General features: G+C 68.7%; 60 protein-coding genes (1 of these 60 running past the window's edge). 23 read left to right on the forward strand and 37 right to left on the reverse strand.

The features are described 5' to 3' along the window. Both AB0J95_RS18475 and AB0J95_RS18480 read right to left on the reverse strand, forming a co-directional pair. A protein-coding gene (locus AB0J95_RS18475) for a Gfo/Idh/MocA family oxidoreductase (RefSeq protein WP_364758548.1) crosses the window boundary here: on the reverse strand, positions 1–483 show its start. 606 nt of this gene lie to the left of the window's left edge; only the first 483 of its 1089 coding nucleotides appear in the window; its start codon is at positions 481–483; the stop codon falls past the left edge of the window. A 32-nt stretch (positions 484–515) separates the two neighbouring features. Continuing rightward, on the reverse strand, positions 516–1361 hold the full coding sequence (locus AB0J95_RS18480) for a fused MFS/spermidine synthase (protein ID WP_364758551.1): 846 nt from the start codon (positions 1359–1361) through the stop codon (positions 516–518). 97 nt (positions 1362–1458) lie between these two features. Here AB0J95_RS18480 and AB0J95_RS18485 point away from each other — a divergent pair, with 97 nt between their 5' ends. Then, positions 1459–1701 carry a hypothetical protein gene (locus AB0J95_RS18485; RefSeq protein ID WP_364758554.1) on the forward strand — a complete coding sequence of 81 codons (243 nt, stop codon included), beginning with the start codon at positions 1459–1461 and terminating at the stop codon, positions 1699–1701. A 65-nt stretch (positions 1702–1766) separates the two neighbouring features. On the opposite strand, the gene AB0J95_RS18490 is transcribed toward AB0J95_RS18485, so the two are convergent. Then, a complete protein-coding gene (locus tag AB0J95_RS18490; RefSeq protein WP_364758557.1) occupies positions 1767–2738 on the reverse strand; it encodes a DUF1906 domain-containing protein in 972 nt (323 codons plus the stop codon). A 351-nt stretch (positions 2739–3089) separates the two neighbouring features. Between AB0J95_RS18490 and AB0J95_RS18495 the strand changes: the two genes are divergently transcribed. Together AB0J95_RS18495 and AB0J95_RS18500 are read left to right on the forward strand one after the other, a co-directional pair. Further along, positions 3090–3617, forward strand: coding sequence for a helix-turn-helix transcriptional regulator (locus AB0J95_RS18495; protein ID WP_364758560.1), 528 nt, complete (start codon positions 3090–3092; stop codon positions 3615–3617). A 20-nt stretch (positions 3618–3637) separates the two neighbouring features. Next, complete coding sequence (locus AB0J95_RS18500; protein ID WP_364758563.1) at positions 3638–4165, forward strand: hypothetical protein; 528 nt, start codon at positions 3638–3640, stop codon at positions 4163–4165. Here AB0J95_RS18500 and AB0J95_RS18505 read toward each other — a convergent pair. Genes AB0J95_RS18505 through AB0J95_RS18525 form a run of 5 tightly spaced genes read right to left on the reverse strand, consistent with a single transcriptional unit; the run spans position 4148 to position 9181 of the window. Continuing rightward, complete coding sequence (locus AB0J95_RS18505; RefSeq protein WP_364758566.1) at positions 4148–5629, reverse strand: long-chain fatty acid--CoA ligase; 1482 nt, start codon at positions 5627–5629, stop codon at positions 4148–4150. The two genes, AB0J95_RS18500 and AB0J95_RS18505, sit on opposite strands and share 18 nt — an antisense overlap. Further along, positions 5622–6908, reverse strand: coding sequence for an MFS transporter (locus tag AB0J95_RS18510; protein WP_364758569.1), 1287 nt, complete (start codon positions 6906–6908; stop codon positions 5622–5624). Before AB0J95_RS18510 ends, AB0J95_RS18505 begins: the two co-directional genes overlap by 8 nt. Before the next feature lie 41 nt (positions 6909–6949). After that, the gene (locus AB0J95_RS18515; protein WP_364758572.1) at positions 6950–7408 is read right to left on the reverse strand and encodes a MaoC family dehydratase; all 459 of its coding nucleotides are present in this window, start codon (positions 7406–7408) and stop codon (positions 6950–6952) included. Continuing rightward, positions 7405–8277 (reverse strand): amidohydrolase family protein, encoded by an 873-nt coding sequence (locus tag AB0J95_RS18520; RefSeq protein ID WP_364758575.1) that lies wholly within the window; start codon positions 8275–8277, stop codon positions 7405–7407. The genes AB0J95_RS18515 and AB0J95_RS18520 overlap by 4 nt, the downstream gene beginning before the upstream one ends. Position 8278: 1 nt before the next feature. Next, entirely contained in the window at positions 8279–9181 is a 903-nt protein-coding gene (locus AB0J95_RS18525; RefSeq protein WP_364758577.1) for an SDR family NAD(P)-dependent oxidoreductase, read from the reverse strand. Positions 9182–9257: 76 nt separating this feature from the next. Here AB0J95_RS18525 and AB0J95_RS18530 point away from each other — a divergent pair, with 76 nt between their 5' ends. After that, the gene (locus AB0J95_RS18530) at positions 9258–10088 is read left to right on the forward strand and encodes a PaaX family transcriptional regulator C-terminal domain-containing protein (protein WP_364758579.1); all 831 of its coding nucleotides are present in this window, start codon (positions 9258–9260) and stop codon (positions 10086–10088) included. Positions 10089–10323: 235 nt separating this feature from the next. Next, positions 10324–11247, forward strand: coding sequence for a hypothetical protein (locus tag AB0J95_RS18535; RefSeq protein ID WP_364758582.1), 924 nt, complete (start codon positions 10324–10326; stop codon positions 11245–11247). 169 nt (positions 11248–11416) lie between these two features. Here the strand turns inward: AB0J95_RS18535 and AB0J95_RS18540 are convergent, their stop codons facing one another. After that, the gene (locus tag AB0J95_RS18540; protein ID WP_364758585.1) at positions 11417–11689 is read right to left on the reverse strand and encodes a DUF6295 family protein; all 273 of its coding nucleotides are present in this window, start codon (positions 11687–11689) and stop codon (positions 11417–11419) included. A gap of 10 nt (positions 11690–11699) precedes the next feature. Continuing rightward, a complete protein-coding gene (locus AB0J95_RS18545; protein ID WP_364758588.1) occupies positions 11700–12443 on the reverse strand; it encodes a dienelactone hydrolase family protein in 744 nt (247 codons plus the stop codon). Positions 12444–12567: 124 nt separating this feature from the next. Here AB0J95_RS18545 and AB0J95_RS18550 point away from each other — a divergent pair, with 124 nt between their 5' ends. After that, positions 12568–13053 (forward strand): hypothetical protein, encoded by a 486-nt coding sequence (locus tag AB0J95_RS18550; protein WP_364758591.1) that lies wholly within the window; start codon positions 12568–12570, stop codon positions 13051–13053. 5 nt (positions 13054–13058) lie between these two features. Here the strand turns inward: AB0J95_RS18550 and AB0J95_RS18555 are convergent, their stop codons facing one another. Both AB0J95_RS18555 and AB0J95_RS18560 read right to left on the reverse strand, forming a co-directional pair. Further along, positions 13059–14984: an ABC transporter ATP-binding protein gene (locus AB0J95_RS18555; protein ID WP_364758818.1), complete on the reverse strand. Its 1926-nt coding sequence runs from the start codon at positions 14982–14984 to the stop codon at positions 13059–13061. A gap of 53 nt (positions 14985–15037) precedes the next feature. Continuing rightward, positions 15038–16771 (reverse strand): ABC transporter ATP-binding protein, encoded by a 1734-nt coding sequence (locus tag AB0J95_RS18560; RefSeq protein WP_364758593.1) that lies wholly within the window; start codon positions 16769–16771, stop codon positions 15038–15040. Between the two features lie 158 nt (positions 16772–16929). Between AB0J95_RS18560 and AB0J95_RS18565 the strand changes: the two genes are divergently transcribed. Continuing rightward, a complete protein-coding gene (locus tag AB0J95_RS18565; RefSeq protein ID WP_364758596.1) occupies positions 16930–17553 on the forward strand; it encodes an HD domain-containing protein in 624 nt (207 codons plus the stop codon). After that, a complete protein-coding gene (locus tag AB0J95_RS18570) occupies positions 17550–18533 on the forward strand; it encodes a GlxA family transcriptional regulator (RefSeq protein ID WP_364758821.1) in 984 nt (327 codons plus the stop codon). The genes AB0J95_RS18565 and AB0J95_RS18570 overlap by 4 nt, the downstream gene beginning before the upstream one ends. Here AB0J95_RS18570 and AB0J95_RS18575 read toward each other — a convergent pair. Then, the gene (locus tag AB0J95_RS18575; RefSeq protein ID WP_364758599.1) at positions 18484–18924 is read right to left on the reverse strand and encodes a hypothetical protein; all 441 of its coding nucleotides are present in this window, start codon (positions 18922–18924) and stop codon (positions 18484–18486) included. The genes AB0J95_RS18570 and AB0J95_RS18575 overlap by 50 nt on opposite strands. 145 nt (positions 18925–19069) lie before the next feature. On the opposite strand from AB0J95_RS18575, the gene AB0J95_RS18580 reads away from it, so the two are divergent. The 4 genes from AB0J95_RS18580 (at position 19070) to AB0J95_RS18595 (ending at position 23577) form a co-directional block, all read left to right on the forward strand. After that, positions 19070–20269 carry a cytochrome P450 gene (locus AB0J95_RS18580; protein WP_364758601.1) on the forward strand — a complete coding sequence of 400 codons (1200 nt, stop codon included), beginning with the start codon at positions 19070–19072 and terminating at the stop codon, positions 20267–20269. A gap of 97 nt (positions 20270–20366) precedes the next feature. Then, positions 20367–22520, forward strand: coding sequence for a fibronectin type III domain-containing protein (locus AB0J95_RS18585; protein WP_364758604.1), 2154 nt, complete (start codon positions 20367–20369; stop codon positions 22518–22520). Positions 22521–22635: 115 nt separating this feature from the next. Next, positions 22636–23208: an NAD(P)H-dependent oxidoreductase gene (locus AB0J95_RS18590; RefSeq protein WP_364758607.1), complete on the forward strand. Its 573-nt coding sequence runs from the start codon at positions 22636–22638 to the stop codon at positions 23206–23208. A 12-nt stretch (positions 23209–23220) separates the two neighbouring features. Continuing rightward, entirely contained in the window at positions 23221–23577 is a 357-nt protein-coding gene (locus AB0J95_RS18595; protein ID WP_364758610.1) for a helix-turn-helix domain-containing protein, read from the forward strand. Here the strand turns inward: AB0J95_RS18595 and tsaA are convergent. After that, a complete protein-coding gene (gene tsaA, locus AB0J95_RS18600; RefSeq protein ID WP_364758824.1) occupies positions 23574–23978 on the reverse strand; it encodes a tRNA (N6-threonylcarbamoyladenosine(37)-N6)-methyltransferase TrmO in 405 nt (134 codons plus the stop codon). The two genes, AB0J95_RS18595 and tsaA, sit on opposite strands and share 4 nt — an antisense overlap. Beyond that, positions 23978–24577, reverse strand: coding sequence for a phosphoribosylanthranilate isomerase (locus tag AB0J95_RS18605; RefSeq protein ID WP_364758613.1), 600 nt, complete (start codon positions 24575–24577; stop codon positions 23978–23980). The genes tsaA and AB0J95_RS18605 overlap by 1 nt, the downstream gene beginning before the upstream one ends. 57 nt (positions 24578–24634) lie before the next feature. Between AB0J95_RS18605 and AB0J95_RS18610 the strand changes: the two genes are divergently transcribed. Next, positions 24635–25246, forward strand: a complete 612-nt coding sequence (locus AB0J95_RS18610) for a LysE family translocator (RefSeq protein WP_364758615.1) — start codon at positions 24635–24637, stop codon at positions 25244–25246. A gap of 285 nt (positions 25247–25531) precedes the next feature. On the opposite strand, the gene AB0J95_RS18615 is transcribed toward AB0J95_RS18610, so the two are convergent. The 3 genes from AB0J95_RS18615 to AB0J95_RS18625 are packed head-to-tail and all read right to left on the reverse strand — an operon-like array spanning position 25532 to position 28310. After that, positions 25532–26665, reverse strand: a complete 1134-nt coding sequence (locus AB0J95_RS18615) for a SagB/ThcOx family dehydrogenase (protein ID WP_364758618.1) — start codon at positions 26663–26665, stop codon at positions 25532–25534. Positions 26666–26713: 48 nt separating this feature from the next. Further along, positions 26714–27037 carry a putative quinol monooxygenase gene (locus AB0J95_RS18620; protein ID WP_364758621.1) on the reverse strand — a complete coding sequence of 108 codons (324 nt, stop codon included), beginning with the start codon at positions 27035–27037 and terminating at the stop codon, positions 26714–26716. A 19-nt stretch (positions 27038–27056) separates the two neighbouring features. After that, entirely contained in the window at positions 27057–28310 is a 1254-nt protein-coding gene (locus AB0J95_RS18625; RefSeq protein ID WP_364758624.1) for an MFS transporter, read from the reverse strand. A 37-nt stretch (positions 28311–28347) separates the two neighbouring features. On the opposite strand from AB0J95_RS18625, the gene AB0J95_RS18630 reads away from it, so the two are divergent. The 3 genes from AB0J95_RS18630 (at position 28348) to AB0J95_RS18640 (ending at position 32561) form a co-directional block, all read left to right on the forward strand. Next, on the forward strand, positions 28348–28887 hold the full coding sequence (locus AB0J95_RS18630; RefSeq protein WP_364758626.1) for a TetR/AcrR family transcriptional regulator C-terminal ligand-binding domain-containing protein: 540 nt from the start codon (positions 28348–28350) through the stop codon (positions 28885–28887). Positions 28888–28942: 55 nt separating this feature from the next. Further along, positions 28943–30223 (forward strand): hypothetical protein, encoded by a 1281-nt coding sequence (locus tag AB0J95_RS18635; RefSeq protein WP_364758629.1) that lies wholly within the window; start codon positions 28943–28945, stop codon positions 30221–30223. Positions 30224–30458: 235 nt separating this feature from the next. After that, complete coding sequence (locus AB0J95_RS18640; RefSeq protein ID WP_364758632.1) at positions 30459–32561, forward strand: PKD domain-containing protein; 2103 nt, start codon at positions 30459–30461, stop codon at positions 32559–32561. Here the strand turns inward: AB0J95_RS18640 and AB0J95_RS18645 are convergent, their stop codons facing one another. The 3 genes from AB0J95_RS18645 to AB0J95_RS18655 form a co-directional block, all read right to left on the reverse strand. Then, positions 32562–33419 (reverse strand): amidohydrolase family protein, encoded by an 858-nt coding sequence (locus AB0J95_RS18645; protein ID WP_364758635.1) that lies wholly within the window; start codon positions 33417–33419, stop codon positions 32562–32564. A gap of 75 nt (positions 33420–33494) precedes the next feature. Continuing rightward, positions 33495–34364 carry an alpha/beta hydrolase gene (locus AB0J95_RS18650; RefSeq protein ID WP_364758638.1) on the reverse strand — a complete coding sequence of 290 codons (870 nt, stop codon included), beginning with the start codon at positions 34362–34364 and terminating at the stop codon, positions 33495–33497. Between the two features lie 29 nt (positions 34365–34393). Further along, a complete protein-coding gene (locus tag AB0J95_RS18655) occupies positions 34394–35599 on the reverse strand; it encodes a GTP-binding protein (protein ID WP_364758641.1) in 1206 nt (401 codons plus the stop codon). A 101-nt stretch (positions 35600–35700) separates the two neighbouring features. Here AB0J95_RS18655 and AB0J95_RS18660 point away from each other — a divergent pair, with 101 nt between their 5' ends. Continuing rightward, a complete protein-coding gene (locus tag AB0J95_RS18660) occupies positions 35701–36363 on the forward strand; it encodes a peptidylprolyl isomerase (RefSeq protein ID WP_364758644.1) in 663 nt (220 codons plus the stop codon). A 96-nt stretch (positions 36364–36459) separates the two neighbouring features. On the opposite strand, the gene AB0J95_RS18665 is transcribed toward AB0J95_RS18660, so the two are convergent. From AB0J95_RS18665 to AB0J95_RS18700, 8 genes are all read right to left on the reverse strand, one after another. Continuing rightward, complete coding sequence (locus tag AB0J95_RS18665; protein ID WP_364758647.1) at positions 36460–37026, reverse strand: hypothetical protein; 567 nt, start codon at positions 37024–37026, stop codon at positions 36460–36462. A 68-nt stretch (positions 37027–37094) separates the two neighbouring features. Then, a complete protein-coding gene (locus AB0J95_RS18670; RefSeq protein WP_364758649.1) occupies positions 37095–37922 on the reverse strand; it encodes a patatin-like phospholipase family protein in 828 nt (275 codons plus the stop codon). Between the two features lie 78 nt (positions 37923–38000). Beyond that, positions 38001–38924 carry a ribonuclease Z gene (locus AB0J95_RS18675; RefSeq protein ID WP_364758652.1) on the reverse strand — a complete coding sequence of 308 codons (924 nt, stop codon included), beginning with the start codon at positions 38922–38924 and terminating at the stop codon, positions 38001–38003. A gap of 39 nt (positions 38925–38963) precedes the next feature. Further along, positions 38964–39563, reverse strand: coding sequence for a GNAT family N-acetyltransferase (locus tag AB0J95_RS18680; RefSeq protein WP_364758655.1), 600 nt, complete (start codon positions 39561–39563; stop codon positions 38964–38966). Further along, positions 39560–41152, reverse strand: coding sequence for an amidohydrolase (locus AB0J95_RS18685; RefSeq protein ID WP_364758658.1), 1593 nt, complete (start codon positions 41150–41152; stop codon positions 39560–39562). Before AB0J95_RS18685 ends, AB0J95_RS18680 begins: the two co-directional genes overlap by 4 nt. Continuing rightward, on the reverse strand, positions 41149–41553 hold the full coding sequence (locus AB0J95_RS18690; RefSeq protein ID WP_364758661.1) for a thioesterase family protein: 405 nt from the start codon (positions 41551–41553) through the stop codon (positions 41149–41151). The genes AB0J95_RS18685 and AB0J95_RS18690 overlap by 4 nt, the downstream gene beginning before the upstream one ends. Then, positions 41550–42950 (reverse strand): AMP-binding protein, encoded by a 1401-nt coding sequence (locus tag AB0J95_RS18695; RefSeq protein ID WP_364758663.1) that lies wholly within the window; start codon positions 42948–42950, stop codon positions 41550–41552. Before AB0J95_RS18695 ends, AB0J95_RS18690 begins: the two co-directional genes overlap by 4 nt. Next, entirely contained in the window at positions 42943–43689 is a 747-nt protein-coding gene (locus AB0J95_RS18700) for an enoyl-CoA hydratase/isomerase family protein (RefSeq protein WP_364758666.1), read from the reverse strand. Before AB0J95_RS18700 ends, AB0J95_RS18695 begins: the two co-directional genes overlap by 8 nt. 89 nt (positions 43690–43778) lie before the next feature. On the opposite strand from AB0J95_RS18700, the gene AB0J95_RS18705 reads away from it, so the two are divergent. Next, positions 43779–44405, forward strand: coding sequence for a TetR/AcrR family transcriptional regulator (locus AB0J95_RS18705; RefSeq protein ID WP_364758669.1), 627 nt, complete (start codon positions 43779–43781; stop codon positions 44403–44405). On the opposite strand, the gene AB0J95_RS18710 is transcribed toward AB0J95_RS18705, so the two are convergent. The 6 genes from AB0J95_RS18710 to AB0J95_RS18735 all read right to left on the reverse strand — a co-directional run bounded on the left by AB0J95_RS18710 (position 44380) and on the right by AB0J95_RS18735 (position 50175). Next, complete coding sequence (locus AB0J95_RS18710) at positions 44380–45018, reverse strand: TetR/AcrR family transcriptional regulator (protein ID WP_364758672.1); 639 nt, start codon at positions 45016–45018, stop codon at positions 44380–44382. The two genes, AB0J95_RS18705 and AB0J95_RS18710, sit on opposite strands and share 26 nt — an antisense overlap. A 7-nt stretch (positions 45019–45025) precedes the next feature. Then, positions 45026–46039 carry a PDR/VanB family oxidoreductase gene (locus AB0J95_RS18715; protein ID WP_364758675.1) on the reverse strand — a complete coding sequence of 338 codons (1014 nt, stop codon included), beginning with the start codon at positions 46037–46039 and terminating at the stop codon, positions 45026–45028. After that, positions 46036–46917, reverse strand: a complete 882-nt coding sequence (locus AB0J95_RS18720) for a metal-dependent hydrolase (RefSeq protein WP_364758678.1) — start codon at positions 46915–46917, stop codon at positions 46036–46038. The genes AB0J95_RS18715 and AB0J95_RS18720 overlap by 4 nt, the downstream gene beginning before the upstream one ends. A 59-nt stretch (positions 46918–46976) precedes the next feature. Continuing rightward, positions 46977–47960 carry a zinc-dependent alcohol dehydrogenase family protein gene (locus AB0J95_RS18725; protein ID WP_364758681.1) on the reverse strand — a complete coding sequence of 328 codons (984 nt, stop codon included), beginning with the start codon at positions 47958–47960 and terminating at the stop codon, positions 46977–46979. A 16-nt stretch (positions 47961–47976) separates the two neighbouring features. Beyond that, on the reverse strand, positions 47977–48552 hold the full coding sequence (locus AB0J95_RS18730; protein WP_364758684.1) for a TetR family transcriptional regulator C-terminal domain-containing protein: 576 nt from the start codon (positions 48550–48552) through the stop codon (positions 47977–47979). A gap of 714 nt (positions 48553–49266) precedes the next feature. Then, a complete protein-coding gene (locus AB0J95_RS18735; protein ID WP_364758687.1) occupies positions 49267–50175 on the reverse strand; it encodes an NADP-dependent oxidoreductase in 909 nt (302 codons plus the stop codon). A gap of 75 nt (positions 50176–50250) precedes the next feature. On the opposite strand from AB0J95_RS18735, the gene AB0J95_RS18740 reads away from it, so the two are divergent. The 4 genes from AB0J95_RS18740 (at position 50251) to AB0J95_RS18755 (ending at position 53470) form a co-directional block, all read left to right on the forward strand. After that, positions 50251–51156 carry an AraC family transcriptional regulator gene (locus AB0J95_RS18740; RefSeq protein ID WP_364758690.1) on the forward strand — a complete coding sequence of 302 codons (906 nt, stop codon included), beginning with the start codon at positions 50251–50253 and terminating at the stop codon, positions 51154–51156. A gap of 44 nt (positions 51157–51200) precedes the next feature. Further along, positions 51201–51548 (forward strand): VOC family protein, encoded by a 348-nt coding sequence (locus AB0J95_RS18745; RefSeq protein ID WP_364758692.1) that lies wholly within the window; start codon positions 51201–51203, stop codon positions 51546–51548. Between the two features lie 35 nt (positions 51549–51583). Beyond that, positions 51584–52429, forward strand: coding sequence for an SDR family oxidoreductase (locus AB0J95_RS18750; RefSeq protein WP_364758695.1), 846 nt, complete (start codon positions 51584–51586; stop codon positions 52427–52429). Positions 52430–52612: 183 nt separating this feature from the next. After that, positions 52613–53470: an alpha/beta hydrolase gene (locus AB0J95_RS18755; RefSeq protein ID WP_364758698.1), complete on the forward strand. Its 858-nt coding sequence runs from the start codon at positions 52613–52615 to the stop codon at positions 53468–53470. A gap of 27 nt (positions 53471–53497) precedes the next feature. Here AB0J95_RS18755 and AB0J95_RS18760 read toward each other — a convergent pair whose 3' ends face one another. Together AB0J95_RS18760 and AB0J95_RS18765 are read right to left on the reverse strand one after the other, a co-directional pair. After that, positions 53498–53944, reverse strand: coding sequence for a group II truncated hemoglobin (locus tag AB0J95_RS18760; RefSeq protein WP_364758700.1), 447 nt, complete (start codon positions 53942–53944; stop codon positions 53498–53500). Between the two features lie 13 nt (positions 53945–53957). Beyond that, a complete protein-coding gene (locus AB0J95_RS18765) occupies positions 53958–54788 on the reverse strand; it encodes a LysR substrate-binding domain-containing protein (protein ID WP_364758703.1) in 831 nt (276 codons plus the stop codon). Between the two features lie 81 nt (positions 54789–54869). Between AB0J95_RS18765 and AB0J95_RS18770 the strand changes: the two genes are divergently transcribed. Then, on the forward strand, positions 54870–55733 hold the full coding sequence (locus AB0J95_RS18770; RefSeq protein WP_364758706.1) for an MBL fold metallo-hydrolase: 864 nt from the start codon (positions 54870–54872) through the stop codon (positions 55731–55733). Positions 55734–55772 lie beyond the last annotated feature (39 nt).

Below are 55772 nucleotides of genomic sequence, written 5' to 3' on the forward strand. Positions count from 1 at the left end.
CGCCTGCTCGCGGAACCAGGTCGTCTGGCAGATCGCCACCAGTGGCCGGCCGAGGGCTCCGCTGCTGATCAGGTCGATGGCGTTGCGTGCCCCGGAACCGAAGCGGTGCTGGAATACTACGCTCGCGTAGGGCCCGCCTTCGCGCTCCGCCGCCTCGATCCGCGCGTACTCCGACAGCGACAGGGTCGGGGGTTTCTCCACCCACACCCAGGATCCCGCCTCCAGACACTCCACGGCAATGTCCACATGGGTCACTGGCGGCGTGCAGATGTGCACCAGGTCGGGTTTCTGCGCGGCCAGCATCTCCTGCACCGAGCCGTACGCGGCGGGGATGTCGTGTGCCTGCTGGAAGTCCGCGAGCCGCTCGGGGTCGGAGTCCACGGCGGCGACGATCTCCACCCGGTCCCCGGCCGCCCGCAGCGCGGGGATGTGACTCGCCTCGGCAACAACACCAGAACCCACTACTGCCACCCGGAATGTCACGCATCTACTTTGCCAGGGCGGCGCAAGCACTGCTACATGAAGGCAGTATCAGGCGGTGTCGGCGTGACGATGTCCATACCATCGGTGATCACCGATGCACCACGCCACAGGTCACGCAGCTTGTCCCCGGCCACCACCCGGGCCGGGAACGCCGCCGAAGCCGCACGTCCGGCCAGCTGCACGGCGGGCAGCGGCGACGAGGACGCGGCGAGCACGAGGTTGCCGAACCGCCGCCCCCGCAGGATCCCGGGATCGGCCAGCAGCGCCATCGAGGGGAACTCCGATGCCACCGTGGCCATCACCTGTTTCGCGAACCGCAACCCCGGCCCGTCCGAGATGTTCACGACATACGTCCCGCCCGGCCGCAGCACCCGCGCGACATCGCGGGTGAACTCCGCGGTCGCCAGCCCGCCCGGCATGGACGCCCGCGCGAACGCGTCCAGCACCACCAAGTCGGCGGACTCGTCCCGGCGGCTGGCAACCCCTTCGCGGCCGTCCTGCACCCGTACCCTCAGCCCCCGCACCGAACTCAGCGCGAGGAACTCCCGCACGAACGCGATCAGCTCGCCGTCGAGGTCCAGCACCAGCTGCCGCGAACCCGGCCGGGTGAATGCCACATAGCGGGCCAGCGTGCACGCTCCCCCGCCGACGTGCACGGCGTCCACCGGACCGGCGGGCATCAGGTCGATCACGTCACCCATCCGCCGGACGTAGTCGAACTCCAGGTGCCCGGGATCGTCGAGGTCCACATAGGACTGTGCGACCCCGTCGACGCTGAGGTACCACCCGTTCGGCCGGTCGAGGTCGCGCATGAGCTCGGCCGTGCCGAACCGGACCGCCCGGCGGCCGGGACCTGTCGGACGGGCCTTTCGTGCCATACCCCCTTTATAGCGGACGGTACGAAGCGGTGATCCGGCGTCCCACCTTCGTACCACAAAGGACTTTTCCGCCGTTTTCGTTGCTACTTTCGTTGCCGTGGAAAGCAAGGAGGGGAGCACCGGGATGGGGTTCATGATCTTCCTCGAGATCGCCGGGATCGTCGGGATGATCCAGGGGTTCGGCTCGGTCATCGTCACCCAGGTGTGGCACGGCAACTGGGGGCTGATGCGCTGGGCGCTGGACTGGCAGCCGGGGATCGGCATCGCCATCGGCGTGCTGGGCCTGATCATCGCGGCGATCAGCTGGTCCGGCCAGAAAAGGATCAGACAACGCCGCTGAGACACGAGAAGGCCCCGCCGGTGCACCCGGCGGGGCCTTGCCCGAAAGTGACCTGTCGCGGGCCGCTAGCCGCCGTTCTGCGGGGCGCCGACCAGGCGGCGGCCCACTTCCTCGGCCAGCTCCTGGCCCAGGCCCTCACGCAGGCGCAGGACGAGGTCCTGGATCTGTTCGTCGGTGGGCTTGCCGGACGCCGGGATCGCGGCCACGGCGGCCAGGATCTCCGAGCGCGACCCGGTCACCGCGGCGAGCACCTTGCCCTCGTCGTCGCTGACGGTCGCGGTCAACGCGTCGAGCTTGGCCAGCGCGGCCTCCACCTTGCTCTGGATGGCGAACCCGGTCGCCACGCTCTGCGCCGCCATGTCCATCGGGTTGCGGTTGCCCTCGAACCGCCAGTCCCCGGCCAGAACCTGCCACTTGATCGCCTCGACGATCTCCTGAACGCTGGGCATGTCGTCCTCCGCGTTGTGCTGACCCCAGTCCTCCTGGAGCACGTCGTTGATGTCGCAGCCAACCCCGCCGACGTTGACCGTGCCGACGCGCTGGAAAAGATGTGCTGAAGTGCGACGGCCGCGAGACCACGCCGCCGTCTGCCAGAACCAGGCCGCCACACCGGCGTCCCTGGCCCGGTCGATCACGTCCGCCTCGCCGTACACACCGGTCACGTGCACACCGCCAAGAGATGTGCTCGCGCCGCGTAAGTACTCGACCATCGTGGCGAACTCGCCGTCGCGCACGACATCCTGGTCGACCGCCATGTAGATCGGGCGGTCGGCGGGAAAGCCGATGGCGTTGGCGTGGTCGCGCGCCCGGCGCGCGGACACCTGTCCGGTGCCGAAGCCGCCGCGCCAGTCGGTGGTGCTGTTCTCGAACACGAGCGCCATGCCGATCTGGTTCGCGCTGAAGTCGTCCAGTTCGTCGCGGGTCGTGCACTTACGCCGGTCAGGGAAACCGATGTACCGCACCGCACCCGCATAACCAGCGCTTTTGATCGCCCCCGCGCCGGGGAACCCGGCAGAGTAGTCCAATACTTGGTTCATGCAATCACCGTCCCGTCGAGTCCAGAACCGTCACCAGGGACGCCTTTCCCGCGCTCGACCATCAAAATACCCACCCCCGTGCCGGTGATAACGCGAATGGCTTGGTACCTGGGACTACCGCAGGTCTCGGCCCCAAAAGCCCACGCAGGCAGCAAGCTCGAAGCCAGCATACCGAACACGGAGGGTGTCCGGTCCGGCAATTCCCCCTGCCGGAGGACCAACCGGAGTTCACGCCGGGCCAGTTGGCGATGACGGTAAATGACAAACGATCAGACCGACTGTCCACATGGCACCGCGTCGACAATGGACCGCGGGCGCCTACGCACGGTGAACCTGACACAATGGGATGTCGTGGACACGAGAGCCCTGAACGCCACCGCGGCGGCCCTGCTCGGCCTGCTGCATGACGGCCCGATGACCGGCTGGGACCTGGTCGCGGCCGCCGAGGGCAAGATCGGCAACTTCTGGACTCTCACGCAGAGCCAGGTCTACCGGGAACTGGCCAGGATGACCGAGACCGGCCTGCTCACCGCGGGCGAGCCGGGGCCGCGCGACCGCAAGCCCTACACGATCACCAAAGCGGGCCGCGGCGCCTTTGCCGCGTGGCTGACCGCCGGGCCCGCCGACGACCAGATCAGGGTGCCCCTTCTGCTGGCCATCCAGTTCGCCGACCACCTGCCGCCGCGCCGGCTGCGCGAGATCGTCGCCGAGCAGCGCGCGAACCACGAACGCAAGCTCGCCGGTTACCTGGAGATGGAGCAAAAGCTGGCCGCGGCGCCAAAAGAGACGAGCCGGCTGGCCACGCTGCGGTTCGGTATCCACCACGAACGCGCCGCGCTGGCCTGGTTCGACGAGCTGCCGGAGCTGCTCGGGCTCTGAGCCCGCCTTGACATTCCACTGTGAGAGGTCAACCCTGGGACGGACCGGACCTCCCACAGTGGAAGGTCGTCAGCGTTCATGATCCGAAGAGCGGGGACGAGATCATGTGGCACACCGTTTTCGTTGCCTTACATGCCACTACCGGAGTAGTCGCACTTGCCGCCGGATCGGTCGCGCTGCGCGCCGGCCGGCTGTTCACCACCTATCTGACGGCGCTGGTGGGGATGACGTTGTTCCTGGTCCTGGCCCTGATCGCGGAATGGGGCGAGATCGGCACGACGGCACGGGTCCTGTTCGCCGCCTTCGCGGTACTGGCTGGGATCATGGTCGTGCGGGCCCTGATGGCCCGTCGCATCACGCCTGGAACCGTGCCCTATGTCAAGCACGTCGGGTTCACGCTGGTCTCGCTGCTCGACGCGTTCCTGGTGGTCACTGTGCTCAACATGGGTGCGCCAGTCTGGCTCGTGGTCGTCACCGGCGTGGTGATCGGCGTCGCGGGTGGTGTGGTGCTGCGCCGGATCGAGGCCGCGCTAGCCGTGCCGGCGTAGCTTGGCCTTCTGCACCTTGCCGGAACCGGTGCGCGGCAACGAGTCCACCAGGTCGATGTGCACGGGAACCTTGTACTTGGCCAGCCTTGACCGCAGGAACTCCTGGAACTCCTGTGGCACAAGGGCGGCACCCGGCCGGCAGACCACGAACGCGCGGCCGACCTCGCCCCACTTCTCGTCCGGCACACCGATCACCGCGGCCTCGGCGACCGCCGGATGCGCGTGGATCACGTTCTCCACCTCGGCCGGGTAGACATTCTCGCCACCGGAGATGTACATGTCCTTCACCCGGTCGACGATGTAGAGATAACCCTCCTCGTCCAGCCGGGCCACATCGCCGGAGTGCAACCAGCCGTCGGTGAACGCGTTCTGGGTGGCCACCTCGTTGCGCCAGTAGCCAGGCGTCACGTTGGGCCCCTTGATCAGCACCTCGCCCGGTTCGTCGACGTCCACGCCGGTGCCGTCCGGCCGCACGACCTTGGTGTCCTCGAAGAACATCGCCACCCCGGCCGAGCCGGCCTTGCGCACACTCTCGGCGGCGCTGAGGAAAGTGGCGCCCGGTGAGGTCTCGGTGAGCCCATACCCTTGGCAGAACGTGATTCCGCGCTGCTGGTAGGTGCCGATCAGCGACTCCGGGATCGGCGCGCCGCCGGACATCAGCAGGCGCAACGAGGACAGATCCGCCGTGGCCCAGCGCGGGGACTGCGACAGCGACGCGAACATCGTGGTGACGCCGAAGATCCAGGTGATCCGTCTGCTCTCGATCAGGTCGAAGCACATGTCGACGTCCCAGGTCGGCGTGATCACCGAACAGCCACCCTTGAGGAATGTGGGCAGCAACGTCATGCCCAGCGCGGCGACGTGGAACAGTGGCGCGGCAACGAGAGTGACCTCGTCGGCGCGCACATCCACGGCCACCAGCACGTTGTAGGAGTTCCAGATCTGGTTGGCGTGCGTGAGCATCGCGCCCTTGGGCCGCCCGGTGGTGCCCGAGGTGTACAGGATGAGCGCCACCTCGTCCCGCGCCACCGGGATGTCGATCGGCGTGTCCGCGCCCTCGGCCAGCCAGGGCTCGTACTCCGTCTGCAGCGCAACGGTTTTCACGCCGGACAGCTCGGCGGCGACGTCAGCGCAGGAGGGCGCGTAGATCAGGATCAGCGCGCCGGAGTCCTCCAGCATGTACTGGATCTCCGGCGCGGCGAGCCGGAAGTTCAGCGGGACGAAGATGCCGCCGAGCAGGTGGGTGGCGAACATGGTCTCGGCGAACGAGGGGTGGTTCGGTCCGAGGTAGGCCACGCGCTCCCCCGGTTCCACGCCCGCGGCCCGCAGCTGGTGCGCGAGCCGGGTCGTGCGCTCGGCCACCTCACCGTACGTGGTCTGGTGGTTCTCGAAGATCATGGCGACCCGGTCCGGCGCGGTCCGCGCCCGGCGGGCAGGCCAGCTGCCCAGGCCCTCGTTAAGCATCTGCGACGCTCCGATCGGCAACTGTCGGGTTCAGCGACCGCCCGCTGGTCTCCCGCAACGCGAGCACGCAGACGATCGTGAGCGCACAGAATGCGGCGATGACAACGGAGATGGCAAGGGTTCCGGCCGACACCCGCCAGATCTCGGCGAACAGCAACGGCCCGAACCCGGCGCCCAGGCCGGCGATCTGGTAGCCCAGCGAGGCGCCGGTATACCGGTGCTGGGTGCCGAACAGCTCGGAGTACAGCGCGGCCAGCGGCCCGTACATCATCGGCTGGAGCACCGCGAGGCCGATGACCAGCGCGATCGTCAGCAACGCCGGGCTGCCGCTGTTGATCATCGGGAACAACAGGAACCCGAACGCGGCCATGCCAAGCGCGCCCACCAGCACGATCGGCCGGCGGCCGAACCGGTCGGAGGCGGCCGACCAGGCGATGATCCCGATCACCCCGCACACCGACGCAATGGTCAGCGCGTTGAGGATCTCCTGGCGGGTGAACCCTTTCTGCACGCCGTAGGACAGCACGAACGTCGACATCGTGGACTGGGCGACGAACGCGCTCATGCCGACCCCGATGCTCAGCAACAAGGGACGCCAGTTCTCCTGGAGCACAGCGACCAGCGGCAGCCGGTGCCGCTGTGCCTTGGCCGCGACGAACACCGGTGTCTCCTGGACCCGCAGCCGGACGAACAGACCCACACCCAGCAGCACCAGGCTGAGCAGGAACGGAATCCGCCAGCCCCACTCCAGAAAAGCCTTGTCCCCCACGATCGCCGAGGTGGCGCTCAGCACGAGCGTCGACACGACAAGGCCGGAAGGCGCGCCCGCGTTGGTGAAACTCGCCCACAAGCCGCGGCGGGAGGTGGCGTGCTCGGCGGACAACAACACCGACCCGCCCCATTCGCCGCCGACCGCGATGCCCTGCACGACCCGCAGCAGCACCAACAAGGCCGGTGCCAGCCCGCCGATGTCGGCGTAGGTCGGCAGCACACCGATCAGGAAGCTGGAGATACCCATCAGCGTCATGGTCAGGATGAGCATTCGCTTGCGCCCCAGCAGATCGCCGAAGTGCCCGAAGATCACCCCGCCGATCGGCCTGGCCAGGTACCCGGTGGCGAATGTGCCGAAGCTGGCGACCGTGGCCAGCAGCGGATCCAGGTTGGAGAAGAACACCTTGCTGAACACCAGTGCCGAAGCCGTGGAATACAGCAGGAAGTCGTAGTACTCGATCAGGCTGCCGATATAGCTGGCCGCGACAGCACGCCGGAGCTGAGACATGGCGGTGTCTCCCTCTTCGTTGAGGTAAAAGGAAAAAGCTATTACGCGTAGTGGCGGTAGACCGCTCGCGCGACACAGGCCGGTTTGGCCGAACCGTCGATCTCGATGGTGAAGTCGAGCGTCATCTGGACCCCGTCGCCGGGCACCTCGTCCACCGCGACGACCGTGCCGGCCAGCCGGATCTTGGCGCCAACGGGGACCGGCGCCGGGAAACGCACTTTTTCCAGCCCGTAGTTCACGCTCATCCGCACGCCGCCGATCGCCAGCAGCTCACCGAACAGTGGGATGAGCAACGACAATGTCAGGTAGCCGTGCGCGATCGTGGTGCCGAACGGCCCCGTGGCGGCCTTTTCCGGGTCGGTGTGGATCCACTGGTGGTCGTCGGTGGCCTCGGCGAACTGGTTCACGCGGTCCTGGGTGATCTCCATCCAGCCGGTGTGCCCGAGGTCGGCGCCGGCGAGCGCCCTGACCTCGGCGAGGCCGTTCACTTGTACTGTCATGCTTTCTCCAGACCGAGCAGGCGGACGGCGTTGTCCTTCAGGATCTTGGTGCGCACCTCGGGTTTGATGTCGAGCTTGGCGAAGTCGGCCAGCCAGCGGTCGGGGGTGATCACCGGGTAGTCCGAGCCGAACAGGACTTTGTCCTGCAGCAACGAGTTCGCGTACCGGACCAGCTGCGGCGGGAAGTACTTGGGCGACCAGCCGGACAGGTCGATGTGGACATACGGCTTGTGCGTGGCGACCGCCAGAGCCTCGTCCTGCCAGGGGAACGAGGGGTGCGCGAGGATGATCCGCAGCTCGGGGAAGTCCACCGCCACGTCGTCGACGAGCATGGGGTTGGAGTACTTCAGCCGGATCCCGCCACCGCCCGGCACACCCGCGCCGATGCCGGTCTGTCCAGTGTGGAACAAAGCGGTCACGCCGAGTTCCTCGATGACCTCGTACAACGGGTAGGCCATCCGGTCGTTGGGCGCGAACCCCTGCAGGCTCGGGTGGAACTTGAAGCCGCGAACCCCGTGGTTCGCCACGAGATCCCGCGCCTCCTGGACGCCCGCCTTGCCACGCCGAGGGTCGATGCTCGCGAAGGGGATCAGCACATCGGCGTGCTCGGCGCAGCTTTCCGCGACTTCTTCGTTGGCGATGCGCGGGTGCCCGGTGCCGTACTCGGCGTCCACAGTGAACACGACCGCGGCCATCCGCCGTTCCCGGTAGTGGGCGGCGATTTCCGGGATCGTGGGTTGCCGGTGGCCGTGTGCCTTGAAGTACTGCTCCGACGCGGCCAGCAGCTGTGGGCTCAGTGCGGTGCGCCCGAATTTCGACACCTCCGCGTGGGTGTGCACGTCGATGGCGACGAGCTTGTCGATGTCCATGTCACACCTTCGGTGCGGGAATGCCGTAGGTTTCGGGTTCCGCGCCGACACCGGTGTCCCATGTGGACGCGATGGCGTCGGCGCTCCAGCCGCCGTCGGCGTAGGCGAAGGCCTTCTCCCGCGGGTGCGACCACAGGGACAGCTTGTCGCCGCCGATTCCGATGGCCTGGCCGGTGATCCCGTTGGCGGCGTCCGAGGCGAGGAACACGATTAGCGAGGCGACGTCCTCGACGGTGCCGAGGCCCTCGTCCTTGCGCAGCCAGTCCGGCAGCGGCGTTCCGTCGCGTTCGGACTGTTCGATGGCGCCGGCGAAGGCCGGGATGGTCTTGGTCATCTCGGTGGCGGCCACCGGAACCACGGCGTTCACCGCGATCTGCGCCTTGGCCAGTTCCATCGCCCAGGTGCGGGCCATGGCGACGATCCCGGCTTTGGCGGCCGCGTAGTTGGTCTGGCCGAAGTTGCCGCGCTGCCCGGCGGGTGAGGAGATCAGGATCAGCCGGCCGCCGGTGTCCTGGACGCGCATCTGGATCGCCGCGGCCCGCGCGCAGGTGAACGTGCCACGCAGGTGCACGTTGATCACCGCGTCGAAGTCCTCGTCGGTCATCTTCCACAGCACGCGGTCGCGCAGGATGCCCGCGTTGGTGACCATCGTGTCGAGCCGGCCGAACTCGCCGACCGCGGTCCGCACCAATTGGGCCGCCACGTCCGACCCGCCCACCGGCGCGACCACCTCGACCGCCCGGCCGCCCGCCGCCGTGATGCCTTTGACCACTTCAGCGGCAGCCTCCGCGTCGATGTCGTTGACGACCACCGCGGCACCCGCAGCGGCCAGCGCTTCGGCGTAGGCACGGCCCAGCCCGCGGCCACTGCCGGTCACCACGGCGACTTTCCCTGTCAGGTCCATGCCGGTCAATGTAGGGCAGTCTCGTGACGGCCGTCAACGTTGTGCCCAACATTTGCCGCCGTCTACGCTTGTGCGGGTGACGGCCACCGAGGACCTCGCTGCGCGCCCGCAGTCGCTGATGCTCAGCTTCCTGGGCATCTACCTGCTCGACCGGGACACGGCGGTCTACTCCGGCAGCATCATCGACGTGTTCGCGCGGGTCGGCGTGTCCGAGGAGGCGGTGCGCTCCACGCTGAGCCGGATGGCCACCCGCGGCCTGCTGACCCGCCACCGCCGCGGCCGCCGTGTCTACTTCGGACTGACGGCGCGGGCCACCGAGGTGCTCAGTGACGGCTACCGGCGGATCTGGCACACCGGCGCGGTCAACCGGGACTGGGACGGCACCTGGACGCTGGTCGCGTTCTCGTTGCCGGACAACCGCCGCAGCGACCGCCACGACCTGCGCTCGCACCTGATCTGGGCGGGGTTCGGCCTGTTGCAGAACGGCCTGTGGATCGCCCCGGGCGTCAAGGACGCGGCGTCCATTGTGGACTCCCTGGGCCTGGCCGAGAACGTCACGGTGTTCACCGCCACCCACGCCAAACCCACCGAATCGGCCGATCTCGTGCACAAGGCGTTCGACGTCCCCGCGATCGCCGCCCGCTACAACGAGTTCCTCACCCGCTGGGACACCCCCGACCCGGTCCCCGCCCTGCCCGACGACCTCGCCCGCCAGCTCGTCCTGCACCACGACTGGCTGCAACTCGTCCGCCAGGACCCCCACCTCCCCGCGGAGCACCTCGCCCCCGACTGGCCCGCCATCCGCGCCGAGCACACCTTCCAGACCCTCGCCGCCAAGTACCTCCCGACGGCGGGCGCCATCGCCCGCGACCTGATGGACGAGATCACCGTGCCGGCAAGCGCTTGAAAAATGTCCAGTCCGCGATTCTGGTCAGGAAGAGGACAAAGTCACTCCTGAGTCAGGAATTGCGCTGACGGGAACAGTGACGTCACTCAAACGGCGCAGTCCGGCATATCGAACGGCCGATTCCGCAGTTGCGTAACGTGCACCGGACCGACGGCGAAGTAGCCCACGGCAGGACCGGCGGGATGTGTCAAGGGACAACTGCCGGACAACAGCTGGAATGCGCGGAGGGCACACAATGACGGTGCCAGTGGAATCGCTCGTCGCGGAACTGAAGATCCTGCGGCGGGGGCGGGGCGTGCAGGCGCCGGGGGTGGACCGGCAGGTCGGGCCGAACCTGCGGAGGTTGTGCGACATCGGGGACGTGGACGGGGCCGGGTTGGTGCGGGAGAAGATCCGGGCGTGGGTCACGGATCTGATCAGGCCCTTTCCCGACGATTTGCGGCTGGCGGTGACAACCACATTCGCGTTGAATCCGGTCGCCCAGCACAAGTTCCACGCCGATCGGGTGGCGTGGCTGGCACAGCGGGCGGACCGGGACGCGCGCACCATTCGCCGTCGTATTGACGACGCGCTAACGAGATTGGCGGAGGCCGCGGTGATGCCCGCGCACCACGCCGAACCCGGTGGCGAAGAATGGCATCTCAAGCGGTTCAGCGCGTTGTTGCGGCTGGACGGTATTTCGCCGGTGTGCCACGAGGTCCGGGAGATCGTCGCGCAGACCGACGGGGTGGACGAGATCCCGTGGTCGTTCAGCCTGCCCGGCTCCCTCGGCGAGCTGGACGTGGAGATCGTGCAGGGCGCGGTGTTCTCCCGGATCCAGCGGCCGTCGGCCCGGCGGCTGCTGTTGCGGCTGCAGCTGCCCGAGACGCTGCGGGCCGGGCAGGCGCACCAGTTCGCGATGGAGGTCCGGGTCGCGCCCGGGCAACCGATGCGCCCGTCCTTCGTGTTCTGGCCGGACCGCCGGTGCGAGCAGTTCGACCTGGTGGTCCGGTTCGCCGCGGACCAACTGCCACGCGCGGTCTGGCGGGTCCGCGACGCACTGCAGGAGAGCCAGGAGATCGGCCAGGACCGGTTGGTCCCCAACAGCATCGGCGAAGTCCGGGCCAGGTTCACCGAACCCCGCCCCGGCCGCGGCCACGGCATCCAATGGCAGCCCTAAAACCCCCGCGTGTCCCACATTCACGGCCCCCGTGTTCCCCGTTCGCGGGGCCCGTGTTCCACATTCACCTCAGGCCAATGTGGAACACGACGTCCCCGAACGTGGGACACGGGCTCTACGAACGTGGGACACGGGGGCGGTGAACGGGGGACACGCGTGTGGGGGTGGGCTATTGGTTGCGGGAGGCCAGGCCCGCGGGAGCGGCGGCGAGCGCCTCGGTGATCGCGGCGGCCAACGCCCGCGCGGCCTCCTCGGTCAGCTCGACCGCCACCCGCGCGCCCGGGCCCTGGGACGGGTTGATGAAGTCGATGTTGACCGTGTGGGTGAACTGCGCGTGCACGGCGTGGTCGACGTACACCAGCGCATTGCTCACTCCGAACCAGCCGGACGGGCCCTTGGCGCTGCCTTCGATCTCGATCTTGGTCGTCTGGTAGGTGCACATGGGACAGTCCTCAGTTCGACAGGTGGCGGCCGAAGAAGTCGAAGATCTTGGCCCAGCCGTCCACCGCGGCCTCCGGCCGGTAGGCGGGCCGGTCCACGGCGAAGAACGCGTGCCCGGCGCCCTCGTAGCTGTGGAACTCGTGGGTCTTGCCCGCCTTGTCCAGTTCGGCGGCCAGCAGCGCGACCTGCTCCGGGCCCGGGTACTTGTCGTCCGCGCCGAACAGGCCCAGCAGCGGGCAGGACAGCTGCGGCGCGAGGTGCAGGATCGGCTGCATCGACGGCGGGATCCCGGGCGGCGGCTCCTCCACGATGAACGCGCCGTAGCAGTCCACCGCCGCGTCCACCTGCAGCGAGCAGGCCGCCAGGAACGTGTGCCGGCCGCCGGAGCAGTGCCCGATCACGCCGACCTTGCCGTTGGCGCCCTCCAGCGCCTTGAGGTAGTTGGCGGCACCCTCCACGTCGCCCACCACCCGCTCGTCCGGCACGCCGCCGTTGGCCCGCACGAACGCCGCCGCGTCGTCCGGGGACGCCCCCGGCGCCTCCCGCGTGTACAGGTTCGGGCAGAGGGCCGCGTACCCGTGCACCGCGAACCGCCGGACCATCTCCTTGGTGGCGGCGTCGTAGCCGGGCATGTGGTGGATGACCACCACGCTGCCACGCGGCCCGCCGTCCAGCGGACGGGCCAGGTACGCCTCGACCTCGTCGCCGCCGTGACCGGTCATCGTGACCGTTTCGGCCCTGATCGCGTCACTCATCCGTCTCATCGCCTCCCGTGCGAAGTGGAGTACCCCTCCAGTCCATCGCATCGCCGGTGAGCCCGCACATCCGGGGTCCCCGACCGCCGGGATTGAACCGGTTTGCGGCGGGTAGCCGGGTCTCATGAGCCAGGACCGGTACTTCGCGATCTATCTCAACGACCATCTGGCCGGCGCGGTGGCCGGGACCGAACTGGCGCACCGGCTCGCGGCCGCCGAACCGGACATCCCCATGCTGCGCACGGTCGCCGACGAGATCAGCGCGGACCAGCAGGCGCTGCGGAACATCATGGCCCGCCTGAACGTGCCGGTGCGCAGCTACAAGACCTGGGCGGCCTGGGCCATGGAGAAGGTGGCCCGGCTCAAGCCCAACGCGCACCTGACCAGCCGTTCACCGCTGAGCCGCGTGCTCGAGCTGGAGATGCTGCGGCTGGGTGTGGAAGGCAAAGCCGCGGGGTGGCGGTCCCTGCGGGCGCGGGCGCACCACGACGACCGGCTCGACCCGGGCCGGGTGGACGAGCTGCTCAAGCGCGCCGAACAGCAACGCGACCAGCTCGAGGAGCTCCGGATCCAGGCGGCCGCCGACGCGTTCGGCGGCCACCCGGAGTAGGAGCCTTACGTGGATTCCGCCACGGGTGCGGCGAACTGGGTGTTGTACAGGCGGAAGTAGGCGCCTTCGGTGGCCAGCAGCGACTCGTGCGTGCCCTGCTCGACGATCTGGCCGTGTTCCATCACCAGGATCAGGTCGGCGTCGCGGATCGTCGACAGGCGGTGCGCGATGACGAAGCTGGTCCGGCCCTGCCGCAACGAGTTCATCGCCCGCTGCACCAGCACCTCGGTGCGGGTGTCCACCGAGCTGGTGGCCTCGTCGAGGATCAGGATCGCCGGTTCGGCCAGGAACGCCCGCGCCACCGTGATCAGCTGACGCTCACCGGCGCTGAGGTTGCCGCCGTCCTCGTCGATCACCGTGTCGTAGCCGTTGGGCAGGATCCGGCAGAAGTGGTCCACGTGGGTCGCCTTGGCGGCCTCGACGATCTGCTCGCGGGTGGCGTTGGCGTTGCCGTACGCGATGTTGTCGGCGATCGTGCCGCCGAACAGCCACGCGTCCTGCAGCACCATGCCCGTCCGGGACCGCAGGTCCTCGCGGGTCATCGTGGCGATGTCGACGCCGTCCAGGGTGATCCGGCCGGAGTCGATCTCGTAGAACCGCATCAGCAGGTTGACCAGGGTGGTCTTGCCCGCGCCGGTCGGCCCGACGATGGCGACCGTCTGGCCCGGGTCCACGGCCAGGGTGAGGTCCTCGATCAGCGGCGTGTCCGGCACGTACCGGAACGACACGTCCTGGAACTCCACCCGCCCGCGCACCTGCGTCGGCGACACCGGCTCGGCCGGGTCGGGCTCCTGCTCGTCCGCGTCCAGCAGGGCGAACACCCGCTCGGCCGAGGCCACCCCGGACTGCAGCAGGTTGGCCATCGAGGCCACCTGCGTCAGCGGCTGGGTGAACTGCCGCGAGTACTGGATGAACGCCTGCAGGTCGCCCAGCGACAACGAGCCCGACGCCACCCGCAACGCGCCGACCACGGCCACCAGCACGTAGTTGAGGTTGCCGATGAACATCATCGTCGGCTGGATCAGCCCGGACACGAACTGCGCCTTGAACCCGGCCTCGTACAGCCCGTCGTTGTGCTTCTGGAAGGTGTCCGCCGAGGCCTGCTGGCGGCCGAACGCCTTGACCAGCGAGTGCCCGGTGTAGACCTCCTCGATGTGCCCGTTGAGCTTGCCGGTGGTGGACCACTGCTTGATGAACTGCGGCTGGGCCCGTTTGCCGATCTTGGCCGACACGTAGACCATGATCGGCACGGTCACCAGCGCGATCACCGCCAGCAGCGGCGAGATGACGAACATCAGCACCAGCACGCCGACCACCGAGAACAGCGACACCAGCAGCTGGCTCATCGACTGCTGCAGCGACTGCGCCAGGTTGTCGATGTCGTTGGTGACGCGGCTGAGCACCTCACCGCGCGGCTGCTGGTCGAAGTACCGCAGCGGCAGCCGGGCGAACTTGTGCTCCACCTGCTCGCGGAGGTCGAACACGGCCCGCTGCACGATGATCGTGGTCAGCCGGGCCTGCAGCAGCGCGAACACCGAGGCGATCACGAACAGCCCCAGCACGATGAGCAGCACCCGGCCGACGGCGTCGAAGTCGATGCCGTGCCCGGGCACGATGTCCATCCCGGCGATCATGTCGGCCTTGGTGTTCTCGCCGCGTGCCCGCAGCCCGTCGACGATCTGCGCCTTGGTGGCGCCCGCGGGCAGCTGCGCGCCGATGATGCCGGCGAAGATCAGGTCGGTGGCCTGGCCGAGCACCTTCGGGCCGACCACGTTGAACGCCACGCTGATCACACCGAGCACCAGCACGGTCCAGACCATTGCGCGCTGCGGCGCCAGCGTGCGCAGCAGCCGCAGGCCGGAACCCTTGAAGTCCAGCGCCTTCTCGGCCTGTCCGCCCGCGCCCATCATCCGGCCGGGACCGAAGCTCATCCCGCCGCCGGCGCCGGCTCTGCGGGCCGGGGTGGCCCGCTCTCCCGTGACGCTCATGCCGCCTCCTGCTCGGTCAGCTGGGACAGCACGATCTCCCGGTAGGTGTCGTTGCTCTCCATCAAGTCGTGGTGGGTGCCGGTGCCGACGACGCGGCCCTCGTCCAGCACGACGATCCGGTCGGCGTTGCGGATCGTGTTGACCCGCTGGGCCACCACGATCACCGACGCGTTCGCCGTCTCGGCCGCCAGCGCGGACCGCAGCCGCGCGTCGGTGGCCTGGTCCAGCGCGGAGAAGCAGTCGTCGAACAGGTACACCGCCGGGCGGTGGATGATCGCCCGCGCGATCGCCAGCCGCTGGCGCTGCCCGCCCGACACCGTCGTGCCGCCCTGGGCCACCGCGGTGTCCAGTCCGTCCGGCATGGCCTCGACGAAGTCACGCGCCTGGGCGATCTCCAGCGCCCGCCACATCTCCTCGTCGGTCGCGTCCGGCCGCCCGTACTGCAGGTTGGACCGGATCGTGCCGGTGAACAGGTACGCCTTCTGCGGCACCAGGCCGATCGCGGTGGACAACGCGGCCCCGTCGAGGTCGCGGACGTTCACGCCGTCGATCCGCACCGTGCCGCCGGTGGCGTCGAACAGCCTCGCCACCAGGTTGATCAGGGTCGTCTTCCCGGCGCCGGTGCTGCCGATGATCGCCGTGGTCTGTCCCGGATGGGCGACCAGGTTCACCCCGCACAGCACCGGTTCCTCGGCCCCGGGGTAGCTGAAGTCCACGTTCGCCAGCTCGACCTCGCCCAGCGGCACCGGCAGCGCCACGGGCTCGACCGGCGGCGCGACCGACGGCTCGGTCTCCAGCACCTCCATGATCCGCTCCGCGCAGACCTCCGCGCGGGGCAGCATGATGAACATGAAGGTGGCCATCATGACCGACATCAGGATCTGCATCAGGTAGCTCAGGAACGCCGTCAGCGCGCCGATCTGCATCTGCCCCGAGTCGATCCGCATGCCACCGAACCACAGCACCGCCACACTGCTGAGGTTCATCACCAGCATCACGGTCGGGAACATCAGCGCCATCAGCTTGCCGACCCGCAGCGACACGGTGAGCAACTCGTTGTTCGCGGCCCCGAACCGTTCCTGCTCGTGCTTGTCGCGCACGAACGCGCGGACCACGCGGATGCCGGTGATCTGCTCGCGCAGGATCCGGTTGATGCCGTCGATGCGGTCCTGCATCTGCCGGAACCACGGCCGCATCCGGCTGACGATCAGCATGATCAGCGTGCCCAGCACCGGAACGATGATGACCAGCAGCAACGACAGCGGCGCGTCCTGGCGCAGGGCCAGGATGATGCCGCCGACGCACATGATCGGCGCCATCACCATCAGGGTGAACGTCAGCAGGGTCAGCATCTGCACCTGCTGGACGTCGTTGGTGGTGCGGGTGATCAGCGAGGGCGTGCCGAAATGGCCGACCTCACGGGCCGAGAACGACTGCACCTTGCCGAAGATGTTCGCCCGGATGTCCCGGCCGATGGCCGAGGCGGTGCGGGCCGCGTAGTAGGTCGCGCCTGCCGCGCAGACGATCTGCCCGAGCGTGACCAGCAGCATCATCCCGCCGACGCGCATGATGTAGCCGGTGTCGCCGGGCACCACGCCGAAGTCGATGATGTCCGCGTTGAGTGTCGGCAGGTAGAGCGCCGCCAACGTCTGCAGCAGCTGCAGCACCACCACGATGGCCAAGGGGCCGCGGTAGTCCCGCAGAGAGAGTCTGATTAGTCGAAAAAGCACGTTTTATGCCGCTTTCCTTCGTGCCTGGTCCCCCAGAAAGTTCATCGCCACGACAGTACCCGCACCCTCAAATCGGATATCTCGGGCGTGGCCGGATCTGTGGGATTCACGGCCGTCCAGACATGGCGGGCGGACCGCGGCTCGGCGACGCTAACGGGGTGACCACCTCGATTCCGGACACCAAGCTCGCCGCCGCGGCCACCGACCTGGTCCGCGACACCGTCGGCGACCTCATCTACCACCACTCGCGGCGGGTTTTCCTGTTCGGCAGCGCGATGGGGCGCCACCGCGGGCTGAGCTTCGACCCCGAGTTGCTGTACATCGGCGCCATGTTCCACGACGTCGGCCTGAACCCGGAGTTCCGCGAGAGCGGCCGCCGGTTCGAAGTGGACAGTGCGGACGAGGCCCGCCGGTTCCTGCACGCGCACGGTGTGCCGGAGGACAGCGTCCGTCGCGTGTGGACAGCCATCGCCTTGCACACCACGCCGGGGATCCCGGAGTTCATGGAGCCGGAGGTCGCGTTGGTGACCGCGGGTGTGGAGTACGACGTGCTCGGCATCGGCTACCACGCGTTGAGCGAGGCCGAACGGGCCTCGGTCGTGGCGCTGCATCCGCGGCCGGACTTCAAGCGGCGCATCCTGGCGGCGTTCACCGAGGGCATCAAGGACAAGCCGGCGACGACGTTCGGCAACGTGAAGGCCGATGTGCTGGCACATTTCCAGCCGGGGTTCAGCCGCGGCGACTTCGTCACGGTGATCCAGGAGTCGCCGTGGCCGGAATGAGAATCGTCGTGGTCGTCGCGTTCGACGGCGTGCAACTGCTGGATGTGACGGGTCCGGTCGAGGCGCTGACCACCACTGGCTGCTACGACGTGCGCGTGGTTTCGCCTACTGGCGCGGATGTCCGGACCTCGTCGGGTGTGCGGATCGGTGTCGACCATTCGGTGGGCTCGCTGCCCGGGCGGTTCGACACGCTGCTGGTACCAGGGAGGCCGGAGTGGCGGACTGCTGTCTCGGACACCGGGCTGGTGTCGTTGGTTTCGTCGCTGGCCGAGCGGGCACGGCGGGTCGCTTCGGTGTGCGCGGGAGCGTTCCTGCTGGCCGAGGCGGGGCTGCTGGACGGGCGGCGGGCGACGACACACTGGCAGCTGGCCCGGGATCTGGCGAGGACGTATCCGCGGGTCCTCGTCGAGCCGGACCCGTTGTTCGTGCGGTCGGGGCCGGTGGTGACCTCGGCGGGGATCACGGCGGGGATCGACCTGGCGCTGTCGCTGATCGAGGAGGACCACGGGCCGGATGTGGCGCGCTCGGCCGCGCGGTATCTGGTGGTGTTCATGGCCCGGCCGGGTGGGCAGTCGCAGTTCAGCGCCCGGATGGGACCCGCGTACTCGTCACATTCGACTGTGCGCAAGGCAATGGACCACGTGACCGCCGACCCGGCGGGTGACCACAGCCTCGACGTGCTGGCGGACGTCGCCGGCGTGAGCCCTCGGCACCTGACCCGGTTGTTCCGGGCGGAGCTGGACATCACGCCGGCGCAGTTCGTGGAGACCATCCGGTTCGAGGCCGCGCGGGTGTTGCTGCAGAACGGAACCTCACCCATCGAGGCCGTGGCCGGGCAGGCCGGGTTCGGCTCGTCGGAGTCGATGCGCCGGGCGTTCCAGGACACCCTCGGCATCTCCCCGTCGACCTACCGCGCCCGGTTCCGCAGCACTAGTACCGTATCTCCGCCGTTCTCGAAGGCAGCGCGAACTTCCGGATGAGGTAGGTGAGCGCGGCGGCGATCAGCAGCCACACGATCGCGGCCGCACCGTAGTTGAAGAACACCGCGGCCTTCGCCGAGCCCGGGGTGAACAACCCGTCGAACCCGAGCGACACCGCCCCAGCGAACCCGTCCATGAAGGACGCGAACCCGTTCTTCGGGTTGGCGTCGGCCAGGACCAGCACGATCTGTATCACCAGCACGACCGCGAACAGCGCGCACACGAAGTTGATCGCCGCGTTCACCCGCCGCACCGCCCGGACCCGCTTGACCTGCCGGTCCTCGGCCGCGTACGCCGCGTCCTGGTGAGCCGGCGGCGGCACATCGCGGCGCACAGGCTGTTGCTCCGGCAACGCTCTCGTGCGTTCCGGTTCCCGCTCGGGATACGTCATACCAACGGAATACCCGCCCCACACCCCCGCAAACCCACCCACCCGCACCGGTCACCGAGGAACAGGGGTTGGCGGTCGCCGCCGAGCATTTTCGCGTTCTGCGCGGACAACATCTGGCGGGGTGACTGGGAAGTAGTGTGGCGCCATGATGAGTGCTTCGCCGTTCACCGAGACCTCCACCAGTGGCCGGGCGAACGGCTTCGACGAGCTGAGCGCGGCCGGGCCGGTGCAGAAGGTCACCCTGTTCACGGGAGTACCGGTGTGGGTGATCACCGGGTACGCGGAGGCACGTCAGGTGCTCACCGACCCCAACGTCGTGCGCTCGTTCACCGAGGGCCCGCACGCCGACCATGTCTCCGACGAGCTGCGCCGCGCGATGAACTCGCACATGCTCGCACTCAACCCGCCGGAGCACACCCGGCTGCGCAAGCTGGTCTCGGCGGCGTTCACCCGGCGCCGGGTGGAGGAGCTGGAACCGCGGATCGCCGAGATCAGCGCCGGTCTGCTGGACCACATGGCCGAGCTGGGCAAGGACGGCACGCCGGTCGACCTGGTGGCCGAGTACGGGTATCCGTTGCCCATCACGGTGATCTCCGAGCTGATCGGCGTTCCGCAGTTGCAGCGCGACGAGTTCCGCCGGTTGACGGCGCTCACGCTGAGCGGGCCGCTGCACACGCCCGAGGAGTACGTCGCGGGCGCGTGGGAGATGGTGCACTACATCCGGTCGCTGATCGAGGAAAAGCGCGCGAACCCCGGGGACGACCTGCTGTCGGCGATGATCGCGGTCCGCGACGAGGGCGACCGGCTGACCGGCGACGAGCTCACCTCGATGGTGTTCGTGCTGCTGGTGGCCGGGCATGAGACCACGGTCAACCTGATCACCAATGGCACGTACACCCTGCTGACCCACCCGGACCAGCTGGCCAAGATGCGCGCGGACGCCACGCTCATCCCCGCGGCCGTCGAGGAGGTGCTGCGCTTCGACCCGCCGGTGATGACCACGCTGCCCGCGCACACCATCGGACCGGTCCATATTGGACAGACGACGATCCCGGCCGGTGAGGTCGTGCTGCCCGCGGTCTGGTCGGCCAACCGCGACCTGAGCCGGTTCGCCGACCCGGACACGTTCGACATCACGCGCGAGGACAAGTCGCACGTCGGGTTCGGCCACGGCATCCACCACTGCCTGGGCGCCCCGCTGGCCCGCCTCGAGGGCCGGATCGCGTTCCGCGACCTGTTCGGCCGGTTCCCGGACCTGCGCCTGGCGGACCCCGGCGAGGACGCCGGACGGACGATCAGCCTGGTCCTCAACGGCATCCCGCGGCTGAACCTCGTCACCGGCTAGTGTCCCGCGCGGGATACTGGGCCCGACGCGCATTCGTTCCAGGACACGGTTTCGCAGCAAGTAGCATGATCGGCACCGGGTGTGACTGGGAGCCAGGATGCGACGTGGGTATGCCCTGCTGGTGGTGCTGACGCTGCTGGCCGGAATCAGCCCGGCCACGGTGTCGGTGGCCGCAGCACCCCTGCCGCCGGTCGCGGTGCCGGACACCGCTTTGAATGCCAAGTGGAACGCGTACGGCGACCAGGGCGGGCACTGGACCGGCGGCGACCGGACGGTGTCCGTGCCCTTGCCGGACGGCCGGACCGCGTGGCTGTTCTCGGACACGTTCCTGGGCACGGTGAACCCCGGCGGCAGCCGCCCGGCGAACACCCCGATGCCGCACAACACCCTGGTCGTCGAGCAGAACGGCCAGCTGGGACCGACACTGCACGGCGGCACCGCGGCCGCTCCCCTACCGCTCGTGGAGGTCGCGGGCTCGCCGCTGACCTACTGGGTGAACGACGGGATCGTCGAGGGCAACACCCTTCGCGTGCTGTACACGCAGATCGAGTCCACCGGCGGAGGCGGCCTGGACATCCGGCTGAAGGGCACCGCGCTGGCCACGTTCAGCCTGCCGTCGCTGACCTTGACGGACGTGCGGACCCTGCCACTCGGCGACAGGATCGCGTGGGGCCAGGACATGGTGACCGAAGGCGGATACACCTACATCTACGGTTCCGAGTCGCAGGGCAACGAGCCGAAACGCGTCCACGTGGCGCGAGCGGCCACCCTGGACGGCGCCTGGCAGTTCTGGACCGGATCGGGCTGGTCCGCGCACGAGGAGGACTCGGCGCGCATGCTCACCGGTGTGGGTCAGGCGTTCTCGGTCACCAAGGCAGGCAACGAGTACGTGCTGATGACCATCGAGGGCAACCTCACGTTCAACCCGACCCTCGTGGCGTACACCGCTTCCGCGCCAACGGGTCCGTTCGGCAACCCGCGCCCGTTGTACCAGGCACCGGAGCCGGGCGCGGGCAACCGGCCGGTCTTCGTCTACGACGCGGCCATCCACCCACAGCTGTCCCAGCCGGGCAAACTTGTGGTGTCCTACAACGTCAACAGCATGAACCCGGCCGACAACACGGCGGACGTCAAGATCTACCGGCCGCGGTTCGTCGACGTCACCTGGCCGCCGCCGGTGCCAGATCCCGCTCGGCTACCCGGAACACCCACCGGATTGTCCGTTGTGGACACCAATGACGGTGGCGCCACGGTGTCGTGGCAGCCGGTGTCTGGTCAAGATCTCAAGTACCGCGTGTACCAACGGGATGTCACCGCGGGACAGGAGTTCTTCGCCCGCCATCCGGAAGCGCACACCGGGACGACCGCGAACATTCCGTTCATGCGGGCCGGTCACACCTACGAGTTCCGGGTCACCGCGCAGAACGAGACCGGCGAGAGCCAGCCGTCCGGCGCCGTGAGCCTCACCGTGACCGGTGCACCGCTTCGGCCGCCCGCCAACGTCCGCGCCACGCCCAACGACTCCGGCGGGATCACGCTGACCTGGGATCGCAGTCCCAGCCCGGGTCTGCTGCTGTACCAAGTGTTCCGGTCGGACATCACGAACGGGCCGTCGGGCAGCCTGCCGATCGGCTTCCCGGACTCGGCGAACACAACGGTCACCGACATCGGGCTGGAACACGACCACGTCTACGAATACGTGGTCACCGCCAACCGGTCCGGCCAGGCGAGCGAACCGTCCACAGCCGTGCACGCCACCGCCCGGTACCGGAAACCCGGTGTACCAACGAACATCCGGGCCACCCCGCGACCGGACGGCAGGATCGGCCTGTCCTGGGACGCGCCCGGACCGGACGTCTGGTATTGGGTGTACCAACGGGACATCACCGGCAACCCGGCGAACGAGTTCAGCAAGTGGCCGCTGCCCGTGCCCGGCCAGACCACGATCGTCGCGGACTCCTTGCTGCCCAACCACACCTACGAGTTCAAGGTGTCCGCCACCAACCGCGGCGGCGAGGGCGACGTGTCCGCACCGGTCCAGGCAACCTCCACAATGGACACCCAGCCGGTGTCGCCGGGGTCGGTGCCGCCCCGGCCAACCGCGTGGGTCTCCCCGGCACAGCCCGGCCGGTCACCGAGATCGCGCCTCCTCACCCGCCGAGCGCCCTGGTCGCCATCCCCAACCCGGGCGTCCTGCCCTCGGCAGCACCCCGCGACCAGCTCCGGCATCCCTCCTACCAGCGGAAAGTGACTCACTGCGTCCTGCCCGATACACGCTGTGTGACGCGGGTGACATCACCTTGCCATACCCCTACCCCCTGTTGCTAAGTTTTTCTTAGTTACTCAGTTTTTCTTAGGGAGCGGACATGGCGAAGGTGCAGATCATCATCGCGAGCACGCGGCCGGGCAGGATCGGGCCGAAGGTGGCCGGCTGGATCACCGGGCTGGCACGTGAGCACGGCGGCTTCGAGGAGGTGCAGGTCGTCGACCTGGCCGAGGAGAACCTGCCGATGATGGACGAGCCGCACCACCCCCGGCTGCGCAACTACGTGCACGACCACACCAAGGCCTGGAGCGCGAAGATCGACTCGGCGGACGCCTACATCTTCGTGATGCCCGAGTACAACTACGGGTTCACCGCGCCGCTGAAGAACGCCATCGACTACCTGAACCACGAGTGGGCCTACAAGCCGGTCGGGCTGGTCAGCTACGGCGGTGTCGCCGCGGGCACCCGCGCCGCGCAGATGATCAAGCAGGTGCTGACCACCCTGAAGATGGTGCCGTTGTTCGAGGCCGTGTCCATCCCGTTCGTGCACAGCATGATCAACGAGGACGACGAGCTGGCGGCGAACGACATCATGCGCTCGGCCGCCAAGGACATGCTCGACGAGCTACGGAGGGTGAGCGACGCGCTCCGCCCCCTGCGTCAGGCGAGCTAAGATCGGGCTGTCATGTCCGAATCCGAGGTTCACAAGGTCTGCAGCCGGTTCCACGCGGCGATCGAGATGATCGGCACCCGGTGGAGCGGCGCGATCCTGCGCGCGATCTTCACCGGCCACCACCGGTACGCCGAGATCAAGGCGGCGATCCCGGGCGTGAGCGACACCATGCTGGCTTCCCGGCTGCGTTCGATGGAGGCCGACGGGCTGATCGTGCGCCAGGTGGTGCCCGCCTCGTCGGTGCAGGTGCACTACGAGCTGACCGAGATGGGCCGGGACCTGGCGCCGACGATCGACTCGATGATCGAGTGGGCGCACAAGTGGATCCCGCTCGACGAGGCCGACGCCCGCCGCGAGCACACCGCCTAGCGCTCGCTGGATTCCTTGCTCAGGACGGGTTTCACGTCGATGATCGGCGTGCCGTCGAGGGCTTCCAGGTCGCGGACGCCGACGCGCGGGCCGTCGATGGACGTGATCTCCACGCGGTGCAGGCCGATCGGGTTCGGCCGGGCCGGCGAGCGGGTGCTGAACACGCCGGTGACCGGGCGGTCCGGGTCGCTGCGCGGGTGCACCGCCAGCACGTCCCGGTCGGCGCGGTCCAGCCAGGTCAGCACGAGGACATGCGCGCCCACCTCGAAGTCCTTGATCCCGGTGAGCACCTCGGGGTCGAACACGAGGACCGAGTCGGGCGCGCCCTCGTCGCCCTGTTTCGGCGCCTGATCAAGATCGGTGAGCGGCGATTCGACCCGGCCGATCGCCCGCAGCTGCATCACGCCGCCTTCGCCGCGGCGACGAACTTGCGGATCAGCTCGGCATCCTTCACCCCGCGCGACGACTCGACACCACTGGACACGTCCACGCCCCACGGCCGGACGGCGTGGATGGCGGTGCCGACGTTGTCCGCCGTCAGCCCACCGGCGAGCAGCCACGGCCCCTGCGGACGTCCGCCGCCGAGCAGCGCCAGGTCCCACTGCTCCCCCGACCCGGCGACCGGCGAGTCCAGCAACAGCATGTCCTCGCCATACGCACCGACCGTGACGTCAGTGTCCTCGCGCAGGGTGGTTGCGCGGATGAGCTTGAGCGGAAGGTCCCGCAGCTGCTCGAACGCCGACGCCGGGTAGTCGCCGTGCAGCTGGATCGCGCCCACCCCCGCGTCGAGCGCGGTCTGCCGCGCCTCAGCGGCCGGTTGCTTCAGGAACACGCCCACGGTCAGGACGTGCGCCGGCACCTCGGCGACCAGCTTGCGGGCGACGTCGACATCCACCCGCCGCACGCTCTCGGCGAACACGAACCCGACGGCGTCCGCACCCGCGTCGATAGCGGTCGAGACATCCTCGGGGGTGCGCAACCCGCACACTTTGACGAACACAGCACCCAGACTAACGGGTAGCGTGCGAAGCGTCCCGTCACCGACCTGGGGGTCGCCATGAGTATTGAGTTTCTCCTGACATCTTTGGTCATCGTGATAACACCCGGCACCGGTGTGCTGTACACAATGGCCGCCGGGCTGTCCCGTGGCACCAAGGCGAGCGTGGTCGCGTCGGTCGGCTGCACGCTCGGGATCGTGCCGCACATCCTCGCCGCGATCACCGGCCTGGCGGCGTTGCTGCACACCAGCGCGGTCGCGTTCCAGACGCTGAAGTACCTCGGCGTCGCGTACCTGCTCTACATGGCCTGGTCGACCTGGCGGGACAAGGGCAACCTGTTGGTGGAGAAGGACAAGGAGCCCAGGCCCGCGTCCAGGGTGATCCTGTCCGGGATCCTGCTGAACGTGCTCAACCCCAAGCTGACCATCTTCTTCTTCGCGTTCCTGCCGCAGTTCGTCAGCACCGGCGCCCCGGACGCGGTGTGGAAGATGGTCGAGCTCAGCGCCGTGTTCATGGCCATGACGTTCGTGGTGTTCGTCGGCTACGGCGCGTTCGCCGCCGCCATCCGCACGCACGTCATCTCCCGGCCGAAGATCCTGTCCTGGCTGCGCCGCGGCTTCGCGGGCGCGTTCGCCGGCCTGGCCGCGAGCCTCGCGTTCACCGACAAGTGATCCACACCCCTTAGTACGAGATACCAGGGGTGTGAGTCCCGAAGGACCACTCGTAGCCCTCGGATGTCCAGGATCCGGCAGCGGTAGTTGCCCCACTCGGTGGCTTCCGGCTTGAGGACGGCGGTCGCCCCCGCGGCGAACACACTGTCCACATCGGACTGTTCCGGAAACCGCATGGTGACCTGGAAGCCGAGCACGTCCACCAGCCAGTCGATCGCGCCCGGGGCGTCCTGGTACCCGAAGTACGCTGAAAGTGCCATGCCCCCAGCATCCCGGGGACAACGGTCAGTTCCCGTCCTGAATGCGTTCTCCCAGCGCGATCGCGTAGACAACGGCCTCGTCGATCGCCTCGACGCCGAGCAGGTCCTCGATCGCCGACTCGCGCAGCGCGCAGGTGGGCGCGGCGAGCAGATCCCGCTGGGTGGCAACGAGCTGGATGTTCTGGCCGATGTGCCCGGCCTCGATCATCACCACGCGGTAGCTGACCGCGCTGCGGTACTTCCACATCGTCCTGGCGAAGTTGGCCACCAGGAACACGACGGCCGCCGCCTTGTCCGCCCACTGCTGGCCGGCCAGCAGTGTCCCGGCCGATGGGATCTCCTCGCCGTGCACGAGCTGCAACGAGTGGTCGAACCCGGAGTAGTGGTAGATCCCGGGCGCGAGACCGTCCACCGCGCGCACGAGAACGTAGCCCTCAAAGGGGTTCAGCGCGCCACCGGAGGGGGACATGGTCAGCGGCATGCTGCCCCGGCTGACGTCCTCGACGAACCCGGTGATGCCGAACCCGCCGAACAGCACCGCGCCCAGGCTGTCGCGGCCGATCTTCTCGCCGGAGAACTCCCGGGCCGAGCGGCGCGACCGCAACACCTGCCAGAGGTTCCCGGTCTCGTCGACCTCGGGCAGCGGGATCTCGTTCCAGTTGGCATGCTTGCGGAACAGGATCGGCCCGTCGGTCTGCTCGGGCAGAGTGTCCTCGTAGGACGCGTCCCGGCTGGCGAAATGGTACAAACCGGCCACCGGTCCCCAGGCCCAGCGGCGCCGGTAGTCCTCGTCCCGCCCGGCCAGCCCGGTGCCCTCGACCACGAGCGCGTTGAGCTCCACCAGCCGGGCCACTTCGTCCACAATGGACACCCGGTCGCGCAGCCACGCCTCGGTGCGCCAGTCGTCCGCGGCCAGCAGCACCGAGATTTCCGTTGCGGTGCCGGGAAAAGCGCGGCGGGTGACGAAGTTGTAGACGGTGATGCCCGGCCCGTAGGGCAGCAGCACCAGCGATGCCGCCCGGCGGAAGCGCATCGCCGGCTGGCCGGTGGCGTCCCGGTGACCGGCGACCCCGGCCAGCAACGCCTTGACCCGGCCGTCATCGGCGGGCGCGGACCGAGCCAACAAACCGTGCCGGAGCCACTTGTCGTACTCGTTCACCCGAGCGACCGTACCGCTGATCGCCCGGGTGAAAGCGGGGAAAACGCCCTACTCGACGGCCATTTCGCCGAGCGGTGACCAGTCGTCCTGGTCGAGCTGGAAGTTGACGACCCGCGGCGTCTCGGCCAGGTGCGGCGGCAGGGTCTGCTGCGCGGCCTTGAAGTGCGCGGACTGCACGTGCGCCCCGCCCGCCTCACCGTCGCGGAAGGCCTCCACGAGAACGTACTCGTTGGCGTCCTCCACACTGCGCGACCAGTCGAACCACAGGCAGCCGGGTTCGGCGCGGGTCGCCTCGGTGAACTCACGGGCGATGTCCGGCCAGCTGTCGGCGTACTCGGGCTTGATCCGGAACTTGGCCGTGATGAAGATCATGGCCTCACCTTAGTGGTTGTCACCGGATGGCGCGTGTCGCAGTTTGAGACACCATCAGCGCCAGCACACCCAGCGCCGCCACCACGATTCCGTACACCACAGCGGTGATCTGCAGACCGAACTCGGTGGCCGCGAGACCGGCGACCACGGCGGGCAGGCTGAACGCCAGATACGAGATGGTGTAGGCCACCGCGAACAGCTCACCACGCTCGGCCGGACCGGAAATCCGTGCCAGGGTCCCGAAACTGGCCAGTCCGGAGGCGCCGAAGCCGACTCCGGCCACAACCGTCCCAGCCACACCGAGCAGGACGCTGTCCGACAGTATCCCCCACAGGGTCAGCAGGGTTCCCGCGGCGAGCAGCGACGCGGCGACCCTCAACAGAACAGCCATTGTCCAGCCACGCAACAGCAACGCGGTCACCGCGCCGGTCCCGCAGAGCAACGTGACGACCAGGCCTCCGACGAGATGATTGTGCAGCCCGAAAACCTGGGCGGCGACCGACGGGCCGAGCGACAGGTACAGCCCGCCGAGCGACCAGCTGGCCAGCAGGATCGGCACCAGCGCGAACATCGGGGACCGCAGGCGCGCCGGCACGCCGAGCCGCGGCGCCAGCGAGGCCAGGCCGCCGGGACGCCTCGCCGAGGTCTCCGGCATCAGCGCCACCACGACCGCGGCCAGCACCATGCCCGCCAGCAGCAACGCGTAGACCAGGTGGGTCGGCGCGGGCGCGAACTCGACCAGCGCACCACAGCCCAGCGCGCCCAGAGCGAGCCCGGTGAACGCGGCGACGCCGTTGATCACACCCGCGCGGCCGGGGGCATGCGGCGGGTTGAGGTCGACCAGGGTCGCGCCCAGCGTCGTCATGGCCGCGCCGGTCGCGATGCCCTGCAGGAACCGCGCCACGAGCAGCGTGGACACGTCACCCGCCAGGACGAACAGCACCAGAGAGACGGCCTCCAGGCCGATCGCCGAGGCCAAGACGGGCCGTCTGCCGACATAGTCGGACAACGCGCCGAGGACCAGCAGCGAACCCACCAGCCCGATCACGTAGACGGCGAAGACAACGGTCAGGGTCGTCGGCGAGAAGCCCCATTGCTGCTGGTAGACGACGTAGAGCGGGGATGGCGCGCTGGAGGCGGCCATGAACAGCACGAAGATCGCGGCCACCGCGGTGAACGAGACCGCGTGCGAAAGCCGCCGGACCGGGGGCGCCGAGACCAGAGATGCCACAAGAGACTCCTCTAAAGCAACGATCAGTGCGTTAGCCACCATACGCCTTAACGCAGCGATCAGTGCAATAATGGATCCTATGTCCGTCACCACCCGACCCGGCGGCCGCTCCGCCCGCGTCCGCGCCGATGTCCACCGCGCCGTCGCCGAGCTGGTCACCGAGGCGCAGGGCGAGCTGACCCTGCCGGTGATCGCCACCCGCGCGGGCGTGCACCCGACCACCCTCTACCGCCGCTGGGGGTCGCTGGGCGAGCTGCTGGAAGAGGTCGCGACCAGCAGGTTCAGCGGCGACATCGTGGTGCCGGACACCGGGTCGCTGCGCGGCGACCTGGAACGGTGGGCCACCGACGTGGCCACCGACCTGGCCGACCCGGACAGCCTCGCGCTGATCCGCACCACCCTCGGCTCGGGGCCGGACGGTGGCTGCGCCTGCCTGGGCGACCGGCACGACCAGCTCAAGGCGATGCTGGAACGAGAGCAGGAACGCGGCGGCGCCGTGCCGACCGTCGAGCGCGCCGCGGACACCCTGCTCGGCGCGCTGTACTACCGGGCACTGTTCAGCCGGCAGCCGATGGACGAGCCCTGGATCAAGGACCTCGTGGACATGCTGCTGCGGTAGTTCTGCCCTTTCGTCCCTTGTGAGCGGGCCGGGCGGGCCGAGATCCTGTCAGGCCATGACCCCGGTGCAAGTCATTGCGGTGGCCTCGATCGCGCTGTGGTTCGCCGTCCAGGCCCTCGTGCGGCACCGGACCAAGGCCCCCGTGGTCTCGGCGGCCTCCGCCGACCCGGGAAACGACACCCCGGTGACCGCGAACATGGCGGTCAACAACTGGGAGGCGACTCAGGACGCGATCCCGGCGACGGTGCTCGACCTGGTCCACCGGGGCGTGCTGAAGCTGGACGGCGACACGATCCACGTGCCCGAGGTGGTCCCGGACGGCCTGCGTACCTACGAGGACACCCTCGTCCGGCACCTGCGGCTGATCGCCACGGACCGGGTCGTGGCGATCGACGAGGTCGACCCGGCGGACAAGGACTTCCAGACGTTCTTCGCCGAGTTCGCCCGCCAGGCGGGCGCCGAGGCCGATTTCCGGGGATGGGCCGAGCGGCGGCTCACCGGGCGCCAGAAGGCGTTGCTGTTCTTCGCGTCCGTGACACCTGCCGTGCTCGCCGTGTTCGCGATCCCCTGGCCCACCACCGAGGACGTCTACATCCTGGGCACGATCGTGTTCATCGCCGGCTCGTACTGGCTCGGCAAGTACGCGTTCCGTGGCCCGTCGATGCGGCCCACCGCGGCCGGTGCCGAGATCACCGCGCGGTGGCAGGGTTACCGGGTGGAGGACGCCATCACCACCGCCACCCTGACCGATATCGCTGTGCTGGGCCGGAAACTCGCCTACGCGACGGCTTTGGGCAAGGCGGAGGTGGCGTTGTGGCTGTTGTCCTGGGGTGTCGATCATCCCGAGGCCGCGTGGTCCCGGCACAGCGGGACCTGGCGGCGGTTGCGGATCTGGTACCCGTGGATGCTCGGCTGGGGCTACTCGCCGCGGCGGCGGGTCGGGCACGCGGTGTGGAAGGCGGGTTTCGCCTCGGTCGTGTTGTTCGGGGACGGCCTCACCACGTTCGCCGACATGCCATTGTCGGACAGCCTGGTGTGGGTGACCGGGGTACCGGTGACTGTGGTGATCGTCCTGTATGCCTTGGCCGCTTTGGATCTCGTGCTGGCCGTCACCGAGCTGCTGACCCGGCGGATCCACGTCGGCTGGGTACTGCGGTGGCGCCCGGCCGGTGAGGAGAACATCTACGTCGCGCTGGAGGAGAACGACTCGACGCGGATCAAGGCCTACAAGATGCCCGCGTCCACCGCGGGGATCGAGTGGGACGCCAGGATCCAGTTCACCGCGGGCATCGCCCTGGGCCGGGTGACCCACCTCGAGGTCCTCGACCGGCCGTGACCCCTTCCCCCGTGGCTCGCTAGTCCAAAAGAGACACGCCGGTTGGCCTGGAAGCTGCTCCGTTCAGGCGAAATAACCGTGCGAACAACGCGGCATTCCTCGGAAAATCCGTGCGTCTGCCTGCTGTTGCTTGGTGCACATGGCAAACGTCACTCGCTGAGGTGGCGTAGTAACCGGTTTTCCCGGTGCCCGATGTTCTCTCCGGCAAGTAACCTGGCAGAGGGGAAGTTGTTACGTGAGAACAAAACCGTTACTGGCCGCCGGTGCATTGGCACTGGTCGGCGTGGTCACGGCCGGGCAGGCGGCGTACGCCGTCGACGGCAACCTGCCTGGTGGCACGAGCATCGCCGTCGCCATCGCCAGCCCGTCGGAGAACGCCGTCATCCCGCAGGGACCGGCGACCGTCACCGGCACGGCGTCGATCGGGACGGGCGTGCCGGTGAAGGACACCGCGCTGACGTATGTCATCGATGTGTCCGGCAGCACCGCCGGCCCGTGTAGCAGTACGTCCATCCTGGCGTGTGAGGTCGCGGCCGGGAAGGCGTTGAACGACAAGGCCGCCACGCCGAACACGGTCGTCGGTCACGTCGGCGCGGCCGTCTTCGCCACGAACGGCGCCGCGGCCGACGTCGGACCGGCCCCCAGCGAACAGTTGCTGACCACGCCGACCACCGACGCGAACGGCAACGGTGCCCGGGACATCAACGAGGTGCTCGACTCGGCGTCCATCGGCGGGCTGGGCGCGTTCACCGGCCGCAGCGTCGGCACCGGCACCGACTACCGGGCGGGGATCAACGCGGCGTCCGCGGTGACCGGCGCGCAGACCGAGTCCCGCAAGATCGTCATGTTCCTGTCCGATGGGGTGCAGCCGTTCGACGTGACCGCCGAGGCCGGTGCGGTCCCGGACGACGTCAAGTACTTCACCTTCGCGGTGGGCGCGGGCTCCAACTGCAACAACGGCAACTACAACGCGAGCCTGCAGGCCATCGCCGACCTCACCGGCGGCACCTGCACCCCGGTCCCCGACCCGGCGAACCTGCCGGACGTCGTTCCCGGGATCATCGCGTCCAAGCTGGTCAACCTGACCCTGTCGGTCGACGGCGGGCCGGACACCGCCATCACCAACGTCACCCCGGCGCTGCCGCAGACCGGCCCAGCCTCGGTGAACTACACAGTGAACACGGGCACCCTGACCTCGGGTGTGCACACGCTGTGCGTGACCGCGCACGGCACCGACGGCGGTGGCGCGGGGCAGGTCACCGACTGCAAGCACGTCCGGGTCAACGACCCGCCGGTGGTCACGATCGGCGGCCCGTACGCCGGTCAGGAAGGTACCGCGGTGGCGCTCGCCGGGCAGGTGTCCGACCCGGACGGGCCGAGCCTGGTCACCCATTGGAGCGCGACCCCGCTGTCCAATGTGGACCCCGGCACGACGTGTGTGTTCGGCAACGCGGCCGCGTTGAACACCACAGTGACGTGTAACGACGACGGCGTGTGGACGTTGAGCCTCAGCGCCAACGACAGCCTGCACCCCGACGTCGTCAAGACCACGACCCTGACACTGTCCAATGTGGCTCCTCAGGTGAGCATTTCCTCGCCCAGCAACGGGACCACGGTCGTGCGCGGTGCCCCGATCGGCGTCACCGCGCCGTTCACCGACATCGCCACGCATGACACGCACACCTGCACGGTCGATTTCGCCGACGGCTCCCCTGTCGTCAACGGAAACGTCGCCCAGGGCGCGGGTTCGGGCACGTGCACCGCTTCGCACACCTACACCGGTGTCGGCGCGCACAACGTGCTGGTGACGGTCACGGATGACGACGGCGGCCAGGCCACCGCGGTGGTCACCATCGTGTCGTACGTGCGGGCCGAGGCGTGGTCGTTGAGCGCCAACGGTTTGATCAACGTCGCCAAGACCCCGCTGGCCGGGTGCCCGCCGAACTCCAACCTGACCACGGCGTCGCTGAACGTGCTGGGCTTGGCGTCGGTCCAGGCTCTGCACGCGGAGTGCACAATGGACACTTCCAACGGCCACACCAACGCCTACGCCAACGTGTCCAGCGCCAGCCTGCTCGGTGGCGTGATCAAGCTGTCGGATCTGGAGACCCGCTGCATCGCCAACGAACAGGGTCTGTCCGGTTCGTCGCGGGTGGGCACGCTGAACGGGCAGCCGATCGGCACGCAGCCGGCGACGATCGGGATCCCCGGTGTGGCAACGGTTTACGTCAACCAGTCGGTGAACGGGCCGAACGGCCAGTTCGCGCAGTACGCCGTGCGGGTGGTCACGCTGCTCGGCCAGGAGATCGTCGTGTCCGGCTGCCGGATGGGCTTCTAGTCAGCTCGTCTTGAGGCGGTAGACCTGCATCGCGTTCCCGGCGAGAACCAGGTCGGCCGTCTCGGCGTCGGGACACAACGCGGCGACTGCCCGGGCGTTCTTGGCGATGCCGGGAACGCCCGGCCAGTCCGTGCCGAAGATCATCTTGCGGGTGAGCCGGTTCCAGTTGTGCCGCGCGTAGTACTCGCGCAACCGGGACGGCGGCAGGCCGGACAGCTCGATCCAGACCCGATCGTAGGTCAGGGCAAGGAAAGCGGCGGCGTCGTACCACCAGCCACGGCCGCCGTGCGCGAGCGCGATGTTCAGCCCGCGGAAGTCGCGCAGCACGTCGTCGAGCAGGACCGGGTCGGCGTAGGCGTTCATCGACCCGGGGAAAGTGCTTGTACCGCAATGCACCACGATCGGCACGTCCAGCGACTGGCAGAGTTCGTAGGCGGGATAGAGCGCACGGTCGTTGACGGGCGCGCCCGCGTGCACGGGGTGGATCTTCAACGCCACCGCGCCGAGATCCAGCTGGCGCCGCACTTCTTCCTCGATGGGATAGTGCAGGTGCGGGTTGACGTTCGCGATCACCTTGACCCGCGCGGGGTTGTGCGCGGCGAGCGGCAGCATGTCCTCCACCGGCTGGATCCCGGTCGCCTTCGGGCTGTACTCGGCCAGCACCAACGCGATGTCGACGCCCTCCTCGGCGAGGTAGGCGTCGAACTCGGCCGGATCGCACGTGCCGTCCTCGCGGTACACCCGGTCGAGGACCGCCGCGTCGCCGAACCCCGAGGCCCACTCCCGCCACGCCAGCTTCAGCGTGGGCAACCTCGCGGCATGCAGGTGCACATCGACCAACGGCCGCCCATCCAACATACGGACACTCTACAGTTGTTTCACTGATCGACGCAGATCAGTGGCCTTTCCGAGGCTACACCATGTGATCCGGGGTCACGAGGGCAGGAAGTCCAGCAGGGTCTTGGCGAGGTCTTCGGGGGCTTCCTCGGCGACGTGGTGACCGGCGTCGATGATGGTGCCGCGGACGTGCGGGGCCCAGTTGCGCCAGACCTGGACGGGGTCGCCGTACAGGTCGAGCATGTCGTCCTGGCCGGCGGTGATCACGAGGGTCGGGCACTGGACGCGGCGGCCGGCGGCACGGTCGGCGTCGTCGTGTTCGCGGTCGATGCCCAGGCCGGCGCGGTAGTCCTCGAGCATGGCGCGCACGGTGTCGGGGTTGTGGATGGCGCGCTGGAAGTCGGCGAAGTTCTCCTCCCCCAGGCGTTCCGCGGTGTTGCGCGTGCCGACCTTGTACCAGGCGTCGGGATCGGCGTTGATCACGCGTTCCGGGATCTCCGGCTGGGCGAAGAAGAACCAGTGCCACCAGGCCTGCGCGAACTTCGCGTCGCAGCGGGCCAGGTGCTCGCCGATCGGGATCCCGTCCATCACCGCCAGCGCCGTCACGGACTTCGGGTGATCCAGGGCGAGGCGCGTGGCCACGGCAGCACCGCGGTCGTGCCCGCAGACCGAGAACCGGGAGTGGCCCAGCTCGGTCATCAGGTTCACCAGGTCCTGGGCCATCGCTCGCTTGGAGTACGGGGTGTGGTGGGCGTCGGTCGGCGGCTTGCCCGATTCGCCGTAGCCGCGCAGGTCAGGGCAGACGACGGTGTGGTGTTCGGCGAGCAGTGGCGCGACCCGGTGCCAGGTGGTGTGCGTTCTGGGGTGGCCGTGCAACAGCAGAAGTGGCGCGCCCTGGCCGCCATGACGCACCCGCAGTTCCACGTCCCCGACATCGACCCGTGCACACTCGAAGCCCTCGAACACCCGGCCAGGGTTGCGCCGCCGCCGATTTTCTAAACATCCTCGTTCAGCACCGACCGCACCGGCGCGTCCACACAGGGATCCCGGTGCCACTGCCCGAACGGGTCCGGAATCCGCGCCCACGCTGCCGGATCGGCGAGCTCCGCGTCGGTCAGCAACGCCCCGGACAGCGCCTCGGTCAGCTCGTCGGGATGGGCCAGGTGTGACACGATCGTCAGTTCCTGCGCCCGGTCGCCGAACCGCGGATGCCACTCCAGCGAGGCCTTCGCCCGCCGTTCGGCGTCGACTGCGCCCCAATCGTCCACAGTGGCCAGCCACGGACCGCCGGGCGCGACACGCAGGCCGCCGCCCGCGGACTCCAGCCAGAGCGCCACATCCGGCTGGCTCGCCACCCAGAACCGTCCCCGGGCCCGCACCACGCCCTCCAGCAGCACGTCCATCGCCGCGTGCAGGCGGACCGGGTGGAACGGCCGACGCTCGCGGAACACCGTCAACGACACCCCACAGTCGGACTCCAGCGGCGGTTGCCCGCGCAGCAACGGATCGAACCACGAGTCCTCCCGCCCACGCCGGGCATCGGCGGGCACGCGGGACATCGGATCGTCGGTCTCGGCGAACGTCACCATCGTGGCCAGCGGGGCGATCCGGCGCAGCACAGCGGCCGTGCGCGCCCCGGTCCACGCGTCGCCGCCGGAGTCGAACAACACCACCGAGTCGGCGAACTCCACCTGCCGGACCGCGACCTCCGCGAGCGTCCGTTCGTCGTCCTCGGCCACGCCGAACCCGCGCTCGGCCAGCTCGGCGTCCCCGGTGGCCTGGGAAAGCCAGTCGGCCAGGTCGATCACGGTCACCACACCGTCCACATAGGTCTCGGTGACCGGTTCGCCGTCGATGAGAATGTGGTTGATGGCCCAGCACACCGACTCCGGCGTGACGGTGGGGTCGAGGTGGACGACGATCCGCTGGACCTCGGCCCGGCCCGACAGGCTGCGCAGCAAGGGCAGCAGGTCCTCCCGCAGCGTGCACGACACGCAGCCGTGCACCAGGGTGATCTGCCGGATGTCCTCCTCGCCGCGCCAGCGCAGCCTGCGCGTGACCACGCCGTCGCGGATTCTCCGCAGGTCGTGGTGCACGACCACGGTGCCCGGCCGGGCCCGCAGCATCCTCATCGCGACCGCCTCCACCGGCCGTCGCGGCAACCCACCCACCAGCACCACTGGAACCCGTCCGTCGCTCACATCCGGCACGCTACCTCATATGAAAATGATTGTCATCTTCTCTAACACTGTTAGAGAGTTGGTGATTCCCAAGCCGCCGAGCGCTGTCGTAAGGTGCCGACATGAAGCCTCGCTGGGTGTTAGCCGCAGTCGCCGCCGTTTTCGCCACCACGCTCGCCGCGAGCCCGGTACAGGCCAGCTCCGCAACGCCGATCGTGCACTGCGACTTCACCCCGACCGGCCCGGACAACCCGGCCGCCCGCCCGGTGGTGCCGCCGATCCCGTACGCGCTGACCATCGGCAAAGCCCGCATCACCTTCAAGACCAACTACGGCCCGGTGACCGTGGAGCTCAACCGCGCCGGGGCCGCGCCTTGCGCCGTGCACAACATGATCAGCCTGGTGGCGCAGCGCTTCTACAACCACAGCCAGTGTTTCCGGCTCACCAACTCCAGCCGCCTGGGCGTGCTGCAGTGCGGTGACCTGATCGAGGTGGAGAAGGGCGGGCCGGGCTACAAGTTCCCGGACGAGGTCACCGGCCAGGAGACCTACCCGCGCGGCACGTTCGCCATGGGCAACCAGGGCCCGGGCACCAACGGCAGCGAGTTCTTCATCGTCCACTCCTTCGCCAACATCCCGCCGGCCTACTCGGTGATGGGCAAGGTCGTGCGCGGCATGGACGCCCTGGACCGGATCGTCGCGGCCGGCATCATCCCGAGCGAGCGCGGCCCGCTGGACGGCGCGCCCGCCAAGCCGGTCCGCATCGAGAGGGTCACGTTCGGCTGATCCCTACGAAACCCGGCGGGCGCGACTTTAGCCTTTAGTACACCTTGATATGCGCATGGCTGACCAGTGGCTCAGCCGGGTTGCCCACTCCGGGCCTTAAGGCTTCAGCCCAATCCGCTGACAAGCCTGGTCGAAAGCCAGACGCAGATGCTCGGCAACCATCAGTTCCACTGGTCTGGGACCGGTGGAGCCAACGCCAACCCCCTCGACCGACTGCTCTACCAGCTTGACGAAATCCCCGGCTACGGTCAGAGCATCAGTCGCCATGGTGGTCATTGCTTGACTGCCGAGTTCAAACTGTTGGAGATCCGCTAGGTCCGCCGGAACACGCGAGCGTCCGAAATGGACAACGTACTTGCTGGCGACGTCCCAATACGTCCTCAACCTGTCGGCTTCATCCGAGGACGGCGTCGTCCACAACACTCCAAAGTCAGTCGGCCGGAGGTCTCGGGACTGTGAACCCTTGACAAAGAACTCCGCCAGAAGACGAATATGGACATAGAACGCATCGATCATGGCACTGGCGCACACAAGGTGACCCGCATCGACTGCAGAGTTGTAGCTCACAGCGAACTCGGTGATCTTCTGCATCGAGTAGGTCACCTGGTAAGCGCGTCGCATCGGCTCGGACGCGATGCGCTCCTGGTACGTTGGAGCGTTCACGCTTGCAAAGCGTACTCGTCCTCTACCTACACGCGCGAGCGGACTACAGACCGAACCGTCTGGACCCACTAGGAAAGGACGGTGCGGGCACCCTGGGCGCGGCCCGCGTTCGCCGCCGGCGTGCGGGTGGCCGGGTCGAGGGGGTTGAGACCGATCGCCGCCTTCGACGCCTCGTCCGGCTCGATCACGGTCACCTCCGCCCCGGCGGCCCGCAGACCGGCCACCACGTCCGCGAACGGAACCTCCGACGGCCACAGCGGCTGTGTGCCCAGCGGCACCAGGATCACGACCCTCGAAGCGCCCTCGGCGAGATCCGCGTTGTCCGCTGTCCGCACACCACCGTCGACGTAGCGCCGCCCGTCGATCTCCACCGCGGGCCACACCCCGGGCACGGCACAGCTCGCCGCCACGGCGTCGACGAGTTCGACGCCCGAGTCCTTGTCGAACACCCGCATTTCACCGGTGTCCGCTTCCACTGCGACGATCCGCAGGGACTGCTCCGGCCACTCGTGCGACGGCAGCCGGTCGGCGATCACCGCGCGGCGCCTCGCGGGCTCGACGGTCTCAGCGTCCAGTGCGAACCGGGCGAACCGGCGCCGCATCTCGGCCGGGTCGGTCACACCGGCCAGCAGGGTGCCCAGTTTGGCGGCGTACTCCTCCATGTTGACGTCGACGCCGATCTCGGCGGTCTGCTTGGCCGGATCGGCCTGGCGCTGGAAAAGCTCCTCGAGGCTCAGGCCGCTGCGCAGCTGGGTGGCCACAACGGACCCGGCGGAGGTTCCGATGATGTCGTCGGCGCCGCTGAGGTCCTGGCCGTTGTCCGCCAGACCGGCCAGCACGCCGGTCATCCACGCGATTCCCGCGACCCCACCGCCGCCGAGCACCACCGTCGTCACAGTCTCACCACCACATCGAGAAGTTAGTTCAGGTAAGCAACAATACCGAAAAGGACAGTCCGCGGACCACACACCTCGCTACGAGGTCGCCGCGGTGCGGCGCTTGGGCACCGGGATGCGCAGGAGGTCCTCGGCGACGACGACCTGCCCGTCGAAAATCTCCCGCGCCTCCTCCAGGAACTTCGAGCCGTCCGGGTAGCGCTGGGAGAAGTGCGTGAGCACCAGCAGCCGCACGCCGCAGTCGGCGGCGACCCGCGCGGCCTGCGCCGCGGTCAGGTGCCCGTAGTCCTTGGCGAGGGTGGCGTCCTCCTCGAGGAAGGTCGACTCGATCACCAGCATGTCCACGCCGTCGGCCAGTTCGAACACCGAGTCGCACAGCCGGGTGTCCATGACGAACGCGAACCGCTGGCCACGCCTGGGCACGCTGACGTCCTCGAGCCGCACCTCCCGGCCGGGCAGCGCCCCATTGCGTTGCAGCGCACCGACATCCGGGCCGGCCACGCCGTACTCGCGCAGCTTCTCCGGCACCATCTGGCGGCTGTCCGGTTCCACCAGGCGATAACCGAACGCCTCGACGCCGTGGTCGAGCCGTCTGGCTTCCAGCACACCGAACGGGCCACGCGCGATCTCACCGTTGGCCGCGATGGGGAACTCGCGCAGATCGGCCGACTCGTAGAACTGGGTGGCGTGCCGCAGCCGGCCGAAGAAATGTTCCCCGGATGCCGGAAAATGCGCGGACACGACGTGGTCGACGCGATCGAGCGAGAGCCGTTGCACGATTCCCGGCACACCAAGGCAATGGTCGCCGTGGAAATGCGTGATGCACAGCCGGTCGATGTCGTTCGCGGCGATCCCGGCCATCAGCATCTGTCGTTGCGTGCCCTCGCCCGGGTCGAAGAGGATTCCCTCACCGTCCCAGCGCAGCAGGTAGCCGTTGTGGTTCCGGTGCCTCGTGGGCACCTGGCTCGCGGTTCCGAGCACCACCAGTTCACGGTTCGACACAAGAGAACCGTACCGGCTCAGCTCGGGATTTTTCGCGCCCTAGAACGTATTTTGCCGCAAAGTCTTGCGTACCACCGGATTTTCCGGGTCGAGCCCGTACCGGTGGCGGTAGACCGCGAGCACGACATCGCGCAGGTCACCGCCGTGGATCCGGGTGGTCTCCACCGCCAGGTCGGCGGCCATGAGCAGCAGCGGATGCTCCTCCTCGCCGTGCGGCGGTGTGTAGCCCTTGACCGGCAACAGTTGGGCGCCCAGCCGCGTGTAGAACCCGATACGCCGCCGCCTGATCCCGGCTTCCGCCGGGTCATCGGTCCGGGCCGGGTCCTCCACGTCGAAAACGATCCTGGTGTGCCCGGCGTCCCGCATCGCCTGGGTCAGCAGTTTCCACAACCGCGCGCCGACCCCGTCGCCGCGGCGTTCCGCGGCCACGACGAAGTAACGCAGAAAGACCCAGCCGGTCGGGCCGAGTTCCCGCAGCACCGCCATTCCGTGCGGCCGCGGATCGGCCAGCACGAGAACGCTGTCCCGCAGCAGGTCGTCGAAGGGCGAGCGCAGGCGTTCGTCGAAACTCTGTTCGTAGATCGCGCGCAGATCGTCGCGGGCGCCCGGGCCGAGGGTGTCGGCGGAGACCAGGTTCACCGGAACACCCCGCCCACCATGGTCCGCAGCACCTGGATGTCCTTGATCGCGGCCGGGTCGACGGTCGCCGGGTTGCCCGAAAGCACGACGAGGTCGGCAAGCTTGCCTGGGGTCAGCGTGCCCTTGCGGTCCTCCTGGCCGCTCGCGTACGCGGAGCCGTAGGTGAACGCGCGCAACGCTTCCAGCCCGGTCGCGGCCTCGCCGGGGTTGAACGGCACGCCGGACGCGGTGATCTGGTTGACCATGTCGTGCATGCCCAGCAGGGGTGCGCCGTTGACCACCGGCCGGTCGGAGCTGCCGGGCACGACGATGCCCGCGTCGAGCAGGCTGCGGTGCCGGTACGCGCCTTTCGCCCGGTCCGGGCCCAGCGCCTTGAGCATGCCGTCGCCGATCTCGTTGACGAACCTGCCTTGCGGCACCGGGACGACGTTGAGCTCGGCCGCCCTGGCGACCTGATCGGGCCGTGCGACGCCGAAATGTTCGATCCGGTGCCGCGGGTCGGTGCGGGGATGGCGTTTCGCGGCGGCTTCGTACGCGTCGAGCACGAGGTCGATGGCCGCGTCGCCGACCGCGTGCGTGGCCACCCGCCAGCCGGAGCGGTGCGCGTTCACGATCTGGTCGACCAGGATCTTGGCGTCGTTCTGCAGGAAACCGCGATTGCCGGGGCTGTCGGCGAAGTCCTGGGTCATCGCCGCGGTCCGGCCGATCAGCGAGCCGTCGGAGAAGATCTTGACCGGGCCGATCCGCAGCCAGTCGTCGCCGATCCCGGTGCGCAGACCGAGGTCCAGGCCGAGCACGACGTCGTCGTCCGCGTGGCCGGTCAGCTCGTGCAGGGCGTCGATGGCCACCATCAGCTCGACCCGGACGTGGAGTCTGCCCAGGTCCCGCGCTTTCTGGTACGCGGCGAACTCGATCGGGCTCTTGCCGATCCAGCCGCCGCCGATGCCCGCCTCGACCACGCTGGTGATGCCTTCGCGCAGGTAGTGCTGTCCGGCGATGTCGATCGCGGCCACGAGGGTGTCGATCGAGTACGGCAGCACGAGCGGACTGACCAGCTGCTGAGCGCGTTCCTGCAGCAGACCGGTCGGCCGGCCTTGCTCGTCGGTCACGACCAGGCCGCCTTCGACGTCCTTCGCGGCGTTCGCGAGCCCGAGCTCCCGCAGGACCGGGGTGTTGACCACGCACATGTGCCCGGAGGTGTGCTTGAGCCAGACCTTCCGGCCGGGTGCGGCCCGGTCGAGGCCGTCGCGGGTGGGGTGGCCGCCGGTCTTGTTCTGGTCGTAGCCCGCGCCGACGATCCACTCGCCCTCGGCGGCTTCCTGTGCGCGGGCGCGGATGCGCGCGTACAGCTGGTCCAGGCTGCCGACCTTCAGGTCCACTTCGGACTGTGTCAGCCCGTACCAGGCCATGTGGTTGTGGGCGTCGTGGAACCCGGGCGTGACGGTGGCGCCACCGAGGTCGATGGTCCGTCTCGCCGGAACCTCTTCCAGGGCGACGATCCGGTCGCCGAGGATGGCGACGTGCCTGGCGTCGGGGCCGTCGAGGGTGACGACTTCGGCGTTGGTCAGCAACAGGTCGGCTTGGATCATCTCTGCAGCTCCGCGAACATCTCCCGGTACCAGGGACTCCACGGCACGGGTCTGCCGGTCTCCCGGTCCACCTTGACGATCACGCGATGGCCGTGGGCGTACGTTGTCTCGTCGCCGCACCGGAACCCGTACACCGCGCTGGTGGTCCCGATCTTGTCGGCGGTGATCTCCACCCGCATCGGCCCGGGCCCCGTCACCGCGTTGAGGAACTCCACGTGCAGTTCCCGTACCACGTAATGCAGATCGGGGTCGCGGTCGGCGAACCTGGTCCACTGCTTGCCCAGCCGCTCGAACAACGCCGACTGGGCCCGTTCGACGTGCAGGGCGAACCGGGCGTTGTGCAGGGTGCCGTTGAGGTCCAGCTCGTCGAAGTAGACCTGGCTGTCCCAGCTGAAGCTCACGGCACGCTCCGGTCGAGCAGGTGCTTGGCGACGCGTTCGGACGGCGTGCGCGGCAGGTCGTCGGTGAATTCCCAGTAGCGCGGCACTTTGAAGCCCGCGAGCCGTTGTGCGCAGTGGTCTGCCAGCTCCTGCTGGGTCGCCGTGCCGACGATGAACGCCTTGACCTCCTCGCCGCGGATCTCGTCCGGGACGCCGATCACCGCGGCCAGCCGGACCCCCGAGTGGCTCATCAGCACGCCCTCGACCTCGTGCGCGGCGATGTTCTCGCCGCTGCGCCGGATCATGTCCTTGCTGCGGCCCAGGTGGTAGATCCGGCCCTGCTCGTCCATCCGGGCCAGGTCCCCGGTGCGGAACCAGCCGTCCTCGAACACATCCGGCAGCCCGAGGTAGCCGTCCATCATCCCGGGCCCGCTCAGCAGCAGCTCGCCGTCGACGATCTTGGCTTCGCGGTGCGGCATCGGCCGCCCCAGGCACCCGGTGCCCACCAGCTCGTCATGGTCCTCGTCGGTGACCCGGATGTCGGCGCCGGTCTCGGTCATCCCGAACGCCTCGTACCAGCCGACACCCCACCGGTCCTCGAGCTCGCGGTGCTTGCCGGGCGGGATCGCCGAGCACTGCACCACGCGCACGCGGTGGTCTTTGTCCTTGGCGTCGGGCGGCATCTTGAGCAGCAAGGTGGGCATCGCGCCGAGGCAGTAGAAGTAGGTCACCCGATGCTCGCGGACCTTGGCCCAGAAGCCGGACGGGTGAAACCCGTCCAGCACAACAAGCTCCGCGCCGCTCAGCAGCGCGGCGACGACGTTCCACTGTGGATCGATGTAGTGGAACGGTTGCGCGGTCAGCATCACGTCACGTTCGGTGAGCCGAGGGAAGTTCTCCACCAGGCTACCGGCGAGTTCCATCCAGTACCGGTGCGACAGAACGCATCCCTTCGGATCGCCTGTCGTCCCCGAGGTGTACTGCACGTTCACAGTGTCCGCGGGGCCTACCGGTTGCTGTTCGAAGCCAGGCAACGACTCCAGATCCTCCACAAAGGACACTACCGGCACGCCGACCTCGGCGAGCAGCGGTTCGAACTCCCGTTCCGCCACAACGGTCTTCACGCCCCGCAGCACGAACTCCGCGTCCACACTCCGGTACTTCACGTTGACCGGCACCATGGCGGCACCTAACTTCACCAAAGCCAGCCACACCAACGGAAACTCGGGCCGGTTGCGAATCATGACGCCGACCCGGTCCCCAGCGCCGACCCCAAGCTCCCGCAGGAACTGGGCATATCCGGACGAAAGCTCGTCGACCTCCAGGAACGTGTACCGCAGCCCCGGATCGAACGTCCAGGCAACCCGCTCCGGCCACAACCGCACCGCCCGCCCCACAACTTCGACCAGGTCACGCATTGCCGAACTCCTCGCGCGGCTTGGTGTTCTCGCCGGACACGCTGGTCAGGAGCGCGTGCTGCACCTCGGTGGCCAAGGCTTGCTCCAGGTTCGCGTCCGTGCCCAGATCCAGCACCTGTTTCGCCAGGCTCGCGGCAACCGGCGGTCTCGCAACGATCTCCTCCGCGATCGACAGTGCGGCGCCGAGGTGCTCCCCGTCCGGAGCCACCCGGTTGATCAACCCCCACGACAACGCCTGCGAAGCACCGAAACGCTCCCCAAGCAGCAGCAGCTCCTTGGCCCGCGGCAACCCGACGACCCGCGGCAGCAGCGCCGAGATCCCACCGGTGACGCTGAGCCCCACCCCGACCTCGGGGAACCCGAACTGCGCCGACGCCGAGGCCACGATCAGGTCGCAGCCCAGCGCGAACTCGCAGCCGGCACCGAGCGCGTACCCGTGCACGGCGGAGATCACGATCCCCGGGAACCGCCGCACCGCCAGCGTCACGTCCTGGAGCGACCACAGCCGCGCCTGGGTCTGCGCCAGGGTCTCGGCCGGAACGGGCTCTTTCAGGTCATGCCCAGCACAAAACGCCCGCCCCCGCCCGGCGAGCACGACAGCGCGCGCCCCGCCGGAAGCGGCCCGCTCAAAGCCCGCCAAAAGGCCCTCGACCAGTGCGGGCACCACGGCGTTGAGCCGCTCCGGCCGGTTGAGGTGGATCTGCGCGATCCCGTCGGCGCAGGTGTAGTCGACTGTCACTCGCTCGCTCCCGTACGGTTCGATCGATCGATCGATAGACTCGACACTAGGTCTGGGCTACCGTGCGGTCAAGAGAGCAGGAGCACAGTGTGACCACGGAGCAACGAGTCCGCCAGGCGGCGCTGGAACTGTTCGCGGCGCGGGGCTTCCACGGCACCGGGATCCGCGACCTGGCCGTGTCCGCCGGCCTGTCCTCGGCGACCCTGTACCACTACATGGGTACCAAGGAGGACCTGCTCGTCGCGATCATGCGGGAGAGCCTGACCAGGCTGAACCGCGCGGCGGCCAGGATCGCCGAGACCGAGGACGCACAAGATCGCCTCGCCAAGCTCGTCGCCCTGCACGTGATGACCCACGCGGTCCAGCAGCTGGAGACCCGCGTGGTCGACAACGAGATGCGCGCGCTGTCTCCCCAGCCGCGCAAGGAGATCCTCAAGCTGCGCGACGAGTACGAGGCGTTCTGGCAGCAGGCCATTGAGAACGGTTGCGCACAGCGGAGGTTCCACACGAACGCGCCGGGAGTCGCACGGCTGGCGCTGCTGGAGATGTGCGGCGGGATCTCGCGCTGGTACTCCCCCGACGGCCCGCTGAGCCTCGACGACATCGTCCTGCACTACATCGACATGGCCCTCGGCATGCTGCACGCCCAGCCCGAGCCGGGCCAACGAGTGGTCAACGAGGTCGCCGGGCTCATCGCTGAGATATGGCCTCAGTGACCACCTTCGCGACCGCCGGATCGCGGGCCGCGGTCACCGAGACCATGGCGACGAGCTGGTCCACCAGCCAGTCCTCCAGTTCGGCGCGCGGCAGGTTCCGTTCCTGCAACCAGGTCAACGTCGTCCCCTCGACCACGGCGGTCCAGCAGTTCAACGTCAGCAACGCCAGCGGCGTCGGATCGGTGACACCGGTGCGCGACAGGATCTCGGCCACCGCGTGCCGCCGGACGTCGTCCACCACGGCGCCCGTTTCCGCGGTTGCCACAACGGATCCACCACGCAGCAACGCCACGAACGCCGTCTCGTGCGCCTCGGCGAACGCGATGAACTCCCCGATCAGCGATCGCAACTGCTCCAGCAGCGTGCCCTCGCAGGGCGCGGCGAACCGGGCGATCAGCCCGTCCGCGGCGAACCGCAGCGACGCGAGGTAGATCTCGGCCGGGCTGGAGAAGTACCGGTACAGCAGCGCCCGCGACACGTCGGCGGCCGCCGCGATGTCGTCGATGGACACCTGCTCGTACGGGCGGCGGCCGTAGAGCTCGATCGCCGCCGCCAGCAGGTGCTGGCGCCGCTGCTCGGGCGCCATCCGTCGGGGGGTCCTCACCAGGGTCATCTTGGCATCACAGGTCCAGCACCACACGACCGTCCCTGGCCCGCGACACGCAGATCGACATCATCCCGTCCTCGCGCTGCTCGTCGACCTCGCCGTCCAGCACCCGGACCCGGCACGTTCCGCAGAACCCCTGGCGGCAGGAGTACCCGATCGACGGGACGGCCTCCCGGATGACCTCCAGCGCCGACCGGTCCGGCGGGACGTCCAGCACGAGCCCGCGCCGCCGCAGTTCCACTGTGAACGGACGACCGTCGCGAATGGGCGGTGGCGAGAACCTCTCGTAGTGCAAACCGAACGGCCGGTCCACGCGCACGCCCGCGATCATCGGCGGCGGCCCACAGCAGTAGACATGGGTGTCCGGCAAGGCTTTCGTCAGCAATTCGGCCCCACTGACCGGTACGCCGAACTCGTCGTCCGGCCGGATCCACACCCGGTCTGGGTCGAGCTCGGCGATCTCGTCCAGGAACGGCATCGACTCCCGCGACCGTCCGCAGTAGACGAGATGCCAGTCGTCATCTGTCACCGCCTTGACCATCGGCAGGATGGCAGTGATGCCTATCCCGCCGGCTATGAACAGATAACGTCGTCTGTCAATCAACGGGAAGGCGTTGCGCGGGCCCCTCACTCGCACAACGTCCCCCTCGGCCAACCGGTGCACCTCCTGTGACCCACTGCCGAGCCTGCGGACCGCGATCCGGTAGGTGAACCGGTCGTCCGGGTCGCCGCACAAGGAGTACTGCCGAACGGTCCCGGATGGGAGCTCCAGGTCGATGTGACAGCCGGGCTGCCAGGCGGGCAGTGGCCCCCAGTCAGGCGCCGACAGACGGAGACTGACAACATCCTCGGCCTCAACGACTGTCTGTCTGACAATGGTTGCGATCTGCCGATCGTTGACCGGACGGACCGGCGGCTCGGACTTCAGCAGGCCCGTGACGACCTCGAACGCCGTCAACGCCTTGGTCGCGAAGCCCCACGACCGGTCCGCGCGGGGCCGGCCGTAGAGGTCGGGCGGGAGGTTCACTGCCCGGCGGCCAGCGCGGCCGGGGAACTGGCCAGGTAGGCGACCGCCTGACTGGTCGAGCCCTCCTGGGACGGGTGGTACGAGCGGCGGAAGTACGTCATCACCGCCCGCCGGACCTGCCCCGGACTCGGTGTGAGACCACGCTTTCCGGTCCGCACGAGATCACGCCAGCGCGGCTTCGCCGTGGTACGCGGGTCGTTGGCCATCAGGAACCGCACACCCCGGCTCCACTGCCAGAGCAGGAACGGCACCGCGACCGCCATCGCCGACACCCTTGTGGCGAACCGCCCGTCGACGTGCATGAACAGGTCGAACGCGACCGACCGGTGCTCGACCTCCTCGGCGCCGTGCCAGCGCAGCAGGTCGAGCATGGTCGGGTCGGCCCCGGCCCGGTCCAGCGCGTGCGAGTCGAGCACCCACTGGCCGAGGAACGCGGTCACATGCTCGACCGCGGCGATCACCGCGAGCCGGGAGACCAGCCATCTCCGCCCGCCGTCCGGCCGGTCCAGCCGGTGCCGGAAGAACCACTCGAGCTGGCGGACATACGGAGCCGGGTTCAGGCCCTGGCGTTCGAGGTGGTCCTGCGCGCCCTGGTGGGCCGACGCGTGCATCGCCTCCTGGCCGATGAACCCGACCACCTCCTCCCGCAGCCGCTCGTCGGTGACCAGCGGCAACGCCTCCTTGAACACCTCGACGAACCACCGCTCGCCCTCCGGCAGCAGCAGGTGCATCACGTTGAAGACGTGCGTCGCGAACGGCTCGCCCGGGATCCAGTGCGGCGCCAGGCCGTCCCAGTCGAACCGCACGTCCCGCGGCCGCAGCACCAGGTTCTCCGGCTCGTCCACCAGCCACCTCCCCGTTGAGAGACTGAATGTCATGATAGACAAACTGTCAACAACGGCAAGAGGGCGGTGCTGCCACCGCCCTCCCGGGACGCTCAGAACTGGAAGAGGACCTTGCCGGTGCGGCCGGGACGCTGGGCGTGCGCGAACGCGTCCTGGAACTTCTCCAGCGGATAGGTCGCCTCGACGGCGGCCTTCAGCTCGCCCTTGTCCACAAGGGACGCGAGGTGGTGGTAGGCCTGCTCGACCTCGGCACGCGGGGCGTTGCGGACCCAGTTGATCAGCCACATTCCCTTGTGGACGATCTCGCCGTAGACGAAGTTGCCGATCGGCAGCGGGGCGACCTCGCCGGTCTGCGACGAGTAGCTGACGACCGTGCCGCCGAAGTCCAGGGACTTGGCCAGCTCACCTGCGGTCGCGTCGCCGGCGCCGTCCAGTACGGCCTTGAGCTTGGTGTCGCCGAGGACCGCGGCGATCCGGTCGCCGAGGTTCTCACCGTCCACAATCACCACATTCGCGCCCAGAGCCTCAAGTCCGGCAACGGCTTCCGCGCGGCGGACGACGCTCAACGTCCTGATCCCGGCCAGCTTGGCCAGTTTGATCACGTACTGGCCGACCGCGGAGTTGCCCAGGTTCTGGCCGATCCACTCGCCCGGCTTGACGTCGATGTACTTGTGCAGCAACAGGTACGCGGTCGCCGGGTTGATCGGCAGCATGGCCAGCTGCGCGGCGTCGGCCGAGTCCGGCACGACGACGGTGTTGCGGGCCGGGACGACGATCCGGTCGGCCCAGGTGCCCTGCTCGTAGGTGGGCAGGATGATCACGCGGCGGCCCACCAGGTCCTGGTGCGCGGCGGACCCGGCCTCGATCACCCGGCCGACCCCCTCCGACCCCAAGGCGTACGGCAGGTCGGCCGGGTAGAACCCGTACCAGCCGTTGGCCAGCAGGAAGTCCGCCGGGTTGATGGTCGCGGCCTCGGTGGCGACCAGCACATCATCGGCGCCCAAGGGCTGAGAACCGTTGTCCTCCAACGTGATCCCGCTGATGTCGCCCACCGCGTGCAGCATGATGCGGCTCATTGTCGTTGTCTCCTCATCAACTCAACGCCAACAGGATGCCGAAGACGTGCGCGAAGAAGGAGTCGAACCCGGCGGCGCTCTTCTCGGCCTTGACCCGCAGGATGGAGCCTTCCCACGCGTCGAGGATGAACCGCCCGGCCTGCTCGGCGTCCAGCCCGGCCGGCACCTCACCGGTTTCCTGGGCGGCCCGGATGAACACCGCGATCTCCGCGGCCCACCCGGCCAGGCTGGCCTGGACCTGGGCGCGGATCGGGAGGCTGTGGTCGGCCGCCTCCTCGCCCATGTTGCCGATCAGGCAGCCCCGGGTGAACCCGTTGGCCTCGATCAGCTCCCGCTGCGCGGTGAACCGGTCGCGCAGCTGGTCGAGCACCGGCAACCCCGGATCGACGCCCTCCCACTGCGACTGCTCGGTGTACCGGGCCACCGCCGCCGCCCCAAGATCCTCCTTGGACCGGAAGTGGTTGTAGAACGACCCCTTCGGCACACCCGCGGCCTTCGTGATGGTCTCGACCGAGCACCCGTTGTACCCACCCCGATGAAACTCCACCACCGCCGCATCCACGATCTTCTCCCGCACACTCACCCTCGGCATGTCTCCAATGTGACCGGTCGTCTTAGCCTTGTCAAGTGGATGGGCGGAGGTGGGGTGGAAGGAGGGCGGTGATCAGGGTATTCCCAGGTCAGGGTGGCGAAGTGATGTCGGTCTGCGGCATCACTGCGGCTGTGCCACGTCGGCCTCCCGCCGCTCGGACCGAGCCCGGCCATCCGGTTCAGGTCAGCCGCGAAGGGACGGCCAGAACTGGGTGGGTGTCCGTCTCGACCACCCCGAATCAAGCCCGGGCGGCAGAACGGCGCAGACCGGGTCGGGGGCGCAGTGATGTCGGCCTCCGCCACCCAAGGCCGGGTCGGATGGCAGATGCTGCCCCCCGGCCCAGACCGAGCGGCGACGCGACGCCGGACTCCACCACCCACCCAGGTCGGATGACAGGCGACGCCCGCCTCCACCACCGACCCCCATGGATGCCGCCGTGACAGCGGACTCCACCACCCAGCTCAGTTCGGACGACAGGCGATACCCGCCTCCGCCCCCACATGGGTGCCGCCGTGACGCCGGGCTCCATTGCCCGAGCAGGCAAGGTGGTGTGCGAAGCGGCGACCGGGAATCGGGCCCTGCACACTGAGCGGGCTGGGCGGCGCGGACCGCTGTCGCGTGCGAACTGTCGATCAGGGCCGCACGACGACCTTCTCCGAACCCGGACCGGCTCGATGGGGACGCCCAGCGAGTCGGCCAGGCCGGGCATGTGAGTCAGGGGTGGAGGATGATCTTGCCGCGGATGTCGCCTGTTTCGGCGCGGTGGTGGATGTGTGGGAGGGCGGTGAGGGGGTGGGTTTCGGTGATGTCGTCGGTCACTGCGCCGGTGTCGATCAGGTCGACGAGGTGGCGGAGGTCGTTGGGGTCGTTGCGCATCACCATGTGGGCCGCGTGGATGTCCACTGTAGACGGGAGGGTGACGGGGACTGACACTGAGATGATCGTTCCGCCGGGGCGGACCCAGGGCACGATGTCCACTGTGGCCGGGAATCCGGTGATGTTCAGGATGGTGTCGACCGGTTCGGTGAGGGCTTCGGTCACCGGCGTCCTGGTGTAGTCGATGATGTCGTCGGCGCCCTGGGCCAAGACGGCCTGGTGGCTGCGGGGGCTGGCGGTGGCGATAACGTGGGCGCCTGCGTGTTTGGCGAGCTGGACCGCGTAGCCGCCGACTCCCCCGCCCGCGCCGTTGACCAGAACCCGTTGCCCGGCAACGACTTTGGCGTGTTCGAAGACGGTCTGCCAGGCGGTCAGGCCGGCCAGCGGGATGGCGGCGGCGTGCGCGAGCGGCACGGTCACCGGGGCGTGCACCAACCGCGAAGCCGGGGCCGCCACGTAGGCCGCGGCCGCTCCTCCGTCCAGGACACCGATCACGCGATCACCCAAAGCGAACCTGTCCACGTCCGGACCCAGGGCGACGACGGTCCCGGCGACGTCCCAGCCGAGGGTGAACGGCAACGCGATCGGGAAGAGCGTGGCCAGGACGCCGGAGCGCAGGGCGACTTCGGTGGGGTTGAACGAGGTCGCGGCGACCTCGAGCAGGACCTCGCCGGGCGCCGGGACGGGGATCGGGAGGTCGTCGAAGCTGATGGCCGAGCCGAACGACCGGATGCGCGCTGCTTTCACCCGACCGACAGTAGGGTGGGCGCAGCGAGACGAACCATGCGTGGAACTCCTCGATTTATATGAGATCGTCTCCGTGTGGATGTACTCAGTGACGTGCTCGCGGTGATGCGGACCGGGCGGCCGGTGTCGGCGCGGGCGGCCTGGCGCGGGCCGTTCGGTCAGCGGTTCGCCACGGTGCGCGGGTCAGCCGGGTTCCAGGTCGTGCTCCAGGGCACGTGCTGGCTGATCGCGCCCGACGCCGAACCCACCCCGCTCGGCCCCGGTGACGTGGTGTTCATGCCGCACGGCCGCGGGCACGCGCTGGCCAGCAGCCCGGACATGGAGCTCGCCGAATGCGGTGCCGGCAGCCCGCAGGCCGCCGAAGGGCCGGTCACCGCGACACTGTGCGGCGCCTACCAACTGGATCCCACTCGCGCGCATCCGTTGCTGCGCAGCCTGCCTGAGCTGATCCACCTGCCCGCGCGGCTCGGCCGGCACCAGGATCTGCGCGCCGCCATCGACCTGCTGGCCGCGGAGCTCGACCGGCCCCGGCTGGGCACCGACGCGCTCATCCCCGCCCTGCTCGAGACCTTGTTGTTGTACCTGCTGCGTGCCTGGTTCGACGATCAGCCACCGGAAACCGGCTGGGCCGCCGCCCTCAACGACACGCCGGTGGCCGCCGCCCTGCAAGCGATCCACCGCGACCCCGCCCGGCCGTGGACCGTCGCTTCGCTCGCGGCGGAGGCCGGGCTGTCCCGGGCGCCGTTCGCGCGGCGGTTCGCCGAGCTGGCCGGGCGGCCGCCGTTGACCTACTTGACCTGGTGGCGGATGGTCATCGCGGCCGGGATGCTGCGGGACACCAGCGCCCCGCTCACCGCCATCGCCGGAAAGGTCGGCTACGCCTCGGAGTTCGCCTTCGCGCATGCGTTCAAACGCGTCTACGGCATGCCACCCGGCCGGTTCCGCGCTTCGCACACCGGCAGAGTTTCGGACGTGCCCTGAGCGGCAATGCCATGGGCATGATCGGACGTATTCGAAGTGTTGTCGTGGACACTCGGGACCCTCATGGCCTGGCCGAGTTCTGGGCCAAGGTGCTGGGCGGCGAGATCGTGGCGGACGAACCGACCTGGGTGACGGTCCGGGACGACCGCGGACGGAGGTTGTCATTCCAGCTTTCACCCGAGCACGAGGCGCCGAAGTTCCCCGACACCCATGGGTCGCAACAGTTCCACCTCGATCTGGAGGTGGACGATGTCGACGAGGCCGAGCGGCAGGTGCTCGCACTGGGTGCCACCCGCGTGCGGGACGCTCAGGAGGACAACACCTTCCGCGTGTTCCGCGACCCGGCGGGGCACACGTTCTGCCTGGTGTACGACGTCACCCCGGCCGGCTAGCGTTTCGGCCCCGGCCGAGCGGCTAACCCGGAGTCATGGGACAACCAGCACAGCAACAGCAACACCCAGGACGCACGGACGAGATGACGCCCCGGCCGCGCGACAGCATGGCGGACTACGTGGGCCGGGATCTGTTGCGCGGCAGGAAGGCGCTGATCACCGGCGGGGACTCGGGGATCGGACGGGCCGTCGCGGTGGCGTTCGCCAAGGAAGGCGCGGACGTCGCCATCGCGTACCTGTCCGAACACGACGATGCCAAGCACACCGCGGAACTCATCCACGCCGCAGGTCAGGAGTGCCTGCTGCTGCCCGGAGACCTGGGTCGCGCGGAGCAGTGCAGGACCGTCGTGCAGGAGACGCTGGACCGCTTCGACGGGCTGGACCTGCTGGTGAACAACGTGGCCACGCAGCGGCCGGTGGACGATCCGGCGGACCTCACCGAGGAGCAGTGGCTGCACACGTTCGACGTGAATCTCCATAGCTACTACCGGGTCACGACCGCCGCGTTGCCGCACATGCCGGATGGCAGCGCGATCATCAACACCGGGTCGGTGAACGGCCTGCGCGGCAACAAGACCCTGATCGACTACTCGGCGACCAAGGGCGCGATCCACGCGTGGACGATGGCCATGGCCCAAGCCCTTGCCCCGCGCGGGATCCGGGTCAACTGCGTCGCGCCCGGTCCGGTGTGGACACCGCTGATCCCGGCCACCATGCCGCCGGACAAGGTCGAGTCGTTCGGTGAGCACACGCCGATGGGCCGGCCCGCGCACCCGGACGAGATCGCGCCGAGCTACGTCTTCTTCGCCGCGGACCGGTTGTCGTCGTACTACTCCGGCCAGACGCTGGGCGCGCTGGGCGGGGAGACACATCCGGGCTGAACCAGCAGGCCTTCGGGTGATGACCAATTGTCGCTCAATGCTGTACAATCGACGGCAGAGCCCAATGCGAGGCTTTCTGAGTTCTCTTCGAATTCTTTTGTTTCCCAGGCCCTTTGGGTACAAAAAATAGCCCAAAAGGGCATGAGTGTTGCTGTTTTTCCGGCCGGACCCATAATCGGTTTCGTGACTCCGACATACGTTTTCGTTCATGGGTCCGGCACGAGTTCTGCCAGCTGGCAGGCCACTCAACGGGAAATGGCGTTGCGCGGGCACCGCACGGTCGCGGTGAACCTGCCGGGGCGAGGCGCCGGGTTCTCCCTCGCCTACCACACCCAGGACCTGGCGACATTCGCCAGGGAGCCGTCCGCGGCGGCCTGGATCACCGGCACGCGGACCGTCGCCGAACTGGTGGAGGTCGTGCGGCGGGCGCACGTGAACGGGCCGGTGATCCTCGTCGGGCACAGTTTCGGCGGCCTCCCGCTCACCGGCGCCGGGAATGCCGTTCCCGGCCTGATCGACCGGATCGTGTACATCGCCGCACAATGCCCGGTCGACCGGCGGGCCGGCGATTATCTGACCCGGCCGGAATGGGCCGAGACCGATCTGCTGCCGATCACCACATCGCTTTACCTGGGCAACCCGGCCGAGCAGGGCTTCATCCGGGTGAACTGGCGCGGCGCCCGGGGTGAGGCCCTCAAAGCAATGCACGCGGCGATGGGCGCGGATCTGTCCGAGCAGGAATTCGCGATGCTCCTGGCCACCATGCAGCCGGACGAGATCTGGTGGCAGGACCAGCCGAGCTGGGACATCCGCGCCCAGCGGGACACCTGGGGCCGCATCCCGCGGACCTACATCCGGACCCTGCTGGACCACTCCATGCCGCTGACCGCCCAGGACACCTACATCACCGAAGGCGACGCCCTGACACCCGGCAACCCGTGGGACGTCCGCTCGATCGCCAGCGGCCACGCCGGCTTCCTGCGCCGCCCCGCCGAACTCATCGAAATCCTCACGGACCTGGCCGTCCCAGCGTTGCACTGAGATAGCGCGGGCGGGGTGGTGGCGGAGTTACGGCTGGCGCAAGCCGGTCCAGGTCCATTGGGGGATGGACAGGTCGGCGGGCACGGCGGCGGCGGACTCGTGGTACTGGGACATCGTTGTTGTTGTGGCCCAGGCGAAGTAGTCGTACAACACCTGACGGACCGGGTCCTGCAGGCCGAGGTCGGTGAGGGCCTGGTCGAAGCAGGCGATGGCCCGGCGGTCCATGTCCTCGTGGGGGCCGTTGCCGCTGTGCATGCGGACCACGTCGGACTCGGTGCCGTACTTCGCCGAGAACACCGCGGGGCCGCCAAGGGCCTCCGCCCAGTAGGCGGCCAGGCGTTCGCTGTGGTGGGGGTGGAAGCCGTGGCTGAAGGCGTGGCTGACCACCTCGTCGGCCATCACCCGGATGTGCCAGGCCTCGGCCAGGCGCAGCAGGCCCTCGTCGCCACCGGCCGCTGAGTACACGCTCTCCATGGTCGCAAGCATGTCACCCGGTGGCCAGCTCCACGAAGGAACGCACCAACGGGTTCGGTTTGGTGGCGGGCCAGGCGACCAGCAGCGGGCTCGGTGGCATGTCCCGCAACGGAATCGTGGTGAGCCCCTTCGGCAGCTCGTGTCCCAGCGGCGCCAGGCCGACGGTGTTGTCCCACAACACCGAATGAACACACTCCTGCACGGTCCGCACCACCGGCCCGTCGCCGCGGTTCCAGTACGCGCGCCACAACGCATCGGTGCCGTCCGGGAAACGGAACCACCGGCGCTCGGCGAGATCCGTCAACGCCAAGGTCAACGCGCGCGCCAAGGGGTCATCATCGCGCAGCACCACGCCGATCGGGTCGGTGCGCAGCACGCGGGTCATGATCCCGGTGGTGTCAAAGGGCCCGCGTGTCATGGCGACGTCGACGAGACCCGACCGCAGGCCGGTCGTGGGATCGGTGAGGTCGGACTCGCGGATCCGCACCCGGATGCCGGGATGCCGCTCCCGGAACGCCGCCGCGGCCGTGGCACCGGCCTCCGAAACGGTGTCGCCGAGCGTGCCGACGGTGATCGTGTCCGTGCCGGACACCGCGATCACGCGCGTGCGCGCCTGGTCGGCTTGGGCGAGCAGGGTTCGCGCCTCGTCGTACAGCGCCGCGCCCGCCGCAGTGAGGTCCACACCGGACGGTGAGCGGTCCATCAGCAGGCAGCCGAGGTCGGCTTCCAGCCGTTTGATCGCGCGGCTCAACGGCGGCTGGGTGATGTGCAGGCGCGTGGCGGCCCGGCCGAAGTGGCGTTCCTCGGCGACGGCAACGAAGTACTGCAACGTCCGCAAGTCCATCACCAGTGACGATACCCGCGCGGTATCGGGGCCACGGATTTGGTGTTGGACGGCCGTCGCGGCAACGGCTGAACTGGGGATGTGAAGCCGATCGTGGATGTGTCGCACGCCGAAGAGATCGCCCCGGACCTGGTCGTCATCCCGAACCGGAACGTCCAGCTGGTGCCGAACATCGGGGTCATCGGCGGCCGCGAGGCCGTGCTGGTGGTCGACACCGGGATGGGTCCGCGCAACGCCGAGATGGTGCTGGCGTTCGCTCGCGAGTACGCGAAAGGCCGCCGGATCTATGTGACGTCAACGCATTTCCACCCCGAGCACGCGTTCGGCGCGCGGACGTTCCAGGACGAGGCGACCTTCCTGGTCAACCGCGACCAGGCCGAGGACCTGGCCCGCAAAGGCGCAGGCTACCTGCACATGTTCCGCGGCCTCGGCGAAGCCATCGCCGAACAGCTCGACGGCGTTGAGATCCCCCAGCCGGACACCGTCTACGATCAGGCCCTCGACCTCGACCTCGGCGGCCGGGTCGTGCGGCTGCGCGCCACCGGACGCGCACACAGCAAGGGCGACCAGGTGATCCGGGTCGATGATGTGCTGTTCACCGGCGATCTCGTGGAAACCGGCCAGTTCGCGATCTTCCCGTGGTTCCCGCCGCACGACACCGACGTCTCCGGGATCCGCTGGATCGAGGTCATCCGCGGGCTCGCCGAGGAGCGGCCCAAGGTCGTCATCCCCGGTCACGGCGACCGCGGCGGGCCGGAGGTGCTCGACGACGTTCGCGGCTGTCTTGAACTTCTGCGGGACGAGACGTGGGCCCGCCGCGACTCCGCGATGGGCGAGCAGACCATCGTCGAGGAGGTCACGGCGGTCCTGCTGCGGCGATACCCGGAGTGGGAGGGCCGCGAGTGGATCGAGAAGGGGGTCGGCTGCCTGTGCGCCGAACAGTGATGTGGGCGAGGAAATCAGCCTGTCGGCGGTGGTTCTCGG

Source organism: Actinocrispum sp. NPDC049592 (assembly GCF_040675465.1).
In the GTDB taxonomy this organism is placed as follows: Bacteria; Actinomycetota; Actinomycetes; order Mycobacteriales; family Pseudonocardiaceae; genus Kibdelosporangium.

Coding starts and splice junctions, on each gene's coding strand:
- AB0J95_RS18480 (WP_364758551.1), bottom strand. CDS start 1,361: ATGGCACGAAAGGCCCGTCCGACAGGTCCCGGCCGCCGGGCGGTCCGG.
- AB0J95_RS18490 (WP_364758557.1), bottom strand. CDS start 2,738: ATGAACCAAGTATTGGACTACTCTGCCGGGTTCCCCGGCGCGGGGGCG.
- AB0J95_RS18505 (WP_364758566.1), bottom strand. CDS start 5,629: ATGCTTAACGAGGGCCTGGGCAGCTGGCCTGCCCGCCGGGCGCGGACC.
- AB0J95_RS18510 (WP_364758569.1), bottom strand. CDS start 6,908: ATGTCTCAGCTCCGGCGTGCTGTCGCGGCCAGCTATATCGGCAGCCTG.
- AB0J95_RS18515 (WP_364758572.1), bottom strand. CDS start 7,408: ATGACAGTACAAGTGAACGGCCTCGCCGAGGTCAGGGCGCTCGCCGGC.
- AB0J95_RS18520 (WP_364758575.1), bottom strand. CDS start 8,277: ATGGACATCGACAAGCTCGTCGCCATCGACGTGCACACCCACGCGGAG.
- AB0J95_RS18525 (WP_364758577.1), bottom strand. CDS start 9,181: ATGGACCTGACAGGGAAAGTCGCCGTGGTGACCGGCAGTGGCCGCGGG.
- AB0J95_RS18535 (WP_364758582.1), top strand. CDS start 10,324: ATGACGGTGCCAGTGGAATCGCTCGTCGCGGAACTGAAGATCCTGCGG.
- AB0J95_RS18540 (WP_364758585.1), bottom strand. CDS start 11,689: ATGTGCACCTACCAGACGACCAAGATCGAGATCGAAGGCAGCGCCAAG.
- AB0J95_RS18545 (WP_364758588.1), bottom strand. CDS start 12,443: ATGAGTGACGCGATCAGGGCCGAAACGGTCACGATGACCGGTCACGGC.
- AB0J95_RS18550 (WP_364758591.1), top strand. CDS start 12,568: ATGAGCCAGGACCGGTACTTCGCGATCTATCTCAACGACCATCTGGCC.
- AB0J95_RS18555 (WP_364758818.1), bottom strand. CDS start 14,984: ATGAGCTTCGGTCCCGGCCGGATGATGGGCGCGGGCGGACAGGCCGAG.
- AB0J95_RS18570 (WP_364758821.1), top strand. CDS start 17,550: ATGAGAATCGTCGTGGTCGTCGCGTTCGACGGCGTGCAACTGCTGGAT.
- AB0J95_RS18575 (WP_364758599.1), bottom strand. CDS start 18,924: ATGACGTATCCCGAGCGGGAACCGGAACGCACGAGAGCGTTGCCGGAG.
- AB0J95_RS18580 (WP_364758601.1), top strand. CDS start 19,070: ATGATGAGTGCTTCGCCGTTCACCGAGACCTCCACCAGTGGCCGGGCG.
- AB0J95_RS18585 (WP_364758604.1), top strand. CDS start 20,367: ATGCGACGTGGGTATGCCCTGCTGGTGGTGCTGACGCTGCTGGCCGGA.
- AB0J95_RS18590 (WP_364758607.1), top strand. CDS start 22,636: ATGGCGAAGGTGCAGATCATCATCGCGAGCACGCGGCCGGGCAGGATC.
- AB0J95_RS18595 (WP_364758610.1), top strand. CDS start 23,221: ATGTCCGAATCCGAGGTTCACAAGGTCTGCAGCCGGTTCCACGCGGCG.
- tsaA (WP_364758824.1), bottom strand. CDS start 23,978: ATGCAGCTGCGGGCGATCGGCCGGGTCGAATCGCCGCTCACCGATCTT.
- AB0J95_RS18610 (WP_364758615.1), top strand. CDS start 24,635: ATGAGTATTGAGTTTCTCCTGACATCTTTGGTCATCGTGATAACACCC.
- AB0J95_RS18620 (WP_364758621.1), bottom strand. CDS start 27,037: ATGATCTTCATCACGGCCAAGTTCCGGATCAAGCCCGAGTACGCCGAC.
- AB0J95_RS18625 (WP_364758624.1), bottom strand. CDS start 28,310: ATGGTGGCTAACGCACTGATCGTTGCTTTAGAGGAGTCTCTTGTGGCA.
- AB0J95_RS18630 (WP_364758626.1), top strand. CDS start 28,348: ATGTCCGTCACCACCCGACCCGGCGGCCGCTCCGCCCGCGTCCGCGCC.
- AB0J95_RS18635 (WP_364758629.1), top strand. CDS start 28,943: ATGACCCCGGTGCAAGTCATTGCGGTGGCCTCGATCGCGCTGTGGTTC.
- AB0J95_RS18645 (WP_364758635.1), bottom strand. CDS start 33,419: ATGTTGGATGGGCGGCCGTTGGTCGATGTGCACCTGCATGCCGCGAGG.
- AB0J95_RS18660 (WP_364758644.1), top strand. CDS start 35,701: ATGAAGCCTCGCTGGGTGTTAGCCGCAGTCGCCGCCGTTTTCGCCACC.
- AB0J95_RS18685 (WP_364758658.1), bottom strand. CDS start 41,152: ATGATCCAAGCCGACCTGTTGCTGACCAACGCCGAAGTCGTCACCCTC.
- AB0J95_RS18695 (WP_364758663.1), bottom strand. CDS start 42,950: ATGCGTGACCTGGTCGAAGTTGTGGGGCGGGCGGTGCGGTTGTGGCCG.
- AB0J95_RS18710 (WP_364758672.1), bottom strand. CDS start 45,018: ATGACCCTGGTGAGGACCCCCCGACGGATGGCGCCCGAGCAGCGGCGC.
- AB0J95_RS18720 (WP_364758678.1), bottom strand. CDS start 46,917: ATGACATTCAGTCTCTCAACGGGGAGGTGGCTGGTGGACGAGCCGGAG.
- AB0J95_RS18725 (WP_364758681.1), bottom strand. CDS start 47,960: ATGAGCCGCATCATGCTGCACGCGGTGGGCGACATCAGCGGGATCACG.
- AB0J95_RS18730 (WP_364758684.1), bottom strand. CDS start 48,552: ATGCCGAGGGTGAGTGTGCGGGAGAAGATCGTGGATGCGGCGGTGGTG.
- AB0J95_RS18750 (WP_364758695.1), top strand. CDS start 51,584: ATGGGACAACCAGCACAGCAACAGCAACACCCAGGACGCACGGACGAG.
- AB0J95_RS18760 (WP_364758700.1), bottom strand. CDS start 53,944: ATGGAGAGCGTGTACTCAGCGGCCGGTGGCGACGAGGGCCTGCTGCGC.
- AB0J95_RS18765 (WP_364758703.1), bottom strand. CDS start 54,788: ATGGACTTGCGGACGTTGCAGTACTTCGTTGCCGTCGCCGAGGAACGC.